Annotated in this window: 41 protein-coding genes (1 of these 41 running past the window's edge); 22 read left to right on the top strand and 19 right to left on the bottom strand. The window is 65.9% G+C overall.

Features of this window, described 5'->3' with window-relative positions; genetic code table 11:
* Positions 1–261 precede the first annotated feature (261 nt).
* From KZX42_RS14770 to KZX42_RS14755, 4 genes are all read right to left on the bottom strand, one after another.
* Positions 262–2,247: an AAA family ATPase gene (locus KZX42_RS14770; protein ID WP_248120518.1), complete on the bottom strand. Its 1,986-nt coding sequence runs from the start codon at positions 2,245–2,247 to the stop codon at positions 262–264.
* A gap of 151 nt (positions 2,248–2,398) precedes the next feature.
* On the bottom strand, positions 2,399–3,052 hold the full coding sequence (locus tag KZX42_RS14765) for a hypothetical protein (RefSeq protein WP_248120516.1): 654 nt from the start codon (positions 3,050–3,052) through the stop codon (positions 2,399–2,401).
* On the bottom strand, positions 3,052–6,150 hold the full coding sequence (locus KZX42_RS14760) for an N-6 DNA methylase (protein ID WP_248120514.1): 3,099 nt from the start codon (positions 6,148–6,150) through the stop codon (positions 3,052–3,054). Before KZX42_RS14760 ends, KZX42_RS14765 begins: the two co-directional genes overlap by 1 nt.
* On the bottom strand, positions 6,147–6,623 hold the full coding sequence (locus tag KZX42_RS14755) for a hypothetical protein (protein ID WP_248120512.1): 477 nt from the start codon (positions 6,621–6,623) through the stop codon (positions 6,147–6,149). Before KZX42_RS14755 ends, KZX42_RS14760 begins: the two co-directional genes overlap by 4 nt.
* 194 nt (positions 6,624–6,817) lie before the next feature.
* Between KZX42_RS14755 and KZX42_RS14750 the strand changes: the two genes are divergently transcribed.
* From KZX42_RS14750 to KZX42_RS14735, 4 genes are read left to right on the top strand one after another with little or no spacing between them, the layout of a single operon-like run.
* A complete protein-coding gene (locus KZX42_RS14750; RefSeq protein ID WP_282438960.1) occupies positions 6,818–7,438 on the top strand; it encodes an AbiEi antitoxin N-terminal domain-containing protein in 621 nt (206 codons plus the stop codon).
* Positions 7,439–7,451: 13 nt separating this feature from the next.
* A complete protein-coding gene (locus tag KZX42_RS14745) occupies positions 7,452–8,303 on the top strand; it encodes a nucleotidyl transferase AbiEii/AbiGii toxin family protein (RefSeq protein WP_248120508.1) in 852 nt (283 codons plus the stop codon).
* A complete protein-coding gene (locus tag KZX42_RS14740) occupies positions 8,300–9,151 on the top strand; it encodes a hypothetical protein (protein WP_248120506.1) in 852 nt (283 codons plus the stop codon). The genes KZX42_RS14745 and KZX42_RS14740 overlap by 4 nt, the downstream gene beginning before the upstream one ends.
* The gene (locus KZX42_RS14735; protein WP_248120504.1) at positions 9,148–10,320 is read left to right on the top strand and encodes a HEPN domain-containing protein; all 1,173 of its coding nucleotides are present in this window, start codon (positions 9,148–9,150) and stop codon (positions 10,318–10,320) included. The genes KZX42_RS14740 and KZX42_RS14735 overlap by 4 nt, the downstream gene beginning before the upstream one ends.
* Positions 10,321–10,398: 78 nt before the next feature.
* Here the strand turns inward: KZX42_RS14735 and KZX42_RS14730 are convergent, their stop codons facing one another.
* The 6 genes from KZX42_RS14730 to map all read right to left on the bottom strand — a co-directional run bounded on the left by KZX42_RS14730 (position 10,399) and on the right by map (position 15,182).
* Positions 10,399–11,028: a hypothetical protein gene (locus KZX42_RS14730; protein WP_248120502.1), complete on the bottom strand. Its 630-nt coding sequence runs from the start codon at positions 11,026–11,028 to the stop codon at positions 10,399–10,401.
* A gap of 51 nt (positions 11,029–11,079) precedes the next feature.
* On the bottom strand, positions 11,080–11,376 hold the full coding sequence (locus KZX42_RS14725) for a nuclease (protein WP_248120500.1): 297 nt from the start codon (positions 11,374–11,376) through the stop codon (positions 11,080–11,082).
* Positions 11,377–11,513: 137 nt separating this feature from the next.
* A complete protein-coding gene (locus KZX42_RS14720; RefSeq protein ID WP_248120499.1) occupies positions 11,514–12,755 on the bottom strand; it encodes a site-specific integrase in 1,242 nt (413 codons plus the stop codon).
* Between the two features lie 155 nt (positions 12,756–12,910).
* Positions 12,911–13,561 carry a DNA repair protein RadC gene (gene radC, locus KZX42_RS14715; protein ID WP_248120497.1) on the bottom strand — a complete coding sequence of 217 codons (651 nt, stop codon included), beginning with the start codon at positions 13,559–13,561 and terminating at the stop codon, positions 12,911–12,913.
* Positions 13,558–14,049 carry a hypothetical protein gene (locus KZX42_RS14710; protein WP_248120495.1) on the bottom strand — a complete coding sequence of 164 codons (492 nt, stop codon included), beginning with the start codon at positions 14,047–14,049 and terminating at the stop codon, positions 13,558–13,560. The genes radC and KZX42_RS14710 overlap by 4 nt, the downstream gene beginning before the upstream one ends.
* Positions 14,050–14,363: 314 nt before the next feature.
* Positions 14,364–15,182, bottom strand: a complete 819-nt coding sequence (gene map / locus KZX42_RS14705; RefSeq protein WP_248120493.1) for a type I methionyl aminopeptidase — start codon at positions 15,180–15,182, stop codon at positions 14,364–14,366.
* 342 nt (positions 15,183–15,524) lie between these two features.
* Between map and KZX42_RS14700 the strand changes: the two genes are divergently transcribed.
* Entirely contained in the window at positions 15,525–16,877 is a 1,353-nt protein-coding gene (locus tag KZX42_RS14700) for an outer membrane protein transport protein (protein ID WP_248120491.1), read from the top strand.
* A gap of 114 nt (positions 16,878–16,991) precedes the next feature.
* Here the strand turns inward: KZX42_RS14700 and KZX42_RS14695 are convergent, their stop codons facing one another.
* Together KZX42_RS14695 and KZX42_RS14690 are read right to left on the bottom strand one after the other, a co-directional pair.
* Positions 16,992–18,539, bottom strand: coding sequence for a DEAD/DEAH box helicase (locus KZX42_RS14695; RefSeq protein WP_248120489.1), 1,548 nt, complete (start codon positions 18,537–18,539; stop codon positions 16,992–16,994).
* A 234-nt stretch (positions 18,540–18,773) separates the two neighbouring features.
* Positions 18,774–19,343 carry a hypothetical protein gene (locus KZX42_RS14690; RefSeq protein ID WP_248120488.1) on the bottom strand — a complete coding sequence of 190 codons (570 nt, stop codon included), beginning with the start codon at positions 19,341–19,343 and terminating at the stop codon, positions 18,774–18,776.
* A gap of 172 nt (positions 19,344–19,515) precedes the next feature.
* On the opposite strand from KZX42_RS14690, the gene KZX42_RS14685 reads away from it, so the two are divergent.
* Positions 19,516–20,286 carry a hypothetical protein gene (locus KZX42_RS14685; protein ID WP_248120486.1) on the top strand — a complete coding sequence of 257 codons (771 nt, stop codon included), beginning with the start codon at positions 19,516–19,518 and terminating at the stop codon, positions 20,284–20,286.
* Between the two features lie 358 nt (positions 20,287–20,644).
* Positions 20,645–22,075, top strand: a complete 1,431-nt coding sequence (locus tag KZX42_RS14680; protein ID WP_248120484.1) for a hypothetical protein — start codon at positions 20,645–20,647, stop codon at positions 22,073–22,075.
* Between the two features lie 230 nt (positions 22,076–22,305).
* Here the strand turns inward: KZX42_RS14680 and uvrB are convergent, their stop codons facing one another.
* Positions 22,306–24,648 (bottom strand): excinuclease ABC subunit UvrB, encoded by a 2,343-nt coding sequence (uvrB, locus tag KZX42_RS14675; protein WP_248120483.1) that lies wholly within the window; start codon positions 24,646–24,648, stop codon positions 22,306–22,308.
* Positions 24,649–24,792: 144 nt separating this feature from the next.
* Between uvrB and KZX42_RS14670 the strand changes: the two genes are divergently transcribed.
* The 6 genes from KZX42_RS14670 (at position 24,793) to KZX42_RS14645 (ending at position 28,972) form a co-directional block, all read left to right on the top strand.
* The gene (locus KZX42_RS14670) at positions 24,793–25,128 is read left to right on the top strand and encodes a helix-turn-helix transcriptional regulator (RefSeq protein ID WP_248120481.1); all 336 of its coding nucleotides are present in this window, start codon (positions 24,793–24,795) and stop codon (positions 25,126–25,128) included.
* 26 nt (positions 25,129–25,154) lie between these two features.
* Positions 25,155–26,288 (top strand): hypothetical protein, encoded by a 1,134-nt coding sequence (locus KZX42_RS14665; protein ID WP_248120479.1) that lies wholly within the window; start codon positions 25,155–25,157, stop codon positions 26,286–26,288.
* A gap of 54 nt (positions 26,289–26,342) precedes the next feature.
* Positions 26,343–27,044, top strand: coding sequence for a hypothetical protein (locus KZX42_RS14660; RefSeq protein ID WP_248120477.1), 702 nt, complete (start codon positions 26,343–26,345; stop codon positions 27,042–27,044).
* Positions 27,037–27,246, top strand: a complete 210-nt coding sequence (locus KZX42_RS14655; RefSeq protein ID WP_248120476.1) for a helix-turn-helix domain-containing protein — start codon at positions 27,037–27,039, stop codon at positions 27,244–27,246. The genes KZX42_RS14660 and KZX42_RS14655 overlap by 8 nt, the downstream gene beginning before the upstream one ends.
* 63 nt (positions 27,247–27,309) lie before the next feature.
* On the top strand, positions 27,310–28,443 hold the full coding sequence (locus KZX42_RS14650) for an Ada metal-binding domain-containing protein (RefSeq protein WP_248120474.1): 1,134 nt from the start codon (positions 27,310–27,312) through the stop codon (positions 28,441–28,443).
* On the top strand, positions 28,427–28,972 hold the full coding sequence (locus KZX42_RS14645; RefSeq protein ID WP_248120472.1) for a methylated-DNA--[protein]-cysteine S-methyltransferase: 546 nt from the start codon (positions 28,427–28,429) through the stop codon (positions 28,970–28,972). Before KZX42_RS14650 ends, KZX42_RS14645 begins: the two co-directional genes overlap by 17 nt.
* Here the strand turns inward: KZX42_RS14645 and KZX42_RS14640 are convergent.
* Positions 28,969–29,781: a tetratricopeptide repeat protein gene (locus KZX42_RS14640; protein WP_248120470.1), complete on the bottom strand. Its 813-nt coding sequence runs from the start codon at positions 29,779–29,781 to the stop codon at positions 28,969–28,971. The genes KZX42_RS14645 and KZX42_RS14640 overlap by 4 nt on opposite strands.
* 209 nt (positions 29,782–29,990) lie before the next feature.
* On the opposite strand from KZX42_RS14640, the gene KZX42_RS14635 reads away from it, so the two are divergent.
* Complete coding sequence (locus KZX42_RS14635) at positions 29,991–30,389, top strand: host attachment protein (protein ID WP_248120468.1); 399 nt, start codon at positions 29,991–29,993, stop codon at positions 30,387–30,389.
* Positions 30,390–30,446: 57 nt separating this feature from the next.
* Here KZX42_RS14635 and KZX42_RS14630 read toward each other — a convergent pair whose 3' ends face one another.
* On the bottom strand, positions 30,447–31,874 hold the full coding sequence (locus KZX42_RS14630; protein ID WP_248120459.1) for a metallophosphoesterase family protein: 1,428 nt from the start codon (positions 31,872–31,874) through the stop codon (positions 30,447–30,449).
* Positions 31,875–31,996: 122 nt separating this feature from the next.
* Positions 31,997–33,511 (bottom strand): threonine ammonia-lyase, biosynthetic, encoded by a 1,515-nt coding sequence (ilvA, locus tag KZX42_RS14625; protein ID WP_248120457.1) that lies wholly within the window; start codon positions 33,509–33,511, stop codon positions 31,997–31,999.
* 211 nt (positions 33,512–33,722) lie between these two features.
* Here ilvA and nadA point away from each other — a divergent pair, with 211 nt between their 5' ends.
* The 4 genes from nadA to nadC are packed head-to-tail and all read left to right on the top strand — an operon-like array spanning position 33,723 to position 38,091.
* Positions 33,723–34,802, top strand: a complete 1,080-nt coding sequence (gene nadA, locus KZX42_RS14620; protein WP_248120455.1) for a quinolinate synthase NadA — start codon at positions 33,723–33,725, stop codon at positions 34,800–34,802.
* 54 nt (positions 34,803–34,856) lie between these two features.
* The gene (locus KZX42_RS14615; protein ID WP_248120453.1) at positions 34,857–35,720 is read left to right on the top strand and encodes a site-2 protease family protein; all 864 of its coding nucleotides are present in this window, start codon (positions 34,857–34,859) and stop codon (positions 35,718–35,720) included.
* 5 nt (positions 35,721–35,725) lie between these two features.
* The gene (locus KZX42_RS14610) at positions 35,726–37,237 is read left to right on the top strand and encodes an L-aspartate oxidase (protein ID WP_248120528.1); all 1,512 of its coding nucleotides are present in this window, start codon (positions 35,726–35,728) and stop codon (positions 37,235–37,237) included.
* Positions 37,234–38,091 carry a carboxylating nicotinate-nucleotide diphosphorylase gene (gene nadC / locus KZX42_RS14605; protein WP_248120450.1) on the top strand — a complete coding sequence of 286 codons (858 nt, stop codon included), beginning with the start codon at positions 37,234–37,236 and terminating at the stop codon, positions 38,089–38,091. Before KZX42_RS14610 ends, nadC begins: the two co-directional genes overlap by 4 nt.
* 19 nt (positions 38,092–38,110) lie before the next feature.
* Here the strand turns inward: nadC and KZX42_RS14600 are convergent, their stop codons facing one another.
* Positions 38,111–39,274, bottom strand: a complete 1,164-nt coding sequence (locus KZX42_RS14600; protein WP_248120449.1) for a cell wall hydrolase — start codon at positions 39,272–39,274, stop codon at positions 38,111–38,113.
* Between the two features lie 450 nt (positions 39,275–39,724).
* Here KZX42_RS14600 and KZX42_RS14595 point away from each other — a divergent pair, with 450 nt between their 5' ends.
* Positions 39,725–39,907: a hypothetical protein gene (locus KZX42_RS14595; RefSeq protein ID WP_248120447.1), complete on the top strand. Its 183-nt coding sequence runs from the start codon at positions 39,725–39,727 to the stop codon at positions 39,905–39,907.
* Positions 39,908–40,157: 250 nt separating this feature from the next.
* Positions 40,158–40,514, top strand: coding sequence for a DUF6481 family protein (locus tag KZX42_RS14590; protein WP_248120445.1), 357 nt, complete (start codon positions 40,158–40,160; stop codon positions 40,512–40,514).
* A 60-nt stretch (positions 40,515–40,574) separates the two neighbouring features.
* Here the strand turns inward: KZX42_RS14590 and KZX42_RS14585 are convergent, their stop codons facing one another.
* Positions 40,575–43,385 carry a PAS domain S-box protein gene (locus KZX42_RS14585; protein WP_282438966.1) on the bottom strand — a complete coding sequence of 937 codons (2,811 nt, stop codon included), beginning with the start codon at positions 43,383–43,385 and terminating at the stop codon, positions 40,575–40,577.
* Positions 43,386–43,862, bottom strand: a complete 477-nt coding sequence (locus tag KZX42_RS14580; RefSeq protein ID WP_248120443.1) for a hypothetical protein — start codon at positions 43,860–43,862, stop codon at positions 43,386–43,388.
* 199 nt (positions 43,863–44,061) lie between these two features.
* Between KZX42_RS14580 and KZX42_RS14575 the strand changes: the two genes are divergently transcribed.
* On the top strand, positions 44,062–45,240 hold the full coding sequence (locus tag KZX42_RS14575) for a cell wall hydrolase (protein WP_248120441.1): 1,179 nt from the start codon (positions 44,062–44,064) through the stop codon (positions 45,238–45,240).
* A gap of 95 nt (positions 45,241–45,335) precedes the next feature.
* Positions 45,336–46,721, top strand: partial view of a PAS domain-containing protein gene (locus KZX42_RS14570; protein ID WP_248120439.1) — the 5' portion only. 552 nt of this gene lie beyond the right edge of the window; 1,386 of the gene's 1,938 nt are visible here — the first part of the coding sequence; the start codon lies at positions 45,336–45,338; its stop codon lies off the right edge, out of view.

The following is a 46,721-nucleotide window of genomic DNA, read 5'->3' as shown; positions in this document are numbered from 1 at the left end:
CGAACGGCTCGAAGAACGCCCATTCCTCGTCCGACATCAAACCACGAACCAACGCCACTCTCCGCAAAGAGCAGCCTTGAATCAGTCATCTGGTGATTTGGGAATCCACTTTGTCCACACTACCTAGGAATTCGGTCTTGCCCGCTCCGGGGCCCGCGACCACGCACGCCGAGCCGGCGTGGCGCAGGGCGTTCCACGCCGCCGGTTCAAGATCGTCGATGCCGCTGGGGCGCCAGTCGTCTGGCCGAATAAGGCGCATGGTCACAGGCCCGCGAGGGGCGGCGGTGGCGGCGGTGGTGGTGGCGTCAGGCGCGCGACAATCGAGGTCAGGAGCGCGCGCAACTCTTCGGGCGCGCCCGCCGCGAGCGCGACCGGGTCTTGCGAGCTCAGCACCCGGACGTGGGTGCTCGGCTTGCCGCGCCCCAGGAACAGATAGCGATACCAACGCATCAAGACGTCTTGGTCCGCACCGTAAAGGTGAGGCAGGCCGTCGTCGCCCAGAACCGATGTGCGAGGTTCCCCGGCGGGTGACGGCCCTTGGCGGCCGGGTTCGATGACCTGATAGGCGACGGGAAACGCCTTGAGCATCGAATAGTCGAGATCGAGGGGCGTGCAGAAGAAGACGTTGAACCGGCGCAGCCAATTCGCCCACTGGGTGAGATGCGCGAAATCTGTCGGCGGCAGAGCGTCAAAGGCCACCAAGTTCTCCGCTGGCCCCAGCGGGAGAAGGTGCGCTCCGAAAATGGCCTGAGGCGTGACGTTGTTCGCGAGCAGTTGCGTACAGGCTGTCTTGATACGGCCCCAACCGCCTCCGGAACGGCCCCAGTCCAGATCCAGCAAGGTGGCGTAAGGAATGTCGAGGTCGGTCAGCAGTCGCCACAGGTGGTTTACATGGCGACCGCCCAGGGGAACGACCGCGACGAAGGATCGATCGATGTCGAGCCCCATGACGTCGGCGAGACGAGGAAGAACGACTTCCTCGGACGCGCCTTCCCCCAGCACGACGAAGCGCGCGAAATAGAGTTCGGGATAGGTGCGGACGGCCTCGCGGATGAATTTCGACGCTTCTTCCTCGCCGGTGGGGAGCCTAATCGGACGGATGCGAGCCGTTCGATCCTGCGGGTCGAGGCGGAAGTGCCGGACTTGGGTAGGATCGACCCGGGCGAGGATGCTCGGGGAATGGCTGGAGACCACGGCCTGCGCCTGCGGCGACTTCGTCAGGTCTTGGATCTGCCGAATGATGCGGGAGAGATAGAAAGGCGCGAGGTTGTTCTCGGGTTCTTCGATCGCGATGAGGGTCAGCGCTGGCAGCGGAACGCCGCCAGCCTGGAAACCGGCACCTGCGGGATCGGCCACGATCCCGGCTTCGACATCCAGCGTCGCCGCGGTCATGGCCAGATGGAAGAGCGACCTCTGGCCGTCGCTGAGATCATCGAGCGCCCGCTCGCGGCCGGCTTCGTCGGGGCGAAAGACCACCTCGACCTTGCGGATGAAATGCTCGAACCTCAGATCGAGCGGACGGAAGACCGGCGTCGTGTCGGTCCCGGCTGTGTAGACTTCCTGCCATCGCCGCGTCACCGCCGCCGCGATCACGTCGACGGCCGGCTCCCCGGCGAAAGCGCCGTTCAATGTCGTCCCGGCGTTTGTGAACATGTCGCGGACGCCCTGCGACCAGTTGATGGCGCGCCACAGCCTGCCACGCAGGAAGGCCGTCACCTGGGACGCGCCGTCCCGCGTCGCCGGCACGTAGATCATTTGGATCCGCGCCCGGTCGGTTGCTTTCAGCTCGGTGCAATCGGCGTCGGCGAATGCACCGAAAGTCCTGATCGCCCAGTATTTATGTTCAATCGCGCCGTCGAGAGAACCGTCATCGGTCCAGGTCGCTTCGAGACGCAGGCGGCATTTCAGCTTGCCTGCGTCTTCAGCGGCCATTTGGTGGAAGAATTCGGGAATGGCCGCGCCGCCGGCGCCGTCGGCGTCCAGTTCCGGAAAGGCGATGATCGCCTCCAGCACGAAGGTTCGCTGAAGCGGCGCGACCAGCTCGGCGGAGGGGACATGGAAATCCTGGCGCCGTAGGCGTCGCTGATCTCCGGTCACGCCGAACAGGCGCTGGAGGGCCTGCATCAGGGCGGTCTTGCCCGCGCCGTTGACGCCGACGAAGGTCGTGAGGCCCGAGGTTAGATTGACGCTTGTCACTTCCGGCCCGAAGCAACGGAAATTCGTCAGACTGAGCCGCTCAATAAACATGTACCCGACCTCCCCTTATTGGTGGCCGATCGCGTCAAGTTTCCCTTGATTGGCAGTCGCGGCCTTCCATGATTTCGTCACTTGTACTTCATGGATCAGTACAAGGCGCGCTTGAGCTTCAAAAAAGAGCCCCGCACGCGTGCTGCTTTCGTCAGGCGTTTGGCGCGGCCGCCGATGGCTTCGAAAATAGCGCGTGACGAAGCTCGACAGACGATCCGGTCGGGCGTGTGTGTCGCGTGCGGAAGCGCTCGATCGTTTGGATCGCGGCCAGGGGCGTAGGTCCCTCAGCCAACGAGAGAGGGACATGGCCGCCGATGGCGTCGGCAATCCGCGATTGGGCGAAGGGCACGTCGCCGTCGAGCACGTAACCGAGCATGCAGCCCACAGGCAGCTGTTCGGCATACTGCTCGGTAAGAAAACGCATCATGCCCTGGGTGACGTACACGGTGGCTAGGGAACTGCGGCTCCCGCCGTTGATCACGTTGAGCCGCTTGCACTCGTAGGCCAGGTAGCGCTGCCGATCCCAGTCGAAGAGCACGGCGATGTCGATGATACCCTTGCTGAATTTCGACCCGTCGGGCGCGAGGCCGAACGGCTCGAACTGATATTCGACCCAATGGCACAACCGACGCACCACGACGTCCTTGGCCAGCCGATCGACGAGGTTGATGGTGATGTCATCCTCCCCAGGCTGATCGGGAAGAACCGCCATGCATGCGGGCCACGCTGCCGCGATCCTCTCCAGGAAGCGATCATCAAACGATACGAAATTGTCGACCCATCCCTGCACATCGCCGATCAGCATCAATCCGCGCCCCGCTGTTGGGGCAGGGCGGCGGCTTGCTGGAGGTCGAGCGCTATTCCATCGGCATCGGCGAGCGCGGTGGAGCGCAGCCAGAAGCGCATCTGCATAGGCTTGATGAGGTAGAGGCAGTCACCGACGAAAACGCGCAGGTCCGGCATGAGCTGGAAATTGCCGTCGAGAGGTCTGTGGATGTGGGCGGCAAGTTGCTCGAGCACCTCGCTGAGCTCACCGGTCGAATCTTCGGCATAGTCTTCATGGCCGCCCAGATGAAGGCGGAGGATCGCCAAGTCGGCGCCGCGCGCGACAAGGCGCGCATCGATCTTCTTGCCCTTAAACCAGTCCGCGAGGCTGGCCGATAATGTGTGCGCGTATTGAGCGCGTTGCGGCTCGTCGGGCGGGCCCCAGAGTTTCGGGAAGTGGCCTTCATGGGGTTGAAGCGCAGGAAGGATCGCTTCGACGGTATCGTCGATCAGCGCGATTTCGTCGGGTGACAGGCAGAAGTATTGGTACGCTAGCCGGTCGATTGCTCGCAGGATGTCACCCTCATCGACCTGCATCGAGAACGGCTCGTTGGAGCGTTCGCGTGCGTCGTCCACAATCGCAATCAGCTCAAGGGCGGCCTCTGCGGCTGAAGCTGGATCGGGGACATCGTCGGACGATGGAAACGGCAAATGCAGCAGGTCGGCCTGCTGGACTTCGGGGCGATCCGAGCCGAACGAAGCGGTGCCATGAAATGCGTACCAGACCGCGACGCGGCTATTGAGGATCGCCGTCAGGAGCTTGGCGCGATCGCTCTGACCGTCCGGCACCACGATCGCCTGGAAGATATGCTGAAAGGTCAGCGGTTGATCGCAATACGCGGCCCGAAGGCGGTTTTGCGAGGTCTCCACCCCGCGCGGAATAAGGATGCGCGAGCCGTCGAACCCGGCCTCGAATCCCCGGCGACGAACCGTCGACGATGCGGCCGGCAGCAGGCCATCCACGGTCTGAGCTAGGCGTGAATAGGCCGCAATGGGTAGGTCCGGCAGTCGGCCGACGTACGTGCTTTCGAGTGGAGGCGCATCGCTATTGCTGTCTTCATTGAAGGGCTGATAGCCCTGCCCGATGACCCATCGATCGCCCGGCTCTTCGCGGCGGCGGCTCAGGCCGCCGAAGTCGTTGACGAAGGCCTCTAGCTTGGGAAGCCTTGCGAGATAGCCGAAGAGCTTGGCATCCGGCTCGCGCATCCAAAGGCGCTGCTTGAAGATGAGCGGGTTATCGAGAACCGCGCCGACCCCGAGCGCGGCCTTGTCCGCACTGCTCAGCGTGATGACGCGCTTGATGCGCAGATTAAGGTCTGCCTTTGGCGCCCAGTAGTCGAAGCGATACGGGAAATTATCCGGGTTCGCGCTGCCGTAGATGATCAGAGCGGCTGGACGATGGGCTTTCTCGAAGAGCTGGAACCGCAGGTCAGCGAAGTTGATGACGCGGCGGACCTGGGATTTTCGGAAGAACGCATCACGCGCTTCGACCGTCTTTTGGGCGTGGTTGTGCAAAAACCCCATCGCCGGCAGTAGGAACGCGATCAGTCCGCCGTCAGCGAGATGCGACAAGGCCTTCCAGCTGAATGCCCAGGCGTCTTCGCCACCGGGCATGGGATGGCCCGCATTTTTGCTCCACTGTACGGACGAACGCGCCGGACCGCGGCGGCTGGTCCATGGCGGATTGCCGATGATGACCTCGTATCGAGCGCCGTCAGGGGACACTTCGAAGAAGTCGCGGCAGACGAGGGTCTTGCCCCAGAGTTCCGGGAGGAGTTTTCCCCGGGTGATGAGCTTGCGGATGTCGCGTGGCGACACCTCCTCGAGGAGGGCGACGTAAAGCGAAAACACGGCGACCCGAACGGCGCCGCCATTCAAATCCCAGCCATGAATCTGACTCAGCAACGACAGCAGCGTCTTCCAGGAAATCGTCTGCGTCTTGTGCTTGGCGCGCCAGTGTTCGCAGAGCCGCTGGAAGGAGCGGACGAGGAAAACGCCTGAACCGCAGGCGGGGTCGAGGAAGTTTCCTGTCGTCCTTGTCGCATCTGGCAACATCTCCCAAGCCTGGGAAACGACCGTGTCGGCGAGGAACATGGGCGTGTAGTAGGCGCCGTTGGCGCGCCGTTCGGCCTCGCGTTCACCCAAGAATCGGTCGTAGACGGCGCTGACGAGCTCGATCGGGATATAGCGGAAGTCATAGCCCCAGAACCGCTGCTGCCCGGAATGCGCCATTTCTTCGCGGCCTGACCGGAAACGCGCCAGGATCGTGAGATGGGCGGGCGTGATTTCCGGCGCCTCCCCCATGGGCTCGAACGAGCACGGCGCGACGAACAGGTCGCCGTTGAAATCCGCATGGAGCGTCCGGAAGAAGGACCGGAAGAGATTGACGTCGCCTGTTTCCAGCAGCGCCGAAAAGCTCTCCGCGCTCTTTTCGGAGACAGCGGCAAAGTAGGCGGGCGTTACGATCTCCCGGTCTTCAAGGTAGGCGATAAACATCGCTTGTATGAGCAGGGCCTGCGCCGCGTCGGGAGCGAGCGCGGCTTTCTGCAGGAGATCGTGGGAGGCGTTCAGATTGTCGAGGAGAACCTGATCGATGCGTTCTTTCGGCGGAAAATACTCGCCATAGTCCTTCCAGAGGCGTCCGGATTCCGCGCCGTAAATCAGATTCTGAAACCGCAGCGCTTCAGTCGTCAGACTGAGGCTATCGATGAGGCAGCGGCGCTCGAAGGCCTCGCCTGGATCGCTCAACGGGGTACGGGCGAGCGAAAACGCTCTGAGCGTATCGTCAGCGATAACCAGCAACAGGCTGGCCAGGCCCTGATTCCAGAGCGCGCCGTGAAGATCGATGATCGCGGCGCGATCGTAGTGATCAGCTTCCAGAATCGCGACGGTCGGGACGCCCTGTACGCAGAAGATCGCCGATACGCCCATTTCTGTCAGGGCAGCTCTGATAGCCGGCGCGTGCGGCACGTCGCTGACGGCCTCGGCTGACTCGTAGAGTTCAGGCGAGCGCCGATGTGTAAGCCCCAAGCGGTCTTTCCACTCCGGCGCCAATGCGGATGCCAGGGTGGTGGTCATGCACGTTTGCTGCGCCGTTCAGGCTGCGTGCCCACGGAGGTTGGGGGGAACTGCAGATGGCCTTGCACCTGATCGACTTCCGTTGCCGTGAGCGCCGCGCGCAGGCGCGCTATGATCGGAGCGCACGGGACGCAGAGGGTGGAAGCGTCCGGCGAACGGCGATGGGCAAGGCTTGCGTCAACCAGACGGAAGTTGTCGGCTTCGATCAAGGCGACGCAGTTTTCTAGTGAGAGCCAGGATTTCCCCCCGCACTCCTTGAAGAGCTGATCGAAACGATCGCCCACCGTCCCCACGCGCACGCCGAAGTCGCGGACAAGTTCGGCGACAATGGCCATGGCCACGACATCCCCCGGTGTGAAGCTGGGGGCATGCCCTTTATGCAAAGCCAGGGCGGGGATGGCATCCCGCCACGTGCGAAAAGCATCCACCGAGATGGAAAGCAGTTCGCGAATCTGGCTCTGAGTATAGCGCATTCGACTACACTAGTGCGGAACACCCCCCAGATCAACACGGGGTTCACCCCGTATTGGTTCAGCCTATGTTCTTATGCGGGTGGCCTGATCCGACTGCGTTCGCATGCGAGGTGGCCATGGGGTGGGGCTACGCTGCAATGATGACTTGTGACAAAACCTCTGATAAAGGCGCGATCTCTTAGAGGATTAGTCACATGCCTCCTTCCCCGGATTCGCAAAGGGTCCAGCTCAGAAACCTGCTCGATGGTCGTAGCATGATGCGCGCGCAAGAACTGCGTGAAGCAGGGATCAGCGCGCAAACGATCGCGCGCGCCGTCGAGACCGGGGAAATCGAACGCATTTCGCGTGGGGTTTACCAGAAGCGCGGATCTGAGATCGAGGAAAACCAGATCCTCGCCGAGGCCGCCATACGCGTCCCCAAGGGTGTGATCGCTCTGATGTCGGCGCTCGCCTTTCACGGCCTGACCGATCAGATGCCGCGGCGCATCTGGATGGCCATCGGCGCCAGCGATTGGGCGCCGGTGCAGTCCTATCCCCCGATGCGCATGGTGCGGTTCACCGAGCGCTATCTGCGCCAGGGTGTCGAGAACCATGTGATCGCTGGCCTTGAGGTCCCGATCTATTCTGTCCCCAAGACCCTCGCCGACCTCTTCCGCAACTCGAAGCTGGTGGATCGGTCGGTGGCCGTGGAAGGCCTGCGCGCCGCCATCGAACAACGCAAGGCGACCCCGAGCGAGATCGCTCAGGGCGCGAAAGCCGGCGGCGCGTGGAAGATCATGCAACCCTATCTCGAGGCTCTGACGTCCAATGGCTAAAACACCGACCAACATGGCCAAGTCCGTCAAGGATCGGCTGCTCAACATCGCCCGCCAGGAAGGCCGGGTGTTCGACGTTCTGCTGGTGCGGTTCGCGCTCGAACGTCTGCTGTACCGGCTATCGGTCTCGGAGCATCGCGAGCGTTTTGTCCTGAAGGGCGGGATGCTGGTCACGGTGTGGGTCGAGGACGACAACCGGGTGACCCGGGATGCGGACTTTCTGGGCCACGGCGATCCCGACCCCGAACGCCTGGCTGCGGACTTCCGGGAGATCATGGCCATTGAGAGCGATGATGGCCTTGTCTTCGATCTCGACGCCCTGGCTGCGACGGCCATCCGCGAGGAGATGGAATATGGCGGCACCCGCCTCAAGACCTCAGCCTACCTCGAAAAGACGCGAATCCCTGTGACGATCGATATCGGCTTTGGCGACGCCATGGCCGATGCGACCCAGCAACTCGACTATCCGACCTTGCTGGATCTGCCTGCGCCCAACGTGCGTGCCTACCCGCCCACCACGGTGATCGCCGAGAAATTCCAGGCGATGGTCGCGCTTGGTGTCCTGAACGGACGGATGAAGGACTACTACGATCTGTGGGCGATCCCGCGCGCGCTCGAGATTAGCGATGCTGATCTGGACGCGGCGATCACCGCGACCTTCGAGCGCCGCCAGACGGCGATCCCGATGGAAAGGCCCCCCGGGCTTTCGGCCGAGATGGTCAATGATGAGACCAAACAGCGCCAATGGCGCGCTTACGCGGCATCGGTCGAGCTCGAGAACGTTTCCCTGGAGTCGATCATCGACAAAGTCTGGGGACTGGTCGGTCCGTCGTGCGCGCGGATCGTAGCAGCGGGGAATGCATGATTTCCGCGAAGGGTTCGGACGAAGGCGCCGGCGTCATCGACGTCTGGAACATCGATACGTTTGACAACGAGTTGCGCGGCGATCTCGACGCTCACGCCAACCTCATCCGCAACCACATGATCACCTCCCGCCGACAATCGCGTGAGCACGAGGCCTCTGATCATCGGATGCCCTATCCCGAGAACCCCCATGCGGGCGAGTTCATGGCGTTGAACGAGCATATCACGCAGCTGATGGAGGCCCGGACGATCCGGACCTGGCACTATACCCGCATGACTGACGCGGAGATCGACACCCTTCGACTGAAGGGCATCTACCCGTCGAGCCTCGAGAACATCCGGTCGCGCTTTGACGCGCAGGTCGTCGCGGGCGCCTTTAGCCAGGAAGTCGCCGATCGCCTGTTCGCCGACAGCCCGTACCAGAGCGACCATTTAAACGCCCGCTCAGGCATGTTTTGGATGACCTCGCGTCCGGTCGACATCGAAGACGGCGGGGTGGCGGTGTTCCTGGAGAGTTGGGGCGGAGAGGCCGCCCATTTCTCCCAGGAAGATGAGGCCATTCAGGACCTGCTGAAACAGATCGGCCGTCCCCGTGTCCTAGAGATTGCTATGCCGCTCAGCCATTCCCGGCGTAGCTCCTTTGCGGCCGAGGCCGTGCTCGCCACCTATGGCCGCACGCTCGGTTGCCAGCCGGACAAGCAGGTCTTCGACCTCTACAGCCAGCAACCACTCAGCCCCGCCCATATCCTCGCCGTCCATAGCGAAGGAGAGCCCAATTTCAGCGCTATGGCGCGGGGCTATCCAGTCGGGTTCGCAGACTTGAACCTCGGTCCCGGCGGCGACGAATGAGCGAAGCGGACACTTCGCTCGACGCCGTCAGTTTCCTGCGTGGAATCGCCGGAGAACTCTCCGAGATCCATCGCGGCAGCGACTATTCGCAGTGGCGCGGCGAAGCGAAACATCGCGTAGCCCACCACCTCTCCCGCGCCGAACCCTTCACCAACTTCGCGACCGCTTGGGTCTTTATGGGCGATGGCGCCGGCGCACTGGTTGGCGGCAATTTCGGCGAATGGGCAATTGATCGCCTTGTCGAGAAGATGACGCCAGAAGACATCATTGCCCTCTTCCATGATGAAGTGGCCCGTAACACGGCGGTCTATGAAGACGTCTCGCCTGTGCTCGGTATCGAGATTACGGAGGCGTGCGACCTCGGCGCCGGCGTTCGTCTCGCGCCGGCTTCAACCGACATCTTCAGCGGCTTCGACTACCCTTGGCGATATGCGTGGCCGGACCTGCCGACTGGAACCGGGTTCCTGGTCCAATCCTATACCGTCACGCCTGCCTTCGAGCGTCTGTCACCGGGGGCGACCGGGCCGGCGGTAACCAGCGCAACACAGCCTCAATCGCCAGCGCGTGACGCCGTTCGACGACGGTTTCGGCTTGCTTCTCTGATCGGGTCCCTTGCCGCAGTCGAGCTTCCGGTGTCGGTCATCCTGGCTGACCGCCGCTCTTCGCTGGCGGTCGGCGGCACGCTGTCAGCGCGCCCGTTCGCATCGCGCCCGGTCGTGGCCTTTCCCGCTGACATTGAGGCCATCAGCCTCGCATTCGGCCAACTCGCGGCGTTCGCCGAAGGCGACAGCCTGACGCGGGCCATCGACCGGCTCGGGCGCTCACGGCTCGCGGTCCATCCTGTCGATCGCGCCCTTGATCTGGGTATGGCGGCGGAGATCGTGCTGATGCACGACAACGGCACGTCCAATACGGAAATCACTCATAAAATCAGCAGTCGCGCTGCGTGGCTGCTGGGCAGGGATGAGAGTGAGCGGGCGAAGATCTTTGATGAGATGAAGCACCTGTACAAAGCCCGCTCGGACGCGGTCCATTCAGGCGTGCTCCCATCGAAGTCCAAGGTCGACCTCGATGTCGCCGATCAACTCGTCATCCGCGTCGTTCAAGCCATCCTCGAACGCGGGAAGTTTCCGGACTGGGCAAGTCTTACGATGGGTGGACTAGGCTGACAGCGCGCGGCGAGGTCGCTGCCTGATCGACCTTGCAGGACCGTCTCGGTGCAGCGGCCGGAATTCCGCCTATTCGTCTCAGCGGCTTGGGAGGTTGGCGACGATGGTCGTCAGCATCTGTTCAATCCCGCCCGCCGGACCCGCCATGCGGCCGTCGATGAGGTGCGCGTGACCTTCACGGGTTTCGAATTGGTACGAGGTCTCGAAAGCTTCGATTGAAGCCGGATCCGGCTTTACGCCGGCGACGACCAGTTGCTCATAGGCGTGGACCATGAAGTTGAAGAGGCAGGGATTGATGTTCACGGCCTCGCCATACCAGTGGAAGCGGCTTTCGCAGGCGGCGCGTGTCTCGGCGCGCCACTTCTCGCCCACAGTCTCGATCGCCTGTTCGACCTGATCGCGTCGGACGAGACAAAGGAAGGCCAGGTCGCTGACGGCTGGCGAGGGGATCACCCGCACATTGGCGTCGATTTCGTCTTGATGGTGCGCGAAATTCCGAAGCGCCTTCAAGGCAGTGAACTCTTCCAGATGTTTGAAGTCCTGAATCTCGGCCTTCTTCAGCTTGTCGTCGAGGCTGTGCATCGCCGTGAGCGTGTGGAACAGCGTGTCAGGTCCCGGAGCAAGACTGTGCGCTTCATAGGCGCGGAACAGGCGGGCGGCTGCGTTTGCGGCCGATTGCATGGCGGGAGAGTCATCGGGGGTGGTCATGGGCGCAGCTAGACCCGACGGGCATGCCGCCTCAAGCTCTATCGGCAGTCGTCAGTTCCCACCTTCCGGCGCATGCTGCGCACGCAGCAAGTCGCCGATGGAGCGGCCGCGGACGCGGCACACAGCGATGACACGGTCGAAAACGACCACGCGGCCGCTGCGGCCGCGGCGGGCTTCGCAGGCCACGGCCTGCCCAGAAGCGACCTGTTGAAGAAGCGATTTCGAAAAGCGGCCGTTCGCTGCGTTAAGCTCTGGCGCGTCGAAGTCGGCCAGGCGCACTTCGATCCACGTCGCCGGATCATTGGAAGTGCCGACGCAAAGACTGTCCCCATCGCCAACGTAGCGCACCGTGCCGGTAAACTCCTGACCAGCTTGGCTGGGGAGGCGGCCTTCACACGGATCAGCTCGCGCGGATGTCGCCGTCCCCGCTAGCAAAAGGGCGCCCAGGGGAAAGCTCGACGCGCGGAGCAATCGCCAAACTGAAATCATGCCGCCAGCCTCATGCGCTTTTTGGCGAGCATCGCACGGACGAACTTGTCCCACTTCGCCATCCCGGCTCGCTTCTCGGCCATGTAGTTCCAGCGGTCATAGTGCTTCGAGCTCACATCCTGAAGCGCGTGGTTCTGCAGGCGATCCCGGATTTCCTTCGGGACGCCCGCCTTGCCGGCCAAGGTCTTGAATGTCCGCCGGAGATCGCGGTTCGTGGCATGCGGGATGACGCCCCGATCCCGTTGACGCCACACGAAGCTATAGAGGGTTCCGTGGCTGACAGGCCTCGAAGGATCCTTGGCCGAGGGGAAGTACCAGCCGAATTCGTTCGGTGTGATCGACTCAATCAGTTCGGCGGCAAGCGACGGCACGGGGACGGCGTGCGGCTGAAGATTCTTGGTCTTCGACCAGTCGATGATCTTTTCCTTGGCTTCCCACTGATCGACGTGAAGGCGAGCGATCTCCTCCACCCGTTGACCCGTCAGCATCAGAAGTTGGACGGCGCGAAGATAGGACGGCGTCACTGGTGTGTCCGGGCATTCCAGCCAGCGATAGAGTTGAACGAACTCATCCTCGCTGAGCCAGCGCGTGCCTTGCACCTTGGGTTCAGTGGGGATGCCGGTCGCCGGATTGAAGGGGATGCGGAACCGGCGGGGCGAGGCGTTCCGATAGTCGTTGTCGGACTTCATGCCCCAGCTGAAGGCGGCATGGATGTAGCAGCGCACGTGGTCAGCCATCGATCGCGCGCCGCGTTCGTAGATGGGGCGGATCAGTTCGACGACTTCCTCTGACTCGATCTCCCGGGCGAGGCGATTGCGTCCCAAGGTGTCGGCGATCTTGTTCAGGCCCTTTTCGGTTTCCTTCCAGGACGGTTTGCCCGCCGACTTGAGCGACGCGACGTAGCCCTCGAACAGATCGGCGACGGTGCCAGGTCGCGTGTCGGTGGCGATCTTGATGCTTCGACCCTTCTGGATCACGTCGGCATAGTCACGCTTGAAGACCTCGCGCGCCTGTCCCAGTGACATCGACGGGTAGGCGCCGAGCTTCTTCTTCGTCCGCTTCCCGTCACGCCACTGCTGCGCCATCCAGGCTGCCGTGACGCGCTTAGGCATCGGCTTCAGGACGAGCACGAGCCGGCCAGTGCCACGTCCTTCGCCGTCGGCGAGATTTTCCTGCTTCTGGCTGGTTTCGACGCGCTTCAGCGCGTGGCGAATCGCGGTGTCGGTCAAGCTGGGCATCGCATTCCTCCTCTTCCCTAACTGGGATCGGTTGAGGAGAAACGGGGATCGTTTGCTGGGAGCGGAAAGCCGTCTTCTACCCCTTCAACCGCCCCCAATATGCCGTAACCGCCCCCTGTACGCAATTACGAAATAACGGCCAATTCGTTGATGTTTCAGTGGTATTGAGCGTGATCCAACGTGATCGAAAAGGGGGTGGTGGGATGGTTATGCACCAGGATCAGCGCGCTGGCCGACAGCTCCAGCGCGCGGCGCACCACCTCGCGCGGATAGACGGGCGCATGATCTACCGTGCCCCGGTTCTGCACCTCGTCCAGGATCAACTGGTTCTTCTTGTCCAGATACAGCACCCGGAACTGCTCGCGGGGCTCATGCTGCAGGGCGACCCGCACATAGGCCAGAAGCGCCGTCCATGACGAGATGACCGCACGTTTCGCCGCCGGTTCGCGCGCGATCCTGCGCGTCACGTCAAAGATCAGCTGCAGGTCCAGCGCCACCGCCCGTGTCGCCTTGCCGGGCACATAGCCCATCGACCGCGCGACCTGATCCTCCACCGCCTCGTGGCTGGCCGCCCCGATCCCCTCCAGCCCGCCGAACCGCGCCAGCAGGTCCTTGGCCAGCGGTTTGACGTCCTTGTAGGGCACGCTTCGGAACAGCAGCAGCTCCAACAGCTCATAGTCGGGCAGGGCGCCTAATCCCCCCTTGGCCGCCCGCTCGCGCAGCCGGTCGCGATGGCCGCTGTGGCGGGGCTTGGGCTTGGCCGTGCCGGCGTCTGGCTGCGACGGCTGCAAGGCTTCGTCCGTCATCGCTGCACCGTCTGTTCTGGACCGAACTCCAGTCCGGCCGGCCACCTCGGCCACACCGGCTCAGACGAGCGTCCGTTCGGCGGTGGCGATTGGTCGTGGTGGCTCAGGAACCGCGTGCCGTCCATCCGTTCGGCCGCCAGCCCCACCCGACCCTCGGCGTCTGCGAAGATGCTGACGACCTGCCACTTCGGCTTTTGCTGTTCGAGCATATTGCCGCCGCCCGGCGCCCCGCGGTTCAGATAGGCGCCGCCACGGACTTTCAGATTACAGGCGGGCGCGTCATCGGAGTAGTTGACGCAATGGGTCAGCGGCGCGTCCGGGCCCGACCACCAACAACTGAAGGTCGCCTTGGTCTGCAGCGGAACGCAGCGCTGAACTTCGGGCGAGACGTTCGCAGAAACCGTCATCGCGGGCTTCGGCGGCGTCCGGTCGGCCACACACCCCGACATCACGGCCGAAAGGCCGACGACGACATAGGCCCCCTTCATGTCAGACTCCAGATTGCGCTTCGGCAGCCTAGCGTCGCTGTTCTGCGGTGCGCAACCTTCGCTGGATCGATCGGTCGACGTGGCTGGGTGCAGCGAGAGAACGCCAACTCTTTCGTCGCCGCACAAGCGACACTCACTAGACCCCCGTCATTCCGAGGCGTCCGAAGGACGAACCCGGAACCCAGGAGGCGTGCATCTGGCGTCGAACGCATCCGACGATGTGACTGTAGTCCTGGATTCCAGGTTCTTCGCTTCGCTCAGCCCCGGAATGACGGGTTGGCAAGAGCGGCCGAACGAACCCCGCTCGCTCGCTATCAGTTCGGCCGGAACAGGCCCTTGGGCGAGGCCGTGAAGATCTCCAGCCCGTCTTCGGTCACGCCGATGGTGTGTTCGCACTGGGCCGACAGGGACTTGTCGCGGGTCACGGCGGTCCAACCGTCGGACAGCACCTTCACCTGCGGCTTGCCCAGATTCACCATCGGCTCGACGGTGAAGAACATGCCGGCCTTCAGCACGGCGCCGTCGCCCTTGCGGCCGTAGTGCAGGACGTTGGGGCTGTCGTGGAACACCCGGCCGATGCCGTGGCCGCAGAAGTCTCGCACCACGCTCATGCGCTGGGCCTCGACGAACTTCTGGATGGCGAAGCCGATGTCGCCGAACGTATTGCCCGGCTTGACCTGCGCCAGGCCCAGCTCCAGCGATTCATAGGTGACGTCGATCAGGCGCTTGGCGCGGGCGTTGATCTCGCCCACCGCATACATCCGGCTGGAATCGCCGTGCCAGCCGTCGACGATGACGGTGTGGTCGATGTTGACGATGTCGCCGTCCTTCAGAACCTTGTCGCCGGGGATGCCGTGGCAAACGACGTGGTTGATCGAGGTGCAGACCGTCTTCTCATAGCCCTTGTATCCCAGGCAGGCGGGCAGGCCGCCGTGGTCCAGGGTGAACTCGCGCACCAGATCGTCGATCTCCCCGGTCGTGACGCCCGGCTTCACATGGGCTGAGACCATGTCCAGGGCCTCGGCGACCAGCCGGCCGGCCTTGCGCATCCCCTCGAAATCTTCAGGGCTGTGGATGCGGATGGCGCTGGAGCGGACCAGGACGTCGGTTTCCAGTTCGGGCGTTTCGTACATGGGCTTCGATCAGGCTTGATGGCGGGGCGCGCCGCAGATGGCCCTTATATCACGGATGCACAAGGCGATCTTGGGGCGACAGGGCTGGGCAAGGAAATCCGGCGGAACAGAGTTCCACGCGCCTTACCCTGCGTAAGTCGGTGATTCCACGACGGCTTCTTGCCGCAACGGAACCTCGCGCGGGTGTGATCGTGTGCAGCTTTGATGACACAGTTTCGCCCGGATCGGAGCAGAGAGCGGCCATGCGTGCAACGCTTTCTGGTCGAAAGCGCTGCGGCAACGTCTCTCCCCCGACACCCCACCGCCGCGTTTGATGGCGGGGGCTGCACTTAGGAATGGTACATGACCTCCAGGACTCTCGCCCGCGCGGGCGGCATCGCCCTGACCACCGCGCTTCTGGCCGGCGTCGCCGCGCCCGCCATGGCCGGTTCGTTCTATGTTCAGGAACAATCGACGCGGGGCCAGGGCCGCGCCAACGCCGGCGTCGGCGCCGACAAGGGCGTCCAGTCGCTGTGGTGGAACCCCGCCGCCATCGCCGGCACCCAGCGCGAAGTCTATACGGGCATGCACGGCCTGATCCTGGACTCCAGCGTCGACAACCGTGGTTCGACCCTGACCTACAATGTGCCCGTCGCCGGCGTCGGCGTGGTCAGCCGCACCTATCCGGTCAACGGCGATCCGCACGTCCATGACGTGGTCGAAAGCGGCATCGTGCCGAACTTCGCCATCTCGACCCCTATCGGTGATCGTTTCAACGTCGGTCTGGCCGTCCAGGCGCCCTACAACTTCACCACCAAATATCTGGCCGACGACTTCGCCCGCTACGACGCCCTGACCTCGGAACTGCGTTCCGCAAATGTCAGCCTGGTCGCCGCCGCCAAGGTCACCGACTGGCTGGACATCGGCGCCGGCTTCGACGCCCAATACGCCAAGGCCACCCTGTCCTCGGCTCTGCCGAACGCCCCGATCCCGGCCGTCCTGTCGCCCGCCTATGTCATTTCGCCGTCCACCGACGGTCGCAATCAGTTGGAAGGCGACGGCTGGAACTACGGCTGGAACGCCGGCGCCCAAATGCATTTCGGCAAGCTGGACCTGGGCCTGTCCTATCGTTCGGAAATCAAGCACGAGCTTGACGGCACGGTGAACATCTCGGGCCTGACCGGCGTCCTGGCCGGCGCCAACGTCTCGGCGGACGGCACGGCCAAGTTCACCACGCCGTGGTACGCCACCCTCTCGGCCCGCTACGCCGTGAACGACCGCCTGACCCTGAACGCCCAGGTCAACCAGATCGGCTGGAGCAAGTTCGACGCCATCCGCGTCAACTATGGCGCCACCGGCGCATCGACCATCGTTCAGGACTATGACGACGTCACCACCGGCGCGGTCGGTTTCGACTACAAGATCGACCCGACCATGACCTTCCGCGCGGGCGTGGGCTACGACCCGACCCCGACCCCGGACGATCACCGCACCGCCCGCATCCCGGACGGCGACCGCTGGCTCTACGCCGCCGGTCTGTCCAAGACGATGGGTTCGATGACCTTCGACGGCGCCGTGACCTACATCGACATCGACACCGCCGCGATCAACGACACGCGCGACGTCTATGGCAACGGTCTGGTCGTCTCGAACCTGCGGGGCGAGGCCAAGGGCAACGGCGTCGGCTTCTCGCTGGGCGCGACCTGGAACTTCTAAGGTCCGCATACGCCTGACATGAGAACGGCGGCTCCTGCGAAGGAGCCGCCGTTTTTTTTGCCGATCGCCGACCTGTCATCCTCGGCTCGAACCGAGGATGACGCAGGCTGGACGTCAGCCCTTGGCGGCCCCATAGCCCTTGCCGCCGTTCGACGGGCGGCGACGGGGACGACGCTTCATTTCACCCTCGGGACGCGGCTCGCTCTTGCGCGTATCGGCCGGGCGGGGTTCGCGCGGCGTGGTCTTTTCACCCGCCATCGGATTGTAGGTCTTCTCGGGACGCGCAGCCGCAGCCTCGCCGCCGCGATCGCCACGACGCTTGCGGTGGGGTTGGCCGCCGCCTTCCGGGCGCACGCCGTCGCGGTGCGGATTGCGGCGTCCGCGACCGCCACGGCCGCCTTCGTTGCGCTCGCCGCCTTCACGCTCGGGCAGGGTCGCCTTCTTGGCCACGCCGGCGGACATGATGGAGGCGTCCAGAGCCGCCAGCTGCTTGTCGTTGCGGCGGTCGGCGGCCGGGATCTTCTGGCGCGTGACCTTTTCGATGTCGCGCAGAAGCTTCATCTCGTCGCCGGCCACGAAGCTGACGGCGGTGCCGTCCTTGCCTGCCCGCGCCGTGCGGCCGATGCGGTGGACATAGGATTCCGGCACGTGCGGCAGTTCGAAGTTCACGACGTGCGAGACGCCGTCCACGTCGATGCCGCGCGCGGCGATGTCGGTGGCGACCAGAACGCGCAGCTTGCCCTTCTTGAAGGCTTCCAGCGTGCGCTCGCGCTGCGGCTGGGACTTGTTGCCGTGGATGGCCCCGGCCTCGACGCCGCCGGTCTCCAGATAGGCGGCGACCTTGTCGGCGCCGTGCTTGGTCTTGGTGAAGACCAGGCAGCGCTTGTATTCCGGGTCGCTGAACATCTCGGTCAGCAGGGCGCGCTTCTTGCCCTGTTCGATATAGACGACCGACTGGCTGATGCGCTGGACGGTGGTCGACTGCGGCGTGACCTGGACCTTGACCGGGTCTTTCAGCAGTTCGCCCGCCAGCTTGCCGATCTCCGACGGCATGGTGGCCGAGAAGAACAGGTTCTGGCGCTTGGCCGGAATGCGGCTGACGATCTGGCGGATCGGCTTGATGAAGCCCAGGTCCAGCATCTGGTCGGCCTCGTCCAGCACGAAGATTTCGGTCGAGGACAGGTCTAGGTTCTTCTGCTGGATATGGTCCAGCAGGCGGCCGGGCGCCGCGACCAGGATGTCCAGACCCTGTTGCAGGGCGCGTTCCTGGGCGCCGTATTTCACGCCGCCGAAGATCACCGCGACCCGGAAGCCCAGGTGGGCGCCGTAGGCCTTGAAGCTGTCGGCGATCTGGGTCGCCAGTTCGCGCGTGGGGCTCAGGATCAGGGCGCGCGTGGTGCGCGGCGCGGGCGGGGTGCGGTTCTCGGCCAGGCGGTGCAGGATCGGCAGGGCGAAGGCGGCGGTCTTGCCGGTGCCGGTCTGGGCGATGCCCAGCAGGTCCTTGCCGGCCATGACGTCGGGGATGGATTTCTCCTGGATCGGCGTGGGCTTGGTATAGCCGGTCGAGGCCAGAGCCTGGAGAAGGGCCTTGTTCAGGCCCATGGATTCGAAGGTGATGCTCACAGCAATGTCTTTCGCGTGCGGCAGGGCGCTTTCAGCCATGGCATGACGCCGTCGGGCCGCGCACCGCCAGTCCCGACGGAGCCTCGACATGAGGCCTGCGGGGTGGATCGGGCGCCGCCCCGCGTGTCCGGGCAGCGAATGAACTTGAGGAACCGGCGGCTGCTACAGTCAGGTCCGAAACGGACCCACACGCGCTGGAGACGCCGGAGATCGCGAGTGTGCGATGCGGCGCAAATGGGCGCTTATCGCCGATAAGTCAACCCGCCGCCCCGTTCAGGCCAGCCATCGCCGCGCCGCCTCTGGCAGGCCGTCGGGCAGGCCCAGCGCCTCGCGCCAAGCCTCGGGGTCCAGCCGCGCCATCTCCCGATCCAGCCAGGGCAGGGGTTTCAGCGTCCCGTCCGCGTCCCAGAACCGTTCGGCCCACGGCTGGTTCATCTCGATCGCCCGCGCCCGGTCCCGCGCCTCCGCCTCCGGCCCCAGGTGTTTGGCGCGCCAGTGATACAGCCACGGAATATGCCAGTCCGGCGCCGCGCTCAGCCGCTCGTCCTGCATCGCCTTCACCAGGCATTCGGCCAGCACCCGCGCCTCCTCCAGCCGCGCGTGAAAGTCGTCGCGCCGCGCCTGGATGTGGCGACACCAGCCTTCCGCCGGCTCCACCGGGGCGGCCGAGGCGGCCGGGTCGGGCCGCGTCCAGCCCTCGGCCTCGCGCCGCTTCCACAGGGCCGGCACCCCGACGTCATAGCGTTGCGCCACCGACCGGGCGGTTTCGCCGGCCTCCCACGCCTTGCGCGCCTCGGCCCAGACGGCGTCGGAGCGGATCTTGCGATGAATGCCCTGGCTCATGCCCGCCGTCGTCGCACGCCGTTGCGCCAAAGTCGGACGTAGGCGGCGCCGGCGGTGATTTAGGATGGCTGGCGCGTCTAACCTGACATCTCCACATATGGAAAATCAGGCATTTAGCCTCGAAATTCGGCAATCATCCGGCCTGAGGTAGGACTGCGCCCATACTGTCGGCATGACAAAACGCACCTACAAGATTCAACCGCCCCAGGTCTGGAACCGCATCCGCCAGGATTATCTGTCGGGTGATGACGCCCGGACTGTCGCCGATCGTCACGGCGTGACCGAGGCCGCCCTTCGCGCCCGCGCCACGCGCGAGGGCTGGTCCCGAAACCCCCGCAATGCGGCGGCGCCGCTTCTGGACGAGGGGTCTGCGGACGCCCTGCCGCTCCCGGCGATGGAGGCCCTGTCGGCGTCGGACGGCGATGTCCACGACCCCGCCGACCTGGCCCGCGCCGCCGCCCAGGCGTCCGGCCGCGCCCTGCACGCCCAGGACTTCCCCCAGGCCCGCGCCTTGGCGGCTTTAGCCGAGACCTATCGCAAGCTGGCCGACGGCGACGGGCGCGGACGCGCCGCCCGCCTGACGCTCAAGACCGCGCCCCTGCAACTGGTCTTCGACATCCTGACCAACCCGGACGAGGCCGAGCGTCGCTTCGCCATGAACACCAGCGACAAGAGCGACTGGGAACTGCGCGGCCACTACTGGCGGGAAAAGCAGAAGCTGGAGCGCGTCAACAATGAATGGGGCCACGCCCAACTGGCCCGCCGCGTCCAGCTGGAACGCCGCATCGCCGCGCTTGAGGCCCAGTTGCGCGAAGCCGGCCTCGACCCCGTCATCGAGCGCGAACGCGACCGCCGCATCTCCCAGGGCCTCGACCTCTACGTCGGCCGCCCGCGCGGGGTCATCTCGATGGAGGAATGGGACAAGACGCTGGATGAGCTGTGAAGCCCGATCCTTCTCCCCTTGCGGGAGAAGGTGGATTTCTAGGTCACTATTTCAGCTAGCGAATTTCGAGACAAGTGGAGCCGCCCAGGAGGGAACCATCGCGCCAACTGCGCGGGTATCACGTGGACGGATGAGGATAACCCCGCCATCTTTTAGGCCGGGTTCCGCTCGCGGTGCCTCGGCCCATGAGCGGCTATTCTGGATTTCTTCAAGGTGGCGATTTGCTCTTAGGCTTGGGGCCGAAAGCGGACGTGGCCCGCCAGATCGGAAAGCGTCGCCGTTGACGTGAGCCAAGGGTGGATTGCAAGCTAGTCAATGCCTAAGCTCGAGTATCAGTGATCAACCTACCAGAATGAGCATGAGCCGGAAGCTACAATCACCGAAGCTGTTCTCGGCGCATTTCGATATTGATCCAGCCGAACTCGACATGGCGGGCCTATTCGACCCGATCCTCAATTGCGACACGCCGCTTTTCGTCGACCCGCTTCTGTTGAGAACCAGTTCGAACGAAGTCGCCAGCGGCGAATGTTACGATCAACTCCGCGCGCGGTTCGCCAACGTGGTTCGTCTCCTTGATGCCTCGCAAAATCCGGGTGATCCCGCGTGGAAAGCGGCGGAGCGCCAACTCGATCTTTCCGAGCGCCCCGAAACCTGCCTCGGCTTTGGTGGCGGCTCGATTCGCGGCAGCTCTCGGCCCGAGGCGCTGCGGACGACAATCCTCAAGACCACCAAGGAAATCGTCAGGCTCGGGGAGAATGACCCGGAGATCATCTCTCTCATGGGGATGTTCGAAGATGGCGTGGGACCGGATACCATCAGCGATCTCACGACGACTGCGATTTCCAAGGGGCTCGCTAAGCTCACGAGTGAATTCGCCGTCGCCCACGGCATTACCGTCAAAAACTTCCCGCAGTTCTTCGGAATGCCGCTGCCAAGCAATCCGTACCGGCCCAACACGCCAGTACTGCTTGTCCCGAGCGATGTACTGCGTGATTTACCGCTTGCCACAGATTGGAGTGACGTTTCGGAGGTGGCATTCCAAAACCAGCTTATCCGCGACGCCTTCAACAGCTTTGTCGGTGACATCAGCAAGGCCACTGTCTCCGACAAGAAGCACGCTATCAAGCGCGCAGCGATGTTGTCATTAGAGAATTTCCGCGCCCTGCTCGAAGCCGTTCTGAGTGGCAGCACCAACTACGATCCTAATGAAGATATTCTCGGCTTTTACGCTTTCAGAAAGGTCCTCAGCGGAAACCTCGATGCCTTCCGGGGGGGAATCGCGCCGCCCCGCACAAAATCCAAAGAAGAGATTGTCCGGATTGTCGGCGAGATCATCGTCCATTTTCGCCGCTTGGTGGAGGAGAACAATAGTTGGGAGTTGCTTTGGAGCAACGGTCGGCCGCGCAAAGAGCGCGCAGCTCAGCTCCTCTTTTTCGCCGTATCCGACGCATATTGCCAAGCCAACAACGTGGACATCAGCCCGGAAATGAACCCCGGCGGTGGGCCTGTCGATTTCAAGTTTTCATCTGGCTACGCCAACCGCGTTCTAGTCGAAGTCAAACGGTCCATGGGTGCGGTTAAGCATGGGTACGAGAAGCAACTTGAAGTGTACAAAGCTGCCTCCAATACCGATGCCGCATATTTTTTGGTGATCGAGTTTGGCGACAATTGGGATGCGAAGCTCCAGGCGATCACCGACCTCCGCAACGCGGCGGTGATAGCAAACGAACCAGCTTCTCTTATCGAGATCGTGGACGCGTCCCAGCGGACTTCGGCGAGTAAGCGTTAGCTTCGGCTTCTCTGCGTCTTAAGTCAGCAATATTCACGCCTAGGTCGCAGAGTTATTGATCTGGGTGCGAATGATGGACTCAATAACCTCCCAGCGATCGTGAGTAATCTAACGCGCCTCTGAGCGCGCCTGCTGATGGTTAGCGCACATATTCGCGATCTGGGCAAAGGTCAGGTTGAACATCCGACCTCGCTCCGCTCGGCCAGCTTCTCCCCCTAGGGAAGAGAGGTTTAGAGTCGCCCCTTCCTGAACCGCTCCTGCGCTTCCGCCGCCGCCTCCTTGCGCCATTTCTTCGGGGCTGACCGGTCCACCTCTTCGCCCGCGCCGGTCAGGGCTTCGTTGGCGAACTCCAGGTCCATCAGCTTCATGCGCTTGATCTCGTCGCGCAGGCGGGCGGCTTCTTCGAACTCCAGGTTGGAGGCGGCCTCGCGCATGCGGCCTTCCAGATCGCGCAGGGCGGCCTGGAAGTTGGAGCCGACGAAGGGTTTGGAAGCCTCAGCCACGCCCGGCTTGGTCAGGCGGTCCAGGTCGCGCGACTCATAGGGGCTGTCCAGGATTTCCTTGATGTCGCGCTTGACGCTTTCGGGCGTGATGCCGTGTTCGGCGTTATAGGCCTGTTGCCGTTCCCGGCGGCGGTCGGTCTCGGCGATGGCGCGCTCCATACTGCCGGTCATGCGGTCGGCGTACAGAATGACGCGGCCGTCCACATTGCGGGCGGCGCGGCCGATGGTCTGGATCAATGAGGTCTCCGAGCGGAGGAAGCCCTCCTTGTCCGCGTCCAGAATGGCGACCAGGCCGCACTCGGGGATGTCCAGCCCCTCGCGCAGCAGGTTGATGCCGATCAGGCAGTCGAACGAGCCCAGGCGCAGGTCGCGCAGGATCTCGATCCGCTCCAGCGTGTCGACGTCGGAGTGCATGTAGCGGACGCGGATGCCCTGCTCATGCATATATTCGGTCAGGTCCTCGGCCATCTTCTTGGTCAGGGTGGTGACCAGGCTGCGATAGCCGCGCGCCGTGGTGGCCTTGACCTCGTCGATGACGTCGTCGACCTGGTTGCGGGTCTTGCCGGAGACGGGGCGGATCTCGACCGGCGGGTCGATCAGGCCGGTGGGGCGGATGACCTGTTCCACGAAGACGCCGCCCGCGCGCTCCATCTCCCACGGGCCGGGGGTGGCGCTGACGTGCACCGTCTGGGGCCGCATGGCGTCCCATTCCTCGAACTTCAGCGGGCGGTTGTCGATGCACGACGGCAGGCGGAAGCCGTATTCCGCCAGCGTCGACTTGCGGCGGTAGTCGCCCCGGAACATGCCGTTGATCTGGCCGATGGTGACGTGGCTCTCGTCCACGAACAGCAGGGCGTTGTCGGGGATGTATTCGAAGAAGGTCGGCGGCGGCTCGCCCGGCGCGCGGCCGGTCAGCCAGCGGGAATAGTTCTCGATGCCGGCGCAGGAGCCGGTGGCCTCCATCATCTCCAGGTCGAAGCGAGTGCGTTGCTCCAGGCGTTGCGCCTCCAGCAGCTTGCCGTTCTCGACCATCCAGTCCAGCGTCTCCTTCAGCTCCGCCTTGATGCCGTTGGTCGCCTGGTTCAGCGTGGGGCGCGGGGTGACATAGTGGCTGGCGGCGTAGACGGTGATCTCGGTCAGGTCGGCGGTCTTCTTGCCGGTCAGGGGATCGAACTCCTGGATCGCCTCCAGCTCGTCCCCGAACAGGCTGATGCGCCACGCCCGATCCTCCAGGTGGACGGGGAAGATCTCGATCACGTCGCCGCGTTTCCTGAACATGCCCCGATCGAAGTTCAGGTCGTTGCGCTTGTATTGCAGCGCGATCAGGTCGGCGCGCAGCTTGGCCTCGTCGATCTGATCCCCGACCTTCAGCGTGAAGGTCATGGCGGTATAGGTCTCGACCGACCCGATGCCGTAGATGCAACTGACCGACGCCACCACGATCACATCGTCCCGCTCCAGTATCGCCCGCGTCGCCGAGTGGCGCATCCGGTCGATCTGCTCGTTTATGCTTGAGTCCTTCTCAATGTACGTGTCTGTGCGCGGAACATAGGCTTCAGGCTGGTAGTAATCGTAGTAGCTTACAAAGTATTCAACGGCATTGTCGGGAAAGAAAGCCTTGAATTCGGAATAGAGTTGCGCCGCCAGCGTCTTGTTCGGGGCCAGGATCAGGGCCGGGCGCTGGGTCTGTTCAATGACCTTGGCCATGGTGAAGGTCTTGCCTGAGCCGGTGACGCCCAGCAGCACCTGATCCCGGTCGCCGGCGTCCGCCTGGGCCACCAGTTCGGCGATGGCGGCGGGCTGGTCCCCTGCAGGGGTGTATTTGGTCTCCAGCCGGAACCTGCCGCCTTTCTTGGTCCCTTCGCGCGAGGGACGGTGCGGCACCCAGTCGGCGGGGGCGGCGACCGGCTCCTCCGGCGTCAGGCGCGGGCCGGTGACCGGGGCGAACATCGGCATCTTGCCTGTATCGCGGATGAAGGCGGCCGACGCCTCCTGCACGCCAGGGTTTGGCACGTGGACGGGTTTGGCGGGCTTGGCGGCGGCGGGCTTCGGCGTCGAAGAACGGTTCATGAACAGAACTTAGTGCGTGAGGGCGTATCTCGCCATAGCGCGCCGCAGGGCGGGCGGTTTCGCCTCAAGGCCGACTTGACTCTGTCGTACAGTATGTCCCATACACTGTGTGTCACACACTATGTGACGCACGGAGGCTTGAGATTGAGCCAGAATGAAGAGGCGCTGCTATTCGAGAGCCTGCGTCTGGAACTGCGGCGGGGGTCGCTTATCCTGGCCGTGCTGGCCAGCCTGAGGCGCGAGCAATACGGCTATTCGCTGCGGGTTTCTCTCGGCGAGGCGGGGATCGAGATGGAGGAAAGCACCCTCTATCCGCTGCTGCGCCGGCTGGAGAGCCAGGGGCTGCTGGACAGCGAATGGCGAGAGGAAGAACGGCGCAAGAAGCGGTTCTATCGCCTGTCGACGCGCGGCGAGACGATGCTGAAACGACTGGCGGTGGAATGGCGGGGTCTTTCGGCCTCGCTGGAGGCGATGCTGTGAAAAACGGGACTGAAGGAGGGGCCGATATGGACCTGGTGGAACGCTATCTGAACGCCTTGGCGGCGCAACTGCCCAAGGCCGTTCGCGAGGACATCGTCGCCGAACTGCGCGACGAGATCATAGGACGGTTGGAGGCGCTAGAGGCCCGTCTGGGGCGGCCGGCGACGGACGACGAGGTCGAGGGGCTGTTGCGCGAGGTCGGTCATCCGCTGAGCGTCGCCGCGCGCTATCGTCCAGGGCCGCAGGCGCTGATCGGGCCGACACTTTATCCGTGGTGGCTGTTCGGGGCCAAGGTCGGGCTGGTGGTCATGGCGGGCTTCACCCTGGTCGGGCTGGCGGTGCGGGTGCTGGTCGGCGACATCTATGTGGGGCAGGCCGTCGGTCAGGCCTTCGCCAGCCTGTTCAGCGGTGCCGTCACCGTGGTCGGCCTTCTGACCATCGCCGGATTCATTCTGGAGCGGCAGGAGAAGAAGCCGGACTTCATCGCCCAATGGCGGGTCAAGGATTTGGGCGTGTTCGAACTGGGCGGCGACTTCGACGCCGAACGCTGGACCAGCGACCGGATCGCCAGGGGCGAGTGGTTCAGTAGGGGGCGCGAACGCCCATCGAAATCGGGCCGTGAAGTGCGCAAGGGCGCCCAGATGTCGCCGGTCGCCCGCGCGGCGGCCAGCGCCATCGGCTGGTCGGTCATGCTGTTGTGGTGGACCGGCCTGTTGCAGATCCGTCCGATCCAGCCCGAGGAATGGGCCGGCGTGGTCGACGGCGTGAACTACGGCCGTATTCTGGGTCAGATGTTCGCCGTCGCATACTGGCCGGTCATCCTGTTCGCCGTGTGCCGGATCGGGTTCGATCTGATGCGGGTGATCGCGGGCGCGAACGCGCGCCTGACAGCGGCCGGCGATATCCTGTTCGGCCTGGCCGCGGCCTGGGGCGTGCTGTGGATCTGGTTCTGGTCGGCCTTATCGCCGGTGATATGGGTTGGGACGGCGACGGCCTTCTTCGAACGAATCCGCATTCTCATCGACCGCTCCGGCGGGCAAGAGGCCAGTCTGGCGACCATATTGATGGTGGTCGTGGTCTGGGCCTTTGCGGTGGAAGTGGCCCGTATCGTGCGGGCGGGAGCGCGCCTGGCGGCCGGGGCCGACAAAAAGGCCGCTTGACGTCGTGTAACCTATAGGTGATATGTAACCTGAAGGTGACTTGAGGAGGTTGCAATGACCCACAACGAAGCGGATGCCGTGCGGCGGATGACGACGCAAAGGGGGCGATGCTGGTGGAGCGGCGTCGCCCTGGCCGTCGTCGGGGGCATGGGGCTGATCGGCGGCACGGGTTTCGCCCTGCTGAACGGAACGGGCGGCGATCAGGCGACGATCGCCGGGATCGCGGCCGGGATGGGGTTCGGACTAATCCTGGTGGGCGGGCTGGCGATGTGGTGGGGCCGCCCTGGTCGCCCGCTCAATCCCGGCGCCAGCCGCGACGGCGCCCGCCGCGAAAAGCTGCAACGCGAGCGGACGCGCCAACTGGTGCTGTTTCCCTTGGTCCTGCTGCTGTTCATGTTCCAGGCGCAGATGGGGATGCAGCGAGTATTGGGGGGCGATCACAATGCGGGCGCCTATGTGCAGATCCTGTTGCCTATTCTGTACGGCTGGTTGATCCCGGTCCTGGTGATGGGGTGGGACTTGCACGCGCGGCGCAACCGCCGCCTGCTGGAGGACGAACTGACCCAGGTCATGCGGGCGAAGTCGATGATCCTGGCTTTCGTCGTGCTGATGGGCGGCGTGACCGTGGCGCTGGGCCTGGGGCTTTGGCGGGCCGATTATGGGGTGATGGCGCTGCCCTATGTGCTGGCGCTGGGCGGCGCCTCGGCGGGGTTGCGATTCGCCTGGCTGGACCGCGAGGCCGGCCGCGATGGGTGATCCACGCCTGGGCTCCAGGCTCAAGGACGTTCGCACCGCCGCCGGCTTGACGCAGCAGGGGCTGGCCGACCTGGCCGGGGTGTCGCGCAAGACCATAAATACGGTCGAGAACGGCGTCTTCATCCCGTCCACCCTGCTGGCGCTGGACTTGGCGCGGGCGCTGGAAACCACCGTGGATGCCCTATTCTTCCTGAAGGACTGATCTGATCGATCTATGTCCGAAAACCGCGAGACATCGCGCGGCGCGGCGGGCATCCTTTAGGTCATGAATACAGGTCTGGATCAGGACGCCTGCTGGCGGGCGGTGGTGGCGAGGGACGCCCGTTTCGACGGGCGGTTCTTCACCGGCGTCGTCTCGACCGGCATCTACTGCCGTCCGGTCTGCCCGGCGCGCACGCCCAAGCGCGAGAATGTGGTCTTTCACCCGACGGCGGCGGCGGCCGAGGCGTCGGGCCTTCGGGCCTGTCTGCGCTGCCGGCCCGAGACGGCGCCGGACTTCGCCGGCTGGCGGGGCGAGACGCCGCGCGGGGGCGCCTGGCGCGGCACCGCGAATACGGTCAGCCGCGCGTTGGCCCTGATCGAGGCGGGGGCGCTGGACGCCGGCGACACGGAGGCCCTGGCCGCGCGGTTGGGGCTAGGCGAGCGGCAACTGCGACGCCTGTTCCGCCAGCACCTGGGCGCCGCGCCGGTCAGCGTGGCCCAGACCCGGCGCGTGCTTCTAGCCAAACAGCTGATCCACGAGACCGACCTGTCGATGGCCGATGTGGCCCTGGCGGCAGGTTTCGGCAGCGTGCGGCGTTTCAACGAGACGTTTCAGGCCCTGTATGGCCGGGCGCCGTCGGACCTGCGGCGACGCAAGACTGGCGGCGAAGTCGGGGGCGAGGCGGGCGGGGCGATCAGGCTCGGTCTGACCTATCGCCCGCCCTATGACTGGCCGGCCATGATGGGCGCGCTGGCGACGCGCCGGGCGGCGGACGAAACGGTGGTGAACGGCGTTTGGACGCGACGGCTGCGTGCAGCGGTGGATGGCGCGGACGGATCGGTGACGCTGCGCCCCGCCGCCAACGGTAAGGCGGAGGTCCAGGCCCGTATCGGCGCGCTGAAGGCCCTGCCGGGCGTTCTGGCCCGCGTGCGGCGCGTGTTCGACCTTGCCGCCGACCCAGAGGCGATCGCGCGTGATCTGTCGGCCGATTCCCTCCTGCAGCCTTTGCTTCAGGTGCGGCCGGGGCTTAGGCCCGCAGGAGACTGGATCGACGTGGGCGAGGATGCGCCCAGCGACCGATTGGTGACGCGCGACGGCGATCTGCTGGCGCGCGCGGAGCGGTGGCGGCCGTGGCGGGCCTACGGCGCCCTCTACTGGACCCTGAGCAAGGAGCTTCGACATGACCGGACAGGCTGAGATGGCCCACGCGCATCCGCTGATCCTGACGCTGGACCGGCTGGCGTCGCCGGTCGGCGAGGTGATGGTCGTGACCGACGCTGACGGTGCGGTTCGAGCATTGGATTTCCACGACTACGAGCCACGGCTGCGGCGATTGCTGACCCGACACTATGACGCGGTCGTGCTGAGCGAAGGTCGGGCGCCGCAGCCGGTGCGCGAGGCCGTCGACGCCTGGTTCGGCGGCGAGCTGACCGCCTTCGACGGGCTAGAGGTCCGCACCGGCGGCACCGTGTTTCAGCGCGCGGTCTGGCGGGCTCTGCGCGACATCCCCGCCGGCGAGACCCGCACCTATGGCCAACTGGCGGCCGCCATCGGCGCGCCAAAGGCCGTCCGGGCGGTGGGCCTGGCGAACGGCGCCAATCCCGTCGGCGTCATCGTGCCCTGCCACCGCGTGATCGGCGCGAACGGCGCCTTGACCGGCTATGCGGGCGGCCTCGAACGCAAACGCTGGCTGCTGGCCCACGAAGCGGGCGGTCGGTTGCTCTAGCGGGTTGGGCGCGCCGACGTCGACGACAGAGGCGCGACCACCTGGGGCGCGGCAGGCGCAGCGCCAGCTTTCAGTTGGGAGATATATTCCAACTCGCGCTTGGCGTTTGCGTCGTCGGGGTCGATCTGCAGCGCGGCCTCGTAGGCGGCCTTGGCCTCATCCAACCGGCCCAGTTCGATCAGGCTGAAGCCCCGCCGACGATGGAACGGGCCGCGATGCAGGACCATCATGACGTCGTTGTCGGCCAGGGCGGCGTCCGACAGGGCCAACGCCTCGTCCCACCGGCCCAGCCCCTGAAGGGCGGCGGCCTTTTCGACGAGCAGCAACCAGTTCTTGGGTTGCGCCTTCAGTACACGATCCAGATAGGCGACCCCTTCCTCATACCGCCGCGCTTCGACCGCGTCCGAGGCGAGCATAAGAGCTATGTCGCCATACACGTTCGGCAGGGCGGTCGCGCCCTTGGCGGCGCCATCTTTCTGCGCCGTGGCCGACAGTGCGATCATCATGACCACCACATCGCCAGGATCGGTCAGTCGGACGATATTCTGACCATCCTGCTCGGCGACCTGGCCATAGTCGGCCGGCATCCGATCCAGCGCCTGGCGCAGCGCCGGAAGATGGCGCGCAAGGCCGGGATAGCCCCGACGCTGAAACTCGCCGTTGGCCCGTATGAACAGATCGTGGTCCTGACGTTCCTGCCGCGTCATTTGCGGCGAGGCGGCCGCGACAGCTGGAGCAAGCGCCGTCGCTGGTCTGGTCGCCATGGCGACTGTCGAAAGCGCCAGCGTCGCGACGAAAATCTTCAACATGGCGATCCGTCCCTCGTTTGGTCACAGTCTAATCACAACCTCCGGTCGCTGACGAGGTCCCCTTACGTGGTTGCTACGCGGCATTCGGAAGCCGACCCCAGCGCGAATGTCTTGACGCCTTGTCGTGCGACATCGTGCGTGACACGCCAAGGCAACGGCACAGGCTCCGGTTCGTTACCTCCAGCCCGAAAGAGACTGGAGAACCGACGATGAAACTTTCCAATGGCGCGCTGGTGGCGGTGCTGGACGGCGAGAAGCTGGCTCTGTTCAAGAACACGAATGGTTCCGACATCACCCTGGTCCCGCTGGAGAACCCGCCCATCGCCGACCGGGTGTCCGGCTCGGCCGGGCGGCGCTCCAACGAAGCCAATCCCGACAACGACACCCAGGCCGAGGACGGCTTCGCCATGGGCGTGGCCGAGGTGCTGAACAAATGGTCGGTCACCAACAAGATCGATGAACTGCTGGTGATCGCCGCGCCCAAGACGCTGGGCGAACTGCGCAAGCATTGGCACAAGGATTTGCAGGGCAAGCTGGTCGGTGAGATCGCCAAGGATCTGACCGGCCATTCCAGTGACCAGATCGCGGCCGCCATCGAAAAGGCTTGATGCTTCCGATCCGATGACCATGCAGAGAGGGGGGGCGCAAGCGCCCCCTTTTTGTCGTCAGTCCTTGATTTCGGCGGTGCAGGGCCGGCCGTCTGGACCGGCGACGCCGTCGCAACGGCGGGCGGCGGGCAGTGCTTCGTCCGTTTCGACCAAACGATTGCGACCATCCGCCCCGCGCCTCAGGGAAAAGGCGTCGTAAAGATCGCCGTCGGCGGTGAAGGCCCGGAAGGCGATGTGGTCGTCGGCGACGTCGATGACCTGATAGAGTTCGGTATTCTCGGCGGCGCGAACCGGCTGCACGTCGGCGCGGTCGTTCAGCCCATACATTTTGGAGCCGACCACCGATACCAGATAGACCGGCCCCGCCGGCTGTCCCGCATCCGAGGCCGCGCGAGAGGCCGCGGCGCCGCCCTCGTTGGAAACGCGGGCGTAGCAGTGGTCGTGGCCCTGCAGGACCAAATCCACCTTGTGACGTTCGAAGATCGGCTTCCAGGCGGCCTTCAGGGCGGTGGTGTCGTTCGGCCGCGCGCAGGTGAAGATCGGCTGGTGCATCAGGACGATGGTCCAGCGCGCCATGCTTTCGGACAGCACGCGCTCCAGCCAAACGGTTTGGCTGTCAAGCGTGCCGAGGTCGAGAGCCGAGGTGCCGTCCAGCACCACGAACCGCGCGCCCTGGAAATCGAAGACGTAGGAGGTCGCCTCGGCGCCCCGCGCGCCATTGGCGGGCAGGGCGTGGTGAGGCGTCCAGCCCGGACCCAGTTCGCGGGTCTCCGAACCGTCGGCGGCGGCGGCGTCGCGGTATTCGTGGTTTCCGGCGGCCACGGCCTGAGGGATCATGGCGAAGGCGTAGCCGCCTGCTTCGGTCCATTCGCCGTATTCGTCGTCGTTCACCTTGGTCTCGCGCTGGGCCACCTGGTCGCCGGCGTGGACGGCCAGGGCGACCGGGCCGGACGACAGGAAGGCCTGACGAATGACGCGCGACCCAATCTCAAGGATGTCGTTCTGCGTGTCGCCGAAATAGAGGAAGCGGAACGGCGCCGGCTCGGCCTTGGCGGTGGTGAAGGGCAGCCATTCCGACCAGCCATCGGCGGCCTTGACCCGATAGACATAGCGGGCGCCCGGCGTCAGGTCGGTAAAGCGGACATGGTGGTGGTTGGCTGGGCCGTTCTCGGCCGTCGCGGCGATTGTTTTTCCCGCCACGGTGCGGGCCGCGTGGTCCAGCAAGGGGCCGGCGATGTCCAGAGCGATCTGGGCTTGCGCGCTGGTCTGGCGTGTGTCGGTGCGCCAGGCGACGGCCATTTCGCGCGCGGCGTCCGCGCCGGGCGACAGAACGATCCGGTCGGCCCAGCCCTTGGCGGCGTAGCGGCCGTTCGGCGCCTGGGTCGGCGGGGGCAGGGGATCGGGATCGGGCGGCGCGACCACCTGGGCCTGGGCCGCGCCCGCGCCGATGAGCGCGCACAGCGCGATGGTCGAAAACAGTCGCATGGCGGTCCCCCGGATCGATCCGGGCCAGCTAGAGGCGCTGGATGTCGGGTCGGCGACGAAGATGCGACGGTTTCGTCATCATCGCTCCTTGCCCATGCGACGCATCGTCGCCTTCCGGTCCCTCAGACGCCGTCCAGGAACAGGCGGCAGGCGGGATTGTCGGTCTCCTCGACATAGGGATAGCCCAGGTCAGCCAGGGCGGCCGCGAACCGATCCTGATCCTGCGGCGGCACGCTGATCCCGGCCAGCACCCGGCCCACGTCGTCGCCGTGGTTGCGATAGTGAAACAGGGTCAGGGCCCAGGCGGGTTGCAGGCTGTTCAGGAACCGCAGGAAGGCGCCGGGCCGTTCGGGGAACTGGAAGCGCAGGATGCGCTCGTGCGGCAGCCCCACGGTGCGACCGCCGACCATATATCGGACGTGCAGCTTGGCGGTCTCGTTGTCGCTCATGTCCTCGACGGCGTAGCCGCCCGAACGCAGGGCGGCGATCAGGTCGTCACGCTCGTGCGGGCCGTTCCTCAGCGCCACCCCGACGAAGATCTGCGCCTGGCCATCGCCGGACCAGCGATAGTTGAACTCGGTCACCGACCGGCCGTCCAGACTGTTCAGGAAGCGGCGATAGTCGTCGCGGTCGTCCCTCATCGCCACGGCCAAAAGGGCCTCGGCGCCTTCGCCGATCTCTGCCCGTTCGGCGACGTAACGCAATCGGTCGAAGTTGACGTTGGCGCCCGAGTTGATGGCGATCAGCGAGCCATCCCCCGGGTTGGCGGCCGCCCAGGCCTTCAGCCCGGCCAAGGCCACCGCGCCGGAGGGTTCGGCGATGGCGCGGCTGTCATCGAAGATGTCCTTGATCGCCGCGCAGATGGCGTCGGTGTCCACCAGTACGATCTCGTCGAGCAGGGTCTTGCACAGCGAGAAGGTCTGGTCGCCCACGCGACGCACCGCGACCCCGTCGGCGAACAGGCCGACCTCGTTCAAGGTCACGACCTGGCCCGCGTCCAGGGCGGACTTCATGGTGGGCGCATCGACCGGCTCTACCCCGATGACGCGGGTTTCGGGCCGCAGGAATTTGACGATGGCGGCGACGCCGGCCGCCAGACCGCCGCCGCCGATGGGCACGAAGACGGCCTGGATCGGATCGGCGTGCTGACGAGCGATCTCCAGTCCCACCGTGCCTTGGCCGGCGATGACGTCGGGATCGTCGAACGGATGAATGAAGACCGCGCCGGTCTGCTGCTCCAGTAGGCGCGCATGGGCGTAGGCGGCGTCGAAACTGTCGCCATGCAGCACGACCTCGCCGCCCAGCGCCCGGACGGCGGCGACCTTGATGCCGGGCGTGGTGGTCGGCATGACGATGGTCGCTTGCGTCTCGCGACGCGCCGCCGCCAGGGCCACGCCTTGCGCGTGATTGCCGGCCGAGGCGCAGATGACGCCGCGCGCCAGTTCGCTTTCGGACAGGCCGGCGATCTTGTTGTAGGCGCCGCGGATCTTGAACGAGAAGACAGGCTGCAGGTCCTCGCGCTTCAACAGGACGGGCCGCTGCATCCGCGCCGAGAGGCGACTCAAAGGGTCGAGCGGGGTCTCCTCCGCCACGTCATAGACACGGGCGGTCAGGATGCGGCGAATGGTGTCCTGCATGGAAATATCGAAAAGACGCTGAGGTCGGAAACGAAACGGGCCTTCGTCTAGGCGATAGCGGCGCTTTTGGGAAAGGTTTTTGCGCTTTGTCCCTATCGCGAAACGCGCTTCCGCCTCGCCGACGTCGGTTTCCTCTTGCGCGCGGCCCCTATCGGCCTACATTGGTTCCGCTTATGCTAACTTTGAGCATAAGGGTAGGGAGAAGGCGGTCATGGCGGACGGCGTGTTCGGTCTGACGAAGGATCTGGAACGGGAGACCGACGGGGTGTGGGCCAAGGTCAAGGACCACGTGACCCCCCTGGAGTGGCCCGAGCAGGCGCGGCTGATCAGCGAGATCAATCGGCTGAAGCGCGAGCGCGACGCCGTGATCCTGGCCCACAACTATATGACGCCGGAAATCTTTCATGGGGTCGGCGACTACGTGGGCGACAGCCTGGGCCTGGCCAAGGAGGCCGCGCGATCGGACGCCAGAGTGATCGTCCAGGCGGGCGTCCACTTCATGGCCGAGACGTCGAAGATCCTATCTCCCGAGAAGACCGTGTTGATCCCGGACCTCAAGGCCGGCTGTTCGCTGGCCTCGTCGATCACGGGGGCGGACGTGCGGCTGATCAAGCAGCGCTATCCCGACCTGCCGGTCATCACCTATGTCAATACGACGGCCGAGGTGAAGGCCGAGACCGACATCTGCTGCACCAGCGCCAACGCGGTTCAGGTGGTGGAATGGGCGGCGAAGGAATGGGGCGTGAACCGTGTCATCCTGATCCCCGACGAGTTCCTGGCCCGCAACGTGGCGGCCCAGACGACAGTCGGGATCATCGCCTGGAAGGGCCATTGCGAGGTGCACAAGCGCTTCACCGTCCAGGACATCGCGGACATGCGCGACGCCTGGCCGGACGCCGAGGTTCTGGCCCATCCTGAATGCCCGGAAGAGATTTTGGCGGCCTCGGACTTCGCCGGATCGACGGCGGCCATGACCGACTATGTCGAGCAGCGCCGGCCCAAGCGCGTGGTGTTGATCACCGAATGCTCGATGGCGTCCAACATCAAGGGCGACGTGCCCAGCGTCGAGTTCGTCGGTCCCTGCAATTTGTGCCCGCACATGAAGCGGATCACGTTGCGGAACATCCACGACTGCCTGGTGAACCTGCAATTCGAAGTGACCGTGCCCGAGGAGATGATCGAGCGCGGGCGTCTGGCCGTCCAGCGGATGATCGACCTGCCGCCGCCCGCCGTTCCAGCTCGTTACGACATCGTAAAGGCGCGTCATCACGTGGATGTGGAGCTGATCTGAGGCGCGGCGTTCGGTCCCGGCGACGGACCCGACGCGCGCGCCCATCTGGACGCCATGAGCGACATCGACACCACACCCCGCACCCGCACACCTGGCCCCTGGGACGTCCAACCGTCCCAGCACACCGAAACGCCGCGCGCTTCCGACGCTGCGGCCCCCGGCGCCGACCAGCCGGTCGAAAAGGACCAGAGTCTGGTCTGGGCCTTGGCCTCCACCGCCCTGATGGGCGGCTTCCTGTGGTGGATCACGGGCAGCGCCGTCGTCGCCGGGGCCGTGCTGATCGGCCTGTTCGTCCATGAGGCGGGCCACGCCCTGGTCATGAACCGGCTCGGCATGGGGCCGGCGCGCATCTACATCATTCCGTTCCTCGGCGGTCTGGCCAAGGCCCGACGTGAGCCCAAGAGCGAGTGGCACGGCGTTCTGGTGTCGCTGGCCGGGCCAGCGTTCGGTCTTCTGGCCATGATCCCGTTCATGGGCGTGGGCCTGGTTCTCGGTCGGCCCGAATGGCTGGCCGGCGCCTTCTTCATCGCCCTGCTGAACCTGGTGAACTTGGTTCCCGCCCCGCCGCTGGACGGATCAAAAGCGCTGGGGCCGGTGCTGACGCGGGTGCATCCCCGGTTGGAGCAGGGGGTGCTGCTGGTGATCGGCGTCGCGGTGGTCTGGTGGGGGCTGTCGACGGGCCGGTTCATCCTGGCCGCCTTCCTGGCGCTGTCGGTCTTTTCGCACATGAAGCGCGGCGTGTGGCGCACGGCCTGGGGCACGCTGCACTGGCCCGAGGCGGGCAAGAGCCTGGCCCTCTATCTTCTGACCCTGGCGGTGTGCGCGGCGGCAACGGTCGGCGCCCTGTTGCCGGTGACGGAGGGCGACGCGGCGGGCGCGATGCGTCTGGGGCTGAGCTATCTTGGGATCGGACGGTGAACCGGATGCGACATAACGGGCCGTTGATCGTCGGCGCGGGCCTGGCGGGACTGTCGGCGGCGCTGGAGGCGGCGCGGGCGGGCGTCAGGGTTCTGGTGATCACGCCAGAGCCGCTGCTGAACGGATGTTCCTCGGCTTGGGCGCAGGGCGGAATGGCCGCCGCCCTGACCGCCGTCGATTCTCCCGAACGCCACGCCCGGGACACGGAGGCGGCGGGTGCAGGCCTGGTAGAAGCGGAAGCAGCGCGCGCCCTGACCCGCGTGGGACGTCAGACGGTGGAATGGCTGGCCGCACTTGGCGCACCGTTCGACCGCGAGGCGGACGGCGGTTTCGTCGTCAGTCTGGAGGCCGCCCATTCCACCCCGCGCGTGGCGCGGGTCGGCGGCGACGGCGCTGGGCGCGCCATACTGTCGGCCGTCGTCGCGGCGGTGCGAGCGGAAAAACGGATCGAGGTCTGGGACGATGGCCGGCTTAAAGCCCTGACGCAGGACGCCGATGGGCGGGTCGTCGGCGCCGTTATCGCGCGCGGACCGAACGTTCGTCTGGTCGAGATCACCGCGACGGCGGTGGTGCTGGCCACCGGCGGGGCGGGCGGCCTGTTCGCCGCCACTACCACGCCTTCGGGCCTGAAGGGCGAGGGGATGGCCCTGGCCGCTTTGGCGGGGGCGGCGATTCTCGATCCCGAGTTCGTGCAGTTTCATCCCACCGCCATCGACGTGGGCCTGGACCCGGCGCCGCTGGCGACCGAGGCTTTGCGCGGCGAAGGCGCGCGGCTGATCGACGGCGAGGGGCGGTTCCTGCTGGGTGAGGCGGACGACGCCGACCTGAAACCGCGCGACGTTGTGGCGCGCGCGGTTCACGCGGCGCGGAGCGAGGGGCGCGGCGCCTATCTGGATGCGCGCGCCGCAATCGGGCAGGAGTTCCCTCACGCCTTTCCCGCCGTGTTCGCCGCCTGTATGCGCGCCGGTCTGGACCCGCGCCTTAGCCCCATCCCCGTGATGGCCGCCTGCCACTATCATATGGGGGGGGTCGCCGCCGACGCGGACGGGCGTACGACAACGCCCGGCCTGTTCGCCGTGGGCGAATGCGCCGCGACGGGCGTGCATGGCGGCAATCGCCTGGCGTCCAACTCCCTGCTGGAAGCCGCCGCCTTCGGGCGTCGGGCAGGTAAGGCCGCAGCCGGCGAGACGGGTGGGGGGCGGCCGCTGGCGGTTCAGATCGCGTCCGATCTGCCGGAAGACGGCTTGGCGAAACTGCGGGGCGCCATGACGGCCTATGCGGGCGTGGTGCGGACGGCCGAGGGGCTGGCGACGTTGATCGACCTGATCGACCGGCTTCGGGCCGCGCACGGTCCCGCGGCGTCCTTGCTGGCCGCGCGGCTGATCGCTCAGGCCGCGCTGGACCGGCGCGAGAGCCGAGGCGGCCATTATCGCGCCGACCATCCCGAAACGGCGGTGGAGGCCGTTCATACCCGCGTGCGGCTGGCGCACCCGGCGGCGCTGGAGGCGGCGGAATGAGACGATTGCCCGACATCCTGATCGAGCCGGTCGTGCGTCTGGCCCTGGCCGAAGACTTGGGTCGGGCAGGCGACGTCACCGCCATGTCCTGCATCCCGGAGGATGCGCGGATGACCGCGGCCTTCGTCTCGCGCAAGTCCGGCGTTCTGGCGGGGGTGGATGCGGTGCGTCTGGCTGTCCTCGCGCTCGATCCCCAGGCCCGGATCGACGTGCGCCTGACCGATGGCGACGCCCTGTCGCCGGGCGCTGTTTTGGCGGTGGTCGAAGCGAACGCGCGGGGCTTCCTGTCCGCCGAACGCACGGCGCTGAACCTGGTGGGGAGGCTGTCGGGCGTGGCCACCCTGACGCAGGCCTATGTCCAGGCGGTCAAGGGCACGGGGGCGCGCATCGCCGATACCCGCAAGACCACACCCGGCCTGCGCGCGCTGGAGAAGCACGCGGTGGCCTGCGGCGGGGGGATGAACCATCGCTTCGGTCTGGATGACGCCATCCTGATCAAGGACAACCACGTCGCCGTCTGCGGTGGCGTAGCCGAGGCGGTGCGCCGCGCGCGGGCCTTTGCGCCGCATCTGATGAAGGTCGAGGTCGAGGTCGACGGCCTGGATCAGTTGGACGATGTCCTAGACTTGATCGATGAGGGCGCCGCGCCGGACGTCGTCATGCTGGATAACTTCAGCCTGGCCAACCTTCGCACGGCGGTGAGCCGCGTCGCCGGCCGCATCGTGCTGGAGGCCTCGGGCGGCGTCGATCTGACCACGGTGCGAGCCATCGCCGAGACGGGCGTTGACGTCATCTCGGTGGGGGCTCTAACCCATTCGGCGCCGGTGCTGGATATCGGTCTGGACGCGCTGTGAGCCGCGCCGCCGCCGCCAATCAGGCGGGGCTGGCGGCCGTTTCGGCCATCTCGGCCTTGGTGGCCGTCTCGGCGGGGCGGGCAGGGCGCGCGGCTGGCGATGCGGCGCCGGTCGTGCGAGCGACGGCTTGGGCCGAAGTCTGCGTCGGGGTTTGAGCGGTCGCTGAGCGCGACTGGGGCGTGGCTCCGTGGGCCGTCGGGACGCTGAGCCCCTCCTGCGCCAGAACGAGCGAATAGGCCACGGCCTGCCCGGCCTGACGGGCCGTCTCGACGGGGTTCAGGCTGGCCTGGACCAGACGCGGACGTTCGGCCTCGGTCGACGGACGGGCGGCGTAGGTGAAGGCGTTGCCGCCGCCCGAACGCCCGCCGAAGCGATAGAACAGATGGCTCCCGACCTGGCTGACCTGCACCAGCGACGAACGCCAGCCGGGCGCGACATTGGTGGTGTGGAAATGGGTGGCGTTGCCGACGCGGGCGAAGACCGAACCGGACAGGGCGCTGGAGGCGACAGAACGCGCGCGGGTCCAGGCCGAGGCGTTGACCCGGCCGCGCATCACGCCGGAGCAGGTGAAGGAGAACTGGCATCCGCTGCTGCGCGCGGCGCCCTGGAACACCACGCCGCAAATGGTCTTGGGGAAGGCCGGATGGCGAACGCGGTTCAGAACCACCTGGGCCACGGCCTTCATGCCGTCAGACCCTTCGCCGCGCGCTTCGTAATAGACGGCTTGCGTCAGGCAATCCAGATCGCGGCTGGCGTCCAGCGCGTGGTCCATGCGGAAGGGTCGGGCGGGGTCGGGCGCCGTCAGGCTGGCGCGACGAAGACTGGAACCGTCCGAGGCGCGAAGCTGTTCAAGACGAGCGGCCAGCAATTCGGATTGGCGGTCACGCTGGGCGGACCCGGCGCTGGTATAGGGATCGTGCCGACGTGCAATGGTCAGGGCGCTGGCGTCCAGGCCGCCTGCTGCGGCGGCCAGGGCTTCTTCGGTGAAGCCGGCTGCGGTGGCGCCTTGAATCCGTTCGGCCTGGGCGCGCAGCGTCGTCGCGCGCGCAGCCGTACCGCCAAGATAGGCGCATCCGATCGCCAGACCCACCAGACCCCCGATTGCTGCGGCGGCCGTCATGGGCTTCATCCTGGCCACACGATCGGCGCGCAGAAGGGCGCGCGTCTGCGAGGAATGCGACAACGAGGTAGTCCTGTTCAGCAGGGCGAGAAACGCGGCCCCCGGGGTAGTCTTGCCGGCCAGGCGACGCTTTCGGTCGCTTTCCAGCCTGCAGAATCCGGCGCTCGGCTCACTGGCCCGGGCGTCGAGGACGGGCCTATAGCCAGTCTTTTATGGCCGCAATGTGGTCGATTCGCAATCGGGCTGTTAAGGGACAGAAGCGCCTAGGTATTTTTCAGCAGTCGCCGACGATGTGGCCAAAAACGGACGATTAGGGTGAAATCAATGTCGTCAATACTGTATTGTTTTCTGTGATAACTTTGTCATAAATGGGCGTAGTTGATGTCGATGACTAAAGGTTCGGGCTGATGCGGTTGTGAAATGTGACCGGTCAGGTAATGCGCGACTGAAGGCGAGCCGCTGGAACCGCGAAGCCGGATTCGGCGTTCAAGCGTGGCTTTTGGAGACACGCCCATGAAAATCGCCATCACCGCCGCTGCCGTCTTGGGAACCCTGGCCCTGGCCGCCTGCGGAACCACCATCGAACAGAAGGCCGCCAGCGGCGCGGTCGCGGGCGCCGTGGTCGGCGGCCCTGTCGGCGCAGCCGTCGGGGGCGCGGCCGGCACAGTGGTCGGCCAGTCGCAGAAGCCGCGCTAAGCCCTGAAAAGGCGGGTCTGCCGGGCGGCGGCGCTTGTCGTCCGGCAGAAGCTTCCTGCCTGCATGGCGGTGTTGCGGCGAGGACGCCACCGCCAATCGAATCTTGGCGGCCGTCGATTTCATCGCCGCGAACCTTGATTTTCGCCCGCATATCGGCTTTGTGCGCCCCGCTTCGGGCCGCGCGTTTTCTTCGCCGCCTGACCCCCGACGGCCGCTCCTGGCCGCTCACAAGGAACCCTGACGCTTTCGCATGAAAGATCTGAAGACCGGATTCTCCGACCGTATCTCCGCCCAGCAGGACGCCAAGAAGGCGCTGCTCGCCAAGTTCAAGCCCAAGGCCGCCGCGCCTGATCCCGAGTTCGAAAAGCTGGCCGAGAAGCGGGCCGCCGAAAAGGAAGCCCTGCGCCAGCAGCACGAACTGGCCAAGGCCGAGCTGCGTCGCGAAAAGGCCGAGAAGGAAGCCGCTCGCATCGCCGCCGAACTCGCCGCTCAGGAAGAGATCGACGCCGAGAAGCGCGCGGACCGCAAGGCCCGCAAGCAACTGACCAAGGAAGAGCAGAAGGCCAAGCGCGACGCCCGCTACGCCGCCCGAAAGGCGCGCCGCTAAAGATCGGCTTTTCGAATGATCGACGCGCCGCAGGCTCTGCGGCGCGTTTTTCTTTGCGGGTCAGCCGACAGGCGCGGCGGTCAATTGTTCCAGCAGGCCGCGAAGCTGGTCCGAGGAATAGGGTTTCCGAAGCAGCGGCCAAGGCGTGTCGGCCAGCACCTCGTCCACATCGTCGCCGACGTAACCCGACACCAGGGCGATCCGCATCTCGGGCCAGGATCGGGCTGCGACGCGCGCCAGATCGACGCCGCTCATCCCGCCGGGCATCACGACGTCCGTCAGCATCATGTCGAACGCGGCCTGATCCAGCGCGCGCAGCGCCTCTTGGCCATCTTCCGCCAGATCGACGTCCAGCCCCAGTTCCTCAAGGATTTCCAGCGCCACCGCCGCCACGCCTGGATCGTCCTCGACCAGCAGCAGTCGGCCGCCCTCGATGCGGCTGGCGTGCGTCTCGACAGGCGCGCCTTCGACGGCCAGGTCGTCGCGCGACAGCGCCGGCAGATAGAGCCGGATTTCCGCCCCCTGACCCGGCGCCGAGACGATCTGGGCCCCGCCGCCTGACTGCCGCGCGAAGCCATAGACCTGGCTTAGACCCAGGCCGGTGCCCTTGCCGACACCCTTGGTGGTGAAGAACGGTTCGAACACGCGGTCCACGATGTCAGGCGACATCCCTTCGCCGTTGTCGATCACCGCGACGCAGACATAACGGCCAGGGGCCAGTTCGGCGACTTCGCCGGCCGCGACCTGGGCCTCGCGCGTCTGCACGGTGATGTGCGCCCCGCCGCGCCCCTTGTGTCCGGTCACGTCGCCCAGGGCGTCGCGGGCGTTGACGATCAGATTCAGCAGGGCCGCCTCGAACTGGGCGGGATCGACATTGGCGAGCGCCCCGCCGCGCTTCAGCTTGACCTTGAAGTCCACCGCCTCGCCGACCGCGCGCCGCCACAACGGTTCTCCCTCGCGGATTAGGGCGTTCAGGTCGATGGGCTCGGGCCGCAGCGCCTGGCGTCGCGAGAAGGCCAGCAGTTGGTGCGTCAGGCTCTCGCCCCGGCGGGCGGCGGCCAGGGCGGCCTCGCCCAGCTTCCTGCGCTTGGCCGGATCGTCGCTGCGCAAAATGATGTCCAGTGCGCCGATCACCACGGTCAGAAGGTTGTTGAAGTCGTGCGCCACCCCGCCGGTCAGACGCCCGACCGCCTCCATCCGTTGGGCGTGCATCAGCTGGGCCTCGGCCTGGGCCTTTTCGATCAGCGCCTCGTCGACCCGTTCCTCCAGCAATTCGTTGATCCGCTTCAGGTCGTCCTCGGCCCGCTTGGCGTCGGTCACGTCCAGACAGGCCCCGACATAGCCCTGGAACAGGCCGGACGCGTCGAAGCGCGGCACCCCCTCGGTGCGCAGCCAGCGCAGGCCCAGCGACGGATGCTGCACCCGCGTCAGGGCCTCGAACCGATCCCGCGCCTCGAAGGCGCGCATGAAGGCGGCCGAGAAGACCGTCTCGTCGTCGCCATGCACCAGGCGCCGCCAGCTGTCCGGCAGATGGGTCTGGCCTTCCACGCCGAAGAAGGTGCGGTAGCGCCGATTGGCGAAGATCAGCTGGGCCGCGTCGTCGCTCATCCAGATCAGGGCAGGCGCGCTGTCCGCGACGGTGCGGAAGCGGTTTTCGGATTCCTCAAGCCTGGCCTGGGCCGCGCGGGTCTCTGTCACGTCGAAGGCCACCCCGACGAAACCGATCACTTCCGAGCCGCAGAGACGCGGGCGCGAGAACGACTTCAGCCAGCGCCATTGGCCGTCATGTCGGCGATAGCGGGCCTCCAGGGAAAAGGGCGCGCGCGACGCCTCGCCGGCGACGGACTCGGCCAAGATGCGCGCCTGATCGTCAGGGTGGATCGCCACGCGCCAGTCCAGGTCGCGCGCTGTCTCGTAGTCTGCGCCATGGAAGTCGACATAGGTCTGGTTGACGAAGGTGCGGCGCCCGTCCTGGCCCGTCACCCAGATCAGAACGGGGGCGGTGTCGGCGATAACGCGGAACCGCTGCTCGCTCTCGCGGGTCTCGTGCTCGGCGCGGGCGCGTTCGACCTCGGCCCAGGTCCGCGCGGCGACCTCCTCGACCAGGCTGACCTGCGCCTCGGTCCAGGCGCGCGGCTGTGAGGCGTGGACGTAAAGGAAGCCGCGCAGTCGCCCGTTGCGGATCAGGGGCGCGCGGATCAACGCGCGGGTCTGGATGGCGTCGAAGGCGTCGGCGGAGTCGGCGGTGCGGGGGTCCTGGCGAACATCCTCGATCTGGATGGTGCGGCCCTCGGAAAGGTCTGCGATCAATTCTGGGCCGAAGGCGTCCAGGGCGAACTGGCCTTGGGCGCTGGCGACGCCGGCGGTCCAGTCGCGGCTCATGGTTACGACGCCGGCCGCTTGATCGATCTCCCCATAGCCGACCCGCTCGGCGTCCAGCAGGCCGCCCAGGGCGTTCTCGACCTGCCCCATGATCTCTTCTGGATCGGTCTGGTCACGCAGTCGGTCGCTGAGGCCCAGCAAGAAGGCGTGGCGACGCTCGGCCCGCGCCGAGGCCTCCAGCGCCGCGTGGCTGTCGGTCACGTCGAAGGCGATCCCGGTGTGGCCGAGAAACCGATCCTGATCGTCGAAACGCGGGCGCGCGATGGCGCGCATCCAGCGCCAGTCGTCGTTCGTTCCGCGTACGCGGACCTCGAATTCGTAGGGTTGGCAAGTCTTGGCGGCCTCGGCCTCCAAGAGGTCGATCCTCTTCAAATCGTCTGGGTGTATGGCCTGCCGCCAGCCGCCTTCAGCCAGCGCCGTCTGATCCAGACCATGCAGTTTCAGGACGGCGGCGTTGGCGAATTGGAACGCGCCATCGGCGTTGCGCAGCTAGATGGGCGCGGGCGTGGTGTCCGCCAACTGTCGAAACCGGGTCTCGCTCTCGCTGATCCGCAGCAAGGCGCCGCGCAGGGCCGCGCTGACGGCGGCGATGAAGAGACCGACCATGATGAAGTTGACCGTGGCCACCAGACCGATCGCGCTCAGCACGCCGTCCTTGCCCGTGGCGGTCACGCCCAGAATGACCCAGCCTCCGCCTATACAGATCACCAGCGCGACCAAGGCTGCGGTCCAGCCGCCCGCCAGCGCCGCGAGGCTGACCGCCGGCAGCAGAATGGTGAAGCCGGTGAGTTCGCCATAGATCACCGACAGCGCCGCACGCGCGATCAGGGCCGCCGCCGCGAAACCGCCGCCGATCATCACACGCCCAGCGACGGAGGGGGTCGACAACTGGGCCAGTCCGACCAGCCACCGGTCGGCGGCCCTTATGCGCCACGACGACGCCTTGTCGTCCCTGGTTTTACGCATCCCCGGTCCCGTCTCGATCAGGCGAACTGACCACAGCTTTACACCCTGCGTCGTCACCGGCCACCCCATCTTGAACCGCGCCGGCCGATACACGACGTAACGGCGGTCGCCGTGTCGCCGGAAATTGGTCTAGGTTTGTCGTTAAAGGCGCGAACCTCTGGCGCTTGGCGACGTTGTCGAACGCCCTGTCGGACCCTGAATGACCCTGCCGCTCTGGAAGACGATGTTTAAGACGCTGCGGCGTTCGGCGGCGGCCCTGCCAGCGGCGGGCGCGGTGCTGGGCGTCGCCATGGCGGCCGGCTCCAGCGTTCGCCCCGACGCGGACCGCACGGCCGAGGCGGTGTCGCGCATCACTGGCGGCGACCTTGGGGTGGACGGGCTGGCGGCGATCAAGGCGCGGCTTACCCCCGCGCAGCTGGCCGAGGCCATGCGGCACGATCCCAATCTTCTGCAGCCGGCGCTCTACGGTCTGACGCCAGGATGGGAAAGCCTGACCCTGGCCGGCAAGCCAGGGCTGGAGCCTGGCAAGAGTGGTCTGGAGGCCCAGCGTCTCAACGCCGCCATGGCCCCGGTATCCGGCGCGTTGCGCCCGGCCCAGCCCTTCGTCTTCAAGGGCAGCGCCGAGGATCGCCGCCGGGCCCTGCGCTGCCTGACCCAGGCGGTCTATTTCGAGGCGGCGCTCGAGCCGGACAGCGGCCAGGCCGGGGTGGCCCAGGTCGTCCTGAACCGGGTGCGTGATCCCAACTACGCCAACACCGTTTGCGGCGTGGTGTTCGAGGGGGCCGAGCGGACCACGGGATGCCAGTTCAGCTTCACCTGCGACGGCTCCCTGGCTCAGGCGCCGGTCGCCTGGGCGTGGGATCGGGCGCGTCGTGTGGCGGAAAAGGCGCTGGACGGCGCTGTCGCGCAGCAGGTCGGCACCGCCACCCACTATCACGCCGACTATGTGCATCCCTGGTGGGCGCCGACGGTCGCCAAGGTCACGCAGATCGGAGCGCATATCTTCTATCGCTGGAAGGGCGTCTATGGCGAGACCGCCGCCTTCCGCAACGTCTACAAGGGACGCGAGCCGGCCATCGACGAGGCGCGCTTCTCGCGCCCGCGCACGGTCATGGCGGCCGGCGCCGCGACCGGCGGACCCGACCCCGACGCTCCGGCCTCTGCGGCCAAGGACGCGCCAATCCGGACCGTCGAGATCGACGGCCAGCAACGGGTGGTCGGCGTGGCCAGTCTGGGCGGTCGGCGCCTGCCGACCCGCGATGAGGTCGCCGCCATCAACGCCCGCCTGACCGCCTTGGAACGCCCGAAAACCACGACGCCTGCGCCCGCCGGCGTTACGACGATGGATGTGGAGGAAGTCGGACGGCCGACGAACTGAAAAGCCGGCTTGCAACGCTTTGTCGGGTCGAGGCATTGAGGCACTTACGAAAAACGCACCAGGCCCTTTCAGGCCCGGCCTGAAAGGACGCCGCGTTGAACCACCCAGAAGTCGAGTGTTCCCGGTGGGACGAGGCGGATCGCTTGGCGGCGCTGAACAGATACGGGGTGCTGGACACCACGCCTGAGGCCGCATTCGACGATCTGGCCAATCTGGCGGCGCGTCTGTGCGACGCGCCCATGGCCGCCGTCAGCCTGGTGGACGCCGAGCGGCAGTGGTTCAAGGCCGAGGTCGGCCTGGGCCTTCCGCAGACGCCGCGTCCCGTTTCCTTTTGCGCCCACGCCATGCTCGGCGATCAGCCGCTGATCGTGACCGACGCCGAACAGGACGGTCGCTTCGCCGACAATCCGCTGGTCACGGGCGCGCCCCACATCCGCTTCTACGCCGGCTATCCGCTGAAGTCGCCAGAGGGGGCGCCCCTGGGCGCGCTGTGCGTGCTGGATCACCGGCCGCGCCCAGAGGGGCTGACCGAACTTCAGGCCACGGCCATGCGGACTCTGGCGGCCCAGGTCATGACCCAGCTGGAGCTGCGCCGCGCCCTGTTGGACCGAGACCGCAGCGAGAAAACGGCTCAGCTGGCTATCGAGGCCTCGGCCTATGTCGGCTCATGGGACTGGGATATCGCTTCGAACCGTGTGGTCGCCGACGAGCGGTTCGCGCGCATGTACGGTGTCGACCCCGTCGCCGCCCGCGACGGCGCTCCGATCGAGGTGTTTCGCGGCAGCGTCCATCCCGACGATGCTGATCGGCTGGGTCAGGACATCCAGCGCGGTCTCGACGACGAAGGGATCTTCATCAGCGAATACCGGCTGGTCGTGGACGGCCAGGAACGGTGGGTGCTGGCGCGCGGTCAGGTCGAGTACGACCGCTCCGGCGCCGCCGTACGCCTGCCCGGCGTCGCCGTCGACATCACCAAGCGCAAGCAGATCGAGACCGATCTGGCCGCGACGACGCGGGCGCTAAGCGAAAGCGAAACCCGTTTCCGCATCCTGACCGACGCCATGCCGCAGATGGTCTGGTCGACCCTGCCAGACGGTTTCCACGACTACTACAACGCCCGCTGGTACGAGTTCACCGGCGTCCCGGTCGGCTCGACGGACGGCGAGGGCTGGAACGACATCTTCCATCCCGAAGACCAGCAGCGGGCCTGGACGGTCTGGCGCCATTCCTTGGCGACCGGCGATCCCTATGAGATCGAGTACAGGCTGAAACACCACAGCGGCGCCTATCGCTGGACGCTGGGCCGCGCCGTAGCCATCCACGACGACGAGGGGCGGATCACCCGCTGGTTCGGCACCTGCACCGACATCGACGAGCTGAAACGGCTGGAGCAGGGGCGCGAGCTGGTCAGCCAGGAGCTGAGCCACCGCATCAAGAACATCTTCGCCGTCGTGGCGGCTCTGGTCGCCCTGTCTGCGCGC

This window comes from Brevundimonas sp. EYE_349, assembly GCF_023147505.1.
GTDB lineage: Bacteria > Pseudomonadota > Alphaproteobacteria > Caulobacterales > Caulobacteraceae > Brevundimonas.
This window is presented reverse-complemented; position numbering and strand designations above follow the sequence as displayed.

Bases quoted from the DNA above. Each gene is read 5' to 3' on its own strand.
- KZX42_RS14750 (WP_282438960.1), top strand. From the start codon at position 6,818: ATGCCTCCTTCCCCGGATTCGCAAAGGGTCCAGCTCAGAAACCTGCTC.
- KZX42_RS14700 (WP_248120491.1), top strand. From the start codon at position 15,525: ATGACCTCCAGGACTCTCGCCCGCGCGGGCGGCATCGCCCTGACCACC.
- KZX42_RS14690 (WP_248120488.1), bottom strand. From the start codon at position 19,343: ATGAGCCAGGGCATTCATCGCAAGATCCGCTCCGACGCCGTCTGGGCC.
- ilvA (WP_248120457.1), bottom strand. From the start codon at position 33,511: ATGCAGGACACCATTCGCCGCATCCTGACCGCCCGTGTCTATGACGTG.
- KZX42_RS14710 (WP_248120495.1), bottom strand. From the start codon at position 14,049: ATGAAGGGGGCCTATGTCGTCGTCGGCCTTTCGGCCGTGATGTCGGGG.
- KZX42_RS14660 (WP_248120477.1), top strand. From the start codon at position 26,343: ATGACCCACAACGAAGCGGATGCCGTGCGGCGGATGACGACGCAAAGG.
- uvrB (WP_248120483.1), bottom strand. From the start codon at position 24,648: ATGAACCGTTCTTCGACGCCGAAGCCCGCCGCCGCCAAGCCCGCCAAA.
- KZX42_RS14655 (WP_248120476.1), top strand. From the start codon at position 27,037: ATGGGTGATCCACGCCTGGGCTCCAGGCTCAAGGACGTTCGCACCGCC.
- KZX42_RS14745 (WP_248120508.1), top strand. From the start codon at position 7,452: ATGGCCAAGTCCGTCAAGGATCGGCTGCTCAACATCGCCCGCCAGGAA.
- KZX42_RS14770 (WP_248120518.1), bottom strand. From the start codon at position 2,247: ATGTTTATTGAGCGGCTCAGTCTGACGAATTTCCGTTGCTTCGGGCCG.
- KZX42_RS14650 (WP_248120474.1), top strand. From the start codon at position 27,310: ATGAATACAGGTCTGGATCAGGACGCCTGCTGGCGGGCGGTGGTGGCG.
- KZX42_RS14630 (WP_248120459.1), bottom strand. From the start codon at position 31,874: ATGCGACTGTTTTCGACCATCGCGCTGTGCGCGCTCATCGGCGCGGGC.
- KZX42_RS14590 (WP_248120445.1), top strand. From the start codon at position 40,158: ATGAAAGATCTGAAGACCGGATTCTCCGACCGTATCTCCGCCCAGCAG.
- KZX42_RS14635 (WP_248120468.1), top strand. From the start codon at position 29,991: ATGAAACTTTCCAATGGCGCGCTGGTGGCGGTGCTGGACGGCGAGAAG.
- KZX42_RS14665 (WP_248120479.1), top strand. From the start codon at position 25,155: ATGGACCTGGTGGAACGCTATCTGAACGCCTTGGCGGCGCAACTGCCC.
- map (WP_248120493.1), bottom strand. From the start codon at position 15,182: ATGTACGAAACGCCCGAACTGGAAACCGACGTCCTGGTCCGCTCCAGC.
- KZX42_RS14645 (WP_248120472.1), top strand. From the start codon at position 28,427: ATGACCGGACAGGCTGAGATGGCCCACGCGCATCCGCTGATCCTGACG.
- KZX42_RS14755 (WP_248120512.1), bottom strand. From the start codon at position 6,623: ATGCGCTATACTCAGAGCCAGATTCGCGAACTGCTTTCCATCTCGGTG.
- KZX42_RS14615 (WP_248120453.1), top strand. From the start codon at position 34,857: ATGAGCGACATCGACACCACACCCCGCACCCGCACACCTGGCCCCTGG.
- KZX42_RS14730 (WP_248120502.1), bottom strand. From the start codon at position 11,028: ATGACCACCCCCGATGACTCTCCCGCCATGCAATCGGCCGCAAACGCA.
- KZX42_RS14765 (WP_248120516.1), bottom strand. From the start codon at position 3,052: ATGCTGATCGGCGATGTGCAGGGATGGGTCGACAATTTCGTATCGTTT.
- nadA (WP_248120455.1), top strand. From the start codon at position 33,723: ATGGCGGACGGCGTGTTCGGTCTGACGAAGGATCTGGAACGGGAGACC.
- KZX42_RS14580 (WP_248120443.1), bottom strand. From the start codon at position 43,862: ATGCGTAAAACCAGGGACGACAAGGCGTCGTCGTGGCGCATAAGGGCC.
- KZX42_RS14760 (WP_248120514.1), bottom strand. From the start codon at position 6,150: ATGACCACCACCCTGGCATCCGCATTGGCGCCGGAGTGGAAAGACCGC.
- KZX42_RS14680 (WP_248120484.1), top strand. From the start codon at position 20,645: ATGAGCCGGAAGCTACAATCACCGAAGCTGTTCTCGGCGCATTTCGAT.
- KZX42_RS14575 (WP_248120441.1), top strand. From the start codon at position 44,062: ATGACCCTGCCGCTCTGGAAGACGATGTTTAAGACGCTGCGGCGTTCG.
- KZX42_RS14610 (WP_248120528.1), top strand. From the start codon at position 35,726: ATGCGACATAACGGGCCGTTGATCGTCGGCGCGGGCCTGGCGGGACTG.
- KZX42_RS14720 (WP_248120499.1), bottom strand. From the start codon at position 12,755: ATGCCCAGCTTGACCGACACCGCGATTCGCCACGCGCTGAAGCGCGTC.
- KZX42_RS14695 (WP_248120489.1), bottom strand. From the start codon at position 18,539: ATGGCTGAAAGCGCCCTGCCGCACGCGAAAGACATTGCTGTGAGCATC.
- KZX42_RS14595 (WP_248120447.1), top strand. From the start codon at position 39,725: ATGAAAATCGCCATCACCGCCGCTGCCGTCTTGGGAACCCTGGCCCTG.
- radC (WP_248120497.1), bottom strand. From the start codon at position 13,561: ATGACGGACGAAGCCTTGCAGCCGTCGCAGCCAGACGCCGGCACGGCC.
- KZX42_RS14685 (WP_248120486.1), top strand. From the start codon at position 19,516: ATGACAAAACGCACCTACAAGATTCAACCGCCCCAGGTCTGGAACCGC.
- KZX42_RS14740 (WP_248120506.1), top strand. From the start codon at position 8,300: ATGATTTCCGCGAAGGGTTCGGACGAAGGCGCCGGCGTCATCGACGTC.
- KZX42_RS14735 (WP_248120504.1), top strand. From the start codon at position 9,148: ATGAGCGAAGCGGACACTTCGCTCGACGCCGTCAGTTTCCTGCGTGGA.
- nadC (WP_248120450.1), top strand. From the start codon at position 37,234: ATGAGACGATTGCCCGACATCCTGATCGAGCCGGTCGTGCGTCTGGCC.
- KZX42_RS14640 (WP_248120470.1), bottom strand. From the start codon at position 29,781: ATGTTGAAGATTTTCGTCGCGACGCTGGCGCTTTCGACAGTCGCCATG.